The 56468-nt window shown below is 63.2% G+C and carries 55 protein-coding genes (1 of these 55 only partly in view); 26 read left to right on the top strand and 29 right to left on the bottom strand.

What is annotated here, in order from left to right:
* Nucleotides 1-168: 168 nt before the first annotated feature.
* On the bottom strand, nt 169-3003 hold the full coding sequence (gene secA / locus V1283_RS39655) for a preprotein translocase subunit SecA (RefSeq protein ID WP_334391999.1): 2835 nt from the start codon (nt 3001-3003) through the stop codon (nt 169-171).
* Between the two features lie 348 nt (nt 3004-3351).
* Between secA and V1283_RS39650 the strand changes: the two genes are divergently transcribed.
* From V1283_RS39650 to V1283_RS39640, 3 genes are all read left to right on the top strand, one after another.
* Nucleotides 3352-4263 (top strand): peptidylprolyl isomerase, encoded by a 912-nt coding sequence (locus tag V1283_RS39650; protein WP_334391998.1) that lies wholly within the window; start codon nt 3352-3354, stop codon nt 4261-4263.
* 161 nt (nt 4264-4424) lie between these two features.
* Entirely contained in the window at nt 4425-5666 is a 1242-nt protein-coding gene (gene argJ / locus V1283_RS39645; RefSeq protein WP_334391997.1) for a bifunctional glutamate N-acetyltransferase/amino-acid acetyltransferase ArgJ, read from the top strand.
* 114 nt (nt 5667-5780) lie between these two features.
* Nucleotides 5781-6191: a (deoxy)nucleoside triphosphate pyrophosphohydrolase gene (locus tag V1283_RS39640; RefSeq protein WP_334391996.1), complete on the top strand. Its 411-nt coding sequence runs from the start codon at nt 5781-5783 to the stop codon at nt 6189-6191.
* A 160-nt stretch (nt 6192-6351) separates the two neighbouring features.
* On the opposite strand, the gene V1283_RS39635 is transcribed toward V1283_RS39640, so the two are convergent.
* On the bottom strand, nt 6352-7197 hold the full coding sequence (locus V1283_RS39635) for a methyltransferase domain-containing protein (RefSeq protein ID WP_334391995.1): 846 nt from the start codon (nt 7195-7197) through the stop codon (nt 6352-6354).
* Between the two features lie 77 nt (nt 7198-7274).
* Between V1283_RS39635 and V1283_RS39630 the strand changes: the two genes are divergently transcribed.
* Genes V1283_RS39630 through V1283_RS39610 form a run of 5 tightly spaced genes read left to right on the top strand, consistent with a single transcriptional unit; the run spans nt 7275 to nt 10181 of the window.
* Nucleotides 7275-8084, top strand: a complete 810-nt coding sequence (locus V1283_RS39630) for a ComF family protein (protein ID WP_334391994.1) — start codon at nt 7275-7277, stop codon at nt 8082-8084.
* A gap of 28 nt (nt 8085-8112) precedes the next feature.
* Nucleotides 8113-8385: a glutaredoxin 3 gene (grxC, locus tag V1283_RS39625; protein ID WP_334391993.1), complete on the top strand. Its 273-nt coding sequence runs from the start codon at nt 8113-8115 to the stop codon at nt 8383-8385.
* Nucleotides 8382-9260, top strand: coding sequence for a carbon-nitrogen hydrolase family protein (locus V1283_RS39620; protein WP_334391992.1), 879 nt, complete (start codon nt 8382-8384; stop codon nt 9258-9260). Before grxC ends, V1283_RS39620 begins: the two co-directional genes overlap by 4 nt.
* On the top strand, nt 9257-9730 hold the full coding sequence (locus V1283_RS39615) for a DUF1178 family protein (protein WP_334391991.1): 474 nt from the start codon (nt 9257-9259) through the stop codon (nt 9728-9730). The genes V1283_RS39620 and V1283_RS39615 overlap by 4 nt, the downstream gene beginning before the upstream one ends.
* A 10-nt stretch (nt 9731-9740) precedes the next feature.
* Nucleotides 9741-10181, top strand: coding sequence for an EamA family transporter (locus V1283_RS39610; protein WP_334391990.1), 441 nt, complete (start codon nt 9741-9743; stop codon nt 10179-10181).
* Here the strand turns inward: V1283_RS39610 and V1283_RS39605 are convergent, their stop codons facing one another.
* The 3 genes from V1283_RS39605 to V1283_RS39595 all read right to left on the bottom strand — a co-directional run bounded on the left by V1283_RS39605 (nt 10182) and on the right by V1283_RS39595 (nt 12568).
* The gene (locus tag V1283_RS39605; protein ID WP_334391989.1) at nt 10182-11081 is read right to left on the bottom strand and encodes a DMT family transporter; all 900 of its coding nucleotides are present in this window, start codon (nt 11079-11081) and stop codon (nt 10182-10184) included.
* A 245-nt stretch (nt 11082-11326) separates the two neighbouring features.
* Nucleotides 11327-12085, bottom strand: coding sequence for a bifunctional 2-polyprenyl-6-hydroxyphenol methylase/3-demethylubiquinol 3-O-methyltransferase UbiG (gene ubiG, locus V1283_RS39600; RefSeq protein ID WP_334391988.1), 759 nt, complete (start codon nt 12083-12085; stop codon nt 11327-11329).
* Nucleotides 12086-12088: 3 nt separating this feature from the next.
* The gene (locus V1283_RS39595; protein ID WP_334391987.1) at nt 12089-12568 is read right to left on the bottom strand and encodes a PH domain-containing protein; all 480 of its coding nucleotides are present in this window, start codon (nt 12566-12568) and stop codon (nt 12089-12091) included.
* A gap of 174 nt (nt 12569-12742) precedes the next feature.
* Here V1283_RS39595 and V1283_RS39590 point away from each other — a divergent pair, with 174 nt between their 5' ends.
* The 5 genes from V1283_RS39590 to V1283_RS39570 all read left to right on the top strand — a co-directional run bounded on the left by V1283_RS39590 (nt 12743) and on the right by V1283_RS39570 (nt 20020).
* A complete protein-coding gene (locus V1283_RS39590) occupies nt 12743-13996 on the top strand; it encodes an aspartate kinase (protein WP_334391986.1) in 1254 nt (417 codons plus the stop codon).
* Nucleotides 13997-14323: 327 nt separating this feature from the next.
* Nucleotides 14324-16591, top strand: a complete 2268-nt coding sequence (ptsP, locus tag V1283_RS39585) for a phosphoenolpyruvate--protein phosphotransferase (protein WP_334391985.1) — start codon at nt 14324-14326, stop codon at nt 16589-16591.
* Nucleotides 16592-16646: 55 nt separating this feature from the next.
* Nucleotides 16647-17726: a peptide chain release factor 1 gene (gene prfA, locus V1283_RS39580; RefSeq protein WP_334391984.1), complete on the top strand. Its 1080-nt coding sequence runs from the start codon at nt 16647-16649 to the stop codon at nt 17724-17726.
* Between the two features lie 163 nt (nt 17727-17889).
* Nucleotides 17890-18771, top strand: a complete 882-nt coding sequence (gene prmC / locus V1283_RS39575; RefSeq protein WP_334391983.1) for a peptide chain release factor N(5)-glutamine methyltransferase — start codon at nt 17890-17892, stop codon at nt 18769-18771.
* Between the two features lie 490 nt (nt 18772-19261).
* Nucleotides 19262-20020 (top strand): DUF4167 domain-containing protein, encoded by a 759-nt coding sequence (locus V1283_RS39570; protein WP_334391982.1) that lies wholly within the window; start codon nt 19262-19264, stop codon nt 20018-20020.
* 152 nt (nt 20021-20172) lie between these two features.
* Here the strand turns inward: V1283_RS39570 and V1283_RS39565 are convergent, their stop codons facing one another.
* Nucleotides 20173-20919 carry a methyltransferase domain-containing protein gene (locus V1283_RS39565; RefSeq protein ID WP_334391981.1) on the bottom strand — a complete coding sequence of 249 codons (747 nt, stop codon included), beginning with the start codon at nt 20917-20919 and terminating at the stop codon, nt 20173-20175.
* 222 nt (nt 20920-21141) lie between these two features.
* Here V1283_RS39565 and gloB point away from each other — a divergent pair, with 222 nt between their 5' ends.
* Together gloB and V1283_RS39555 are read left to right on the top strand one after the other, a co-directional pair.
* On the top strand, nt 21142-21909 hold the full coding sequence (gene gloB, locus V1283_RS39560; protein WP_334391980.1) for a hydroxyacylglutathione hydrolase: 768 nt from the start codon (nt 21142-21144) through the stop codon (nt 21907-21909).
* Entirely contained in the window at nt 21909-22340 is a 432-nt protein-coding gene (locus tag V1283_RS39555; protein WP_442895816.1) for a cupin domain-containing protein, read from the top strand. Before gloB ends, V1283_RS39555 begins: the two co-directional genes overlap by 1 nt.
* A gap of 87 nt (nt 22341-22427) precedes the next feature.
* Here V1283_RS39555 and yddG read toward each other — a convergent pair whose 3' ends face one another.
* The 3 genes from yddG to V1283_RS39540 form a co-directional block, all read right to left on the bottom strand.
* Nucleotides 22428-23300: an aromatic amino acid exporter YddG gene (gene yddG / locus V1283_RS39550; protein WP_334391979.1), complete on the bottom strand. Its 873-nt coding sequence runs from the start codon at nt 23298-23300 to the stop codon at nt 22428-22430.
* Between the two features lie 134 nt (nt 23301-23434).
* Nucleotides 23435-24160: an acetoacetyl-CoA reductase gene (gene phbB / locus V1283_RS39545; RefSeq protein ID WP_334391978.1), complete on the bottom strand. Its 726-nt coding sequence runs from the start codon at nt 24158-24160 to the stop codon at nt 23435-23437.
* Nucleotides 24161-24362: 202 nt separating this feature from the next.
* Nucleotides 24363-25541, bottom strand: coding sequence for an acetyl-CoA C-acetyltransferase (locus tag V1283_RS39540; protein ID WP_334391977.1), 1179 nt, complete (start codon nt 25539-25541; stop codon nt 24363-24365).
* 304 nt (nt 25542-25845) lie between these two features.
* Between V1283_RS39540 and phaR the strand changes: the two genes are divergently transcribed.
* Entirely contained in the window at nt 25846-26445 is a 600-nt protein-coding gene (gene phaR / locus V1283_RS39535) for a polyhydroxyalkanoate synthesis repressor PhaR (RefSeq protein WP_334391976.1), read from the top strand.
* Between the two features lie 164 nt (nt 26446-26609).
* On the opposite strand, the gene V1283_RS39530 is transcribed toward phaR, so the two are convergent.
* On the bottom strand, nt 26610-28304 hold the full coding sequence (locus V1283_RS39530) for a bifunctional diguanylate cyclase/phosphodiesterase (protein ID WP_334391975.1): 1695 nt from the start codon (nt 28302-28304) through the stop codon (nt 26610-26612).
* A 227-nt stretch (nt 28305-28531) separates the two neighbouring features.
* Here V1283_RS39530 and V1283_RS39525 point away from each other — a divergent pair, with 227 nt between their 5' ends.
* Nucleotides 28532-28810, top strand: coding sequence for a hypothetical protein (locus V1283_RS39525; RefSeq protein ID WP_334391974.1), 279 nt, complete (start codon nt 28532-28534; stop codon nt 28808-28810).
* 1 nt (nt 28811) lies between these two features.
* Here V1283_RS39525 and V1283_RS39520 read toward each other — a convergent pair whose 3' ends face one another.
* The 3 genes from V1283_RS39520 to mtgA form a co-directional block, all read right to left on the bottom strand.
* Nucleotides 28812-29567: a hypothetical protein gene (locus tag V1283_RS39520; RefSeq protein ID WP_334391973.1), complete on the bottom strand. Its 756-nt coding sequence runs from the start codon at nt 29565-29567 to the stop codon at nt 28812-28814.
* Between the two features lie 137 nt (nt 29568-29704).
* Nucleotides 29705-29887: a 50S ribosomal protein L32 gene (rpmF, locus tag V1283_RS39515; RefSeq protein ID WP_028347701.1), complete on the bottom strand. Its 183-nt coding sequence runs from the start codon at nt 29885-29887 to the stop codon at nt 29705-29707.
* A 153-nt stretch (nt 29888-30040) separates the two neighbouring features.
* Nucleotides 30041-30718 (bottom strand): monofunctional biosynthetic peptidoglycan transglycosylase, encoded by a 678-nt coding sequence (gene mtgA / locus V1283_RS39510; RefSeq protein WP_334391972.1) that lies wholly within the window; start codon nt 30716-30718, stop codon nt 30041-30043.
* 177 nt (nt 30719-30895) lie between these two features.
* Between mtgA and V1283_RS39505 the strand changes: the two genes are divergently transcribed.
* Together V1283_RS39505 and V1283_RS39500 are read left to right on the top strand one after the other, a co-directional pair.
* Entirely contained in the window at nt 30896-31816 is a 921-nt protein-coding gene (locus V1283_RS39505) for a polyprenyl synthetase family protein (RefSeq protein ID WP_334391971.1), read from the top strand.
* 18 nt (nt 31817-31834) lie between these two features.
* Nucleotides 31835-32515: a DUF1345 domain-containing protein gene (locus V1283_RS39500; RefSeq protein ID WP_334391970.1), complete on the top strand. Its 681-nt coding sequence runs from the start codon at nt 31835-31837 to the stop codon at nt 32513-32515.
* A gap of 58 nt (nt 32516-32573) precedes the next feature.
* Here the strand turns inward: V1283_RS39500 and V1283_RS39495 are convergent, their stop codons facing one another.
* Together V1283_RS39495 and V1283_RS39490 are read right to left on the bottom strand one after the other, a co-directional pair.
* Entirely contained in the window at nt 32574-34352 is a 1779-nt protein-coding gene (locus tag V1283_RS39495) for a caspase family protein (protein ID WP_334391969.1), read from the bottom strand.
* A 239-nt stretch (nt 34353-34591) separates the two neighbouring features.
* Complete coding sequence (locus V1283_RS39490) at nt 34592-35020, bottom strand: GFA family protein (protein ID WP_334391968.1); 429 nt, start codon at nt 35018-35020, stop codon at nt 34592-34594.
* Between the two features lie 100 nt (nt 35021-35120).
* Here V1283_RS39490 and V1283_RS39485 point away from each other — a divergent pair, with 100 nt between their 5' ends.
* The gene (locus V1283_RS39485) at nt 35121-35495 is read left to right on the top strand and encodes a nuclear transport factor 2 family protein (RefSeq protein ID WP_334391967.1); all 375 of its coding nucleotides are present in this window, start codon (nt 35121-35123) and stop codon (nt 35493-35495) included.
* 40 nt (nt 35496-35535) lie between these two features.
* Entirely contained in the window at nt 35536-35910 is a 375-nt protein-coding gene (locus V1283_RS39480) for a nuclear transport factor 2 family protein (RefSeq protein WP_334391966.1), read from the top strand.
* 7 nt (nt 35911-35917) lie between these two features.
* On the opposite strand, the gene V1283_RS39475 is transcribed toward V1283_RS39480, so the two are convergent.
* Nucleotides 35918-37282, bottom strand: a complete 1365-nt coding sequence (locus V1283_RS39475) for an NAD(P)/FAD-dependent oxidoreductase (protein WP_334391965.1) — start codon at nt 37280-37282, stop codon at nt 35918-35920.
* Between the two features lie 185 nt (nt 37283-37467).
* Between V1283_RS39475 and V1283_RS39470 the strand changes: the two genes are divergently transcribed.
* On the top strand, nt 37468-39075 hold the full coding sequence (locus tag V1283_RS39470; protein WP_334391964.1) for a Na+/H+ antiporter: 1608 nt from the start codon (nt 37468-37470) through the stop codon (nt 39073-39075).
* Nucleotides 39076-39223: 148 nt separating this feature from the next.
* Here the strand turns inward: V1283_RS39470 and V1283_RS39465 are convergent, their stop codons facing one another.
* From V1283_RS39465 to ispG, 3 genes are all read right to left on the bottom strand, one after another.
* Nucleotides 39224-40561 (bottom strand): Rieske 2Fe-2S domain-containing protein, encoded by a 1338-nt coding sequence (locus V1283_RS39465; protein ID WP_334391963.1) that lies wholly within the window; start codon nt 40559-40561, stop codon nt 39224-39226.
* A 177-nt stretch (nt 40562-40738) separates the two neighbouring features.
* Nucleotides 40739-41632 carry a TauD/TfdA dioxygenase family protein gene (locus V1283_RS39460; RefSeq protein WP_334391962.1) on the bottom strand — a complete coding sequence of 298 codons (894 nt, stop codon included), beginning with the start codon at nt 41630-41632 and terminating at the stop codon, nt 40739-40741.
* Between the two features lie 211 nt (nt 41633-41843).
* Nucleotides 41844-43130: a flavodoxin-dependent (E)-4-hydroxy-3-methylbut-2-enyl-diphosphate synthase gene (gene ispG / locus V1283_RS39455; protein WP_334391961.1), complete on the bottom strand. Its 1287-nt coding sequence runs from the start codon at nt 43128-43130 to the stop codon at nt 41844-41846.
* 265 nt (nt 43131-43395) lie between these two features.
* On the opposite strand from ispG, the gene V1283_RS39450 reads away from it, so the two are divergent.
* On the top strand, nt 43396-44271 hold the full coding sequence (locus V1283_RS39450) for a sulfurtransferase (RefSeq protein WP_334391960.1): 876 nt from the start codon (nt 43396-43398) through the stop codon (nt 44269-44271).
* A 103-nt stretch (nt 44272-44374) separates the two neighbouring features.
* On the opposite strand, the gene V1283_RS39445 is transcribed toward V1283_RS39450, so the two are convergent.
* Nucleotides 44375-45313 (bottom strand): DMT family transporter, encoded by a 939-nt coding sequence (locus V1283_RS39445; RefSeq protein ID WP_334391959.1) that lies wholly within the window; start codon nt 45311-45313, stop codon nt 44375-44377.
* A gap of 32 nt (nt 45314-45345) precedes the next feature.
* A complete protein-coding gene (locus tag V1283_RS39440; protein ID WP_334393337.1) occupies nt 45346-45831 on the bottom strand; it encodes a Fur family transcriptional regulator in 486 nt (161 codons plus the stop codon).
* A gap of 139 nt (nt 45832-45970) precedes the next feature.
* Here V1283_RS39440 and V1283_RS39435 point away from each other — a divergent pair, with 139 nt between their 5' ends.
* Genes V1283_RS39435 through V1283_RS39425 form a run of 3 tightly spaced genes read left to right on the top strand, consistent with a single transcriptional unit; the run spans nt 45971 to nt 49191 of the window.
* Nucleotides 45971-46465, top strand: a complete 495-nt coding sequence (locus V1283_RS39435; RefSeq protein WP_442895815.1) for a MarR family winged helix-turn-helix transcriptional regulator — start codon at nt 45971-45973, stop codon at nt 46463-46465.
* On the top strand, nt 46458-47630 hold the full coding sequence (locus V1283_RS39430; RefSeq protein ID WP_334391957.1) for an HlyD family secretion protein: 1173 nt from the start codon (nt 46458-46460) through the stop codon (nt 47628-47630). Before V1283_RS39435 ends, V1283_RS39430 begins: the two co-directional genes overlap by 8 nt.
* Nucleotides 47631-47634: 4 nt before the next feature.
* Complete coding sequence (locus V1283_RS39425) at nt 47635-49191, top strand: MDR family MFS transporter (RefSeq protein ID WP_334391956.1); 1557 nt, start codon at nt 47635-47637, stop codon at nt 49189-49191.
* A gap of 44 nt (nt 49192-49235) precedes the next feature.
* On the opposite strand, the gene V1283_RS39420 is transcribed toward V1283_RS39425, so the two are convergent.
* From V1283_RS39420 to V1283_RS39385, 8 genes are all read right to left on the bottom strand, one after another.
* Nucleotides 49236-49703, bottom strand: coding sequence for a GyrI-like domain-containing protein (locus V1283_RS39420; protein WP_334391955.1), 468 nt, complete (start codon nt 49701-49703; stop codon nt 49236-49238).
* An 82-nt stretch (nt 49704-49785) separates the two neighbouring features.
* Complete coding sequence (locus V1283_RS39415; protein ID WP_334391954.1) at nt 49786-50274, bottom strand: SRPBCC domain-containing protein; 489 nt, start codon at nt 50272-50274, stop codon at nt 49786-49788.
* Nucleotides 50275-50286: 12 nt separating this feature from the next.
* A complete protein-coding gene (locus V1283_RS39410) occupies nt 50287-50610 on the bottom strand; it encodes an ArsR/SmtB family transcription factor (protein WP_334391953.1) in 324 nt (107 codons plus the stop codon).
* 200 nt (nt 50611-50810) lie between these two features.
* Entirely contained in the window at nt 50811-51734 is a 924-nt protein-coding gene (locus V1283_RS39405; RefSeq protein WP_334391952.1) for a DMT family transporter, read from the bottom strand.
* Between the two features lie 52 nt (nt 51735-51786).
* Nucleotides 51787-53616: a tannase/feruloyl esterase family alpha/beta hydrolase gene (locus V1283_RS39400; RefSeq protein ID WP_334391951.1), complete on the bottom strand. Its 1830-nt coding sequence runs from the start codon at nt 53614-53616 to the stop codon at nt 51787-51789.
* Nucleotides 53617-53660: 44 nt separating this feature from the next.
* Nucleotides 53661-55532 (bottom strand): bifunctional sugar phosphate isomerase/epimerase/4-hydroxyphenylpyruvate dioxygenase family protein, encoded by a 1872-nt coding sequence (locus V1283_RS39395; RefSeq protein ID WP_334391950.1) that lies wholly within the window; start codon nt 55530-55532, stop codon nt 53661-53663.
* Nucleotides 55529-55708: a hypothetical protein gene (locus V1283_RS39390; protein WP_334391949.1), complete on the bottom strand. Its 180-nt coding sequence runs from the start codon at nt 55706-55708 to the stop codon at nt 55529-55531. The genes V1283_RS39395 and V1283_RS39390 overlap by 4 nt, the downstream gene beginning before the upstream one ends.
* A 144-nt stretch (nt 55709-55852) precedes the next feature.
* Nucleotides 55853-56468: the 3' portion of an ABC transporter ATP-binding protein gene (locus tag V1283_RS39385; RefSeq protein WP_334391948.1), read on the bottom strand. Its footprint extends 125 nt past the window's final position; only the last 616 of its 741 coding nucleotides appear in the window; its start codon lies beyond the right edge, outside the window; the stop codon is at nt 55853-55855.

Genomic DNA, 56468 nt, shown 5'->3' with positions numbered 1-56468 from the left:
GCTCATACAAGCCGCCCGGTGGCTAAGCGATGGATGACAGTTCCGGCGACTGTGCCGGCGGCTGTCGAACACGGTCATAAAAACATCGGTGGCAGGCGATGACCTGCCACCGATGTTTCCGTGAGGAAGACGAAAACGTTATTGAGAAAACGTTATTGAAACTAGTGCCTAAGCGTACCTGCCGTGGCAGTGCTTGTACTTCTTGCCGCTGCCGCAAGGGCAATCCTCGTTGCGGCCGACCTTGCCCCAGCTTCCGGGGTTTTTCGGATCGCGATCGGCGGCCATGGCCTCGGGCACCAGCGAGGCGTTGGCGAACGCCATCTCGTCTTCGCCGGTGTTGGGGTCGAACTTGTGCGCTTCCATCGCCGGCAGCGGTTGCTGTTCTTCCGGCGGCACGATCTCGACGCGCATCAATTGCGCCGTCACCGCCTCGCGCAGATGCGCGGTCATCGCCTCATACAGGCCGAAGGCTTCCGACTTGTACTCCTGCAACGGATCGCGCTGGCCGTAGCCGCGCAGGCCGATCACCTGGCGCAGATGATCGAGCATGATCAGGTGCTCGCGCCAGAGGTGATCCAGCGTCTGCAGCAGAATGGTCTTCTCGACGTAACGCATCACGTCGGGACCCCATTGCGCCACCTTGGCCGCCATGTGCTCGTCGACCCGCTGCTCGATCCGCGTCAGCAGCTCCTCGTCGGCAATCCCCTCTTCCTTGGCCCATTCGTCGACCGGCAGGTCGACGTCGAGCACGCGCTTCAATTCTTCCTTGAGGCCCGCGACATCCCACTGCTCGGCATAGGCGTGTTCGGGCACATGCTTGACGACGATGTCGTCGATGAAGTCATGACGCATGTCCGCGACCATTTCGGCCACGCTGTCGCTCTTCATCAACTCGACGCGCTGGTCGAAGATCACCTTGCGCTGGTCGTTCTGGACGTTGTCGAACTTGAGCAGGTTCTTGCGGATGTCGAAGTTGCGGGCTTCGACCTTCTGCTGCGCCTTTTCCAGCGCCTTGTTGATCCAGGGATGGATGATGGCCTCGCCCTCTTGCAGGCCGAGCCGCTGCAGCATGCTGTCGAGCCGGTCGGATCCGAAGATCCGCATCAGATCGTCTTCCAGCGACAGGAAGAATTTTGAGCGGCCGGGGTCGCCCTGACGGCCGGAACGGCCGCGCAACTGGTTGTCGATGCGGCGGGATTCATGCCGCTCCGAGCCCATGATGTAGAGCCCACCGGGTTTGGTGACGGTCTTGGCCGGCTTGTTGCCCTTGGCAGGCTCGACCTCGACGACGTCCTCGGCCTTCAGCACGATCTCGCGGAAGCGTTCGATATCAGCCTTGATCTGTTCGATCTTTTTGGCCTTCTCGGCCTCGTCGGTAATGTCAGCGGTCTCCTGCTGGATCCGCATATCGAGCGAGCCGCCGAGCTTGATGTCGGTACCGCGGCCGGCCATGTTGGTGGCGATCGTGATCGCGCCGGGGACGCCGGCTTCGGCGACGATATAGGCTTCCTGTTCGTGGAAGCGCGCGTTCAAGACCGCAAACAGCTTTGCAGGCTTGCCCGCACGCGCCGCGGCGTAGAGCTTCTCCATCCCGGATTCCGAACCGAAATCGATCTGCTTGTAGCCGTGCTTCTTCAAATAATCGGCCAAGACCTCCGACTTCTCGATCGAGGCGGTACCGACCAGCACGGGCTGCAGCCGCTTGTTGGCACGTTCGATCTCAGCCAGGATCGCGGCATATTTCTCGTTCTGGGTGCGGTAGACTTCATCGTCCTCGTCGAGACGCGCGACTGCCACGTTGGTCGGAATTTCCACGACCTCGAGCTTGTAGATGTCGAACAATTCGTCGGCTTCGGTCAGCGCCGTACCGGTCATGCCGGCGAGCTTTTCGTACATCCGGAAATAGTTCTGGAACGTGATCGAAGCCAGCGTCTGGTTTTCCGGCTGGACCTGGACGTGCTCCTTGGCTTCCAGCGCCTGGTGCAGGCCTTCGGAATAGCGGCGGCCCTGCATCATGCGGCCGGTGAACTCGTCGATGATGATGACTTCGCCGTCGCGGACGATGTAGTCCTTGTCGCGGGTGAACAGCGAGTGCGCCCGCAGCGCCTGGTTGATGTGGTGAACGACCGAGACGTTCTCGACGTCGTATAGCGAATCACCCTTGAGCTGGCCGGCGTCGCGCAACAGCGTCTCGATCTTCTCCATGCCGGCTTCGGTCAGCGTCACCGTGCGCTGCTTCTCGTCGACGTCGTAATCGGTCTTGTCGAGCTTGGGCAGGAAGGTGTCGATGGTGTTGTAGAATTCCGAGCGGTCGTCGAGCGGACCGGAGATGATCAGCGGCGTGCGCGCCTCGTCGATCAGGATCGAGTCGACTTCGTCGACGATGGCGTAGAAGTGGCCGCGCTGGACCATGTCCTCCAGCCGGTACTTCATGTTGTCGCGCAGATAGTCGAAACCGTATTCGTTGTTGGTGCCGTAGGTGATGTCGCGGAAATAGGCTTCCTTGCGCTCGGCATCGTCGAGGCCGTGGACGATCACGCCGACGGTCAGGCCGAGGAATTGGTAGATCTGGCCCATCCATTCCGAGTCGCGGCGGGCGAGGTAGTCGTTGACGGTGACGACATGGACGCCCTTGCCGGCCAGCGCGTTGAGATAGACCGCGAGCGTCGCCACCAGCGTCTTGCCTTCGCCGGTCTTCATCTCGGCGATATCGCCCTCATGCAGCACCATGCCGCCGATCAGCTGGACGTCGAAATGGCGCTGGCCGAGGGTGCGCTTGGCGGCCTCGCGCACGGTGGCGAAGGCCGGAACCAGGAGGTCGTCGAGCGTCTTGCCGTCGGCGAGTTGCTGGCGGAATTCGGCGGTGCGGGCCTTCAGCGCCTCATCGGAAAGCGCGGCGAGCTCGGGCTCAAGCGCGTTGATGTCGTTGACGCGGGACTGATATCCCTTCACCCGCCGGTCGTTGGCGGAGCCGAAAAACTTGCGGGCGAGCGCGCCGATCATGCCAATTCCTGCCTTTAGCCGTTACTTGCGTTGCATGCCGTGACGTGGTCCACCAAGTTGCCTATCAACTCACCGTGACGCATCGCGGCAAACACCCCGTTCCGGAGCGTTATCCGCCTAATGAGTGGGAATTAAGCAATCCTAGGTTCAGCGGCAAAACGCAGCAAAATAAGCGCTATCGCCGCTATACGATCCGGCACAGATATGGCTGGGTCGGGGCCTTGTCAACTTGCGTCCATCTGTCAAGGAATTCATCATTTTGACAGACTTTTCGCGTTGCCAAGGCCGCATGATTGGGCGAGTGTCCCGCCGCCTTTGCCGCCCCCATCTTCAAGACAAGGATTTTCCATGACCACCTCGTTCCCGGAAACGAAAACCGGCCGGCGCTTCGGCCTCGCCTCCCTGGCCGCGACGGCCTGTCTGGCCGCGATTCTGGCCGCCAGCCTGCCGGTTCGTGCCCAGGACAACCCCGTTCTCGCCAAGGTCAACGGCATCGAGATCCGCCAGAGCGACGTCGCGCTCGCGGAAGAGGAACTCGGCCCCAGCCTCGCGCAAATGGACCCGGCGTCCAAGAAGGACAACGTGCTGGCCTTCCTGATCGACCTGAAAATCGTCGCCAAGGCCGCCGAGGACAAGAAGGTCGAGAATTCCGAGGACTTCAAGAAGCGCCTGGCCTTCACCCGCAGCCGCCTTCTGATGGACAGCCTCCTCGCCACCGAGGGCAAGGCTGCGACCACCGACGAGGCCATGAAGAAGGTCTATGAGGAGGCCTCCAAGCAGATCACCGGCGAAATGGAAGTCCATGCCCGGCATATCCTGGTCGAGACCGAGGACGAGGCCAAGGCGATCGCGGAAGAGCTGAAGAAGGGCGGCGACTTTGCCGAACTGGCGAAGAAGAAGTCCAAGGATCCCGGCGCCTCCGATGGCGGCGATCTCGGCTTCTTCACCAAGGAACAGATGGTGCCGGAATTCTCCGCCGTCGCCTTCACGCTCGAACCCGGCAAGATCTCGGACCCCGTCAAGTCGCAATTCGGCTGGCACATCATCAAGGTCGAGGAAAAGCGCGCCCGCAAGGCCCCCGACTTCGAGCAGGTCAAGGCCCAGATCGAGACCTATGTGACGCGCAAGGCCCAGGCCGAATACGTCGCCAAGCTGCGCGAAGCCGCCAAGGTCGAGCGTATGGACAAGCCGGCTGAAGCCGCCAAGGCCGACGCTCCAAAACCCGCGGATTCCAAGATGGCGCCGCCGGCCAAGAAGTAAAAAATCGCTGTTACTTCTTTCAGACCGATAGTATTGACCATCGTCATGGCCGGGCCGAAGCGCCCGGCCGTTCCATGTCTGGGGTTCGTTGACAGGCCCTCAAGACGTCGATGGCCGGGGCTGGTCCGGCTATAGTTTGATCTGGCCGAACAGGTGCTCGCATGTCTACTGCCGTCTCCCCCCTCGCTCCGACCAATGTCCCCGAGATGCCCGCGATTGCCGGCGTAAAGCTCGCGACCGCCGCGGCCGGCATTCGCTACAAGGGCCGCACCGACGTGCTGCTGGCGGTCATGGACAAGGGCACCACAGTCGCGGGCGTCTTCACCAAGTCGAAATGCCCGTCCGCTCCCGTTGAATGGTGCCGCGCCAAGCTCGGCCGGGGACAAGCCCGCGCGCTGGTGGTGAATTCCGGCAACGCCAATGCCTTCACCGGCAAGACCGGCAAGCAGTCAACCGCGCTGACCGCGCAAACCGCAGCGAAGGCCGTCGGCTGCGCGACCTCCGACGTCTTCCTCGCCTCGACCGGCGTGATCGGCGAGCCGCTCGACGCCACCAAGTTCGACGGCGTGCTGGCGACGCTGGCCGAGGCGGCCACCCCCGACCACTGGATGGACGCGGCCAGGGCGATCATGACCACCGATACCTTCCCGAAGGTCGCAACCGCCACGGTGAAACTCGGCAAGGCCAAGGTGACCATCAACGGCATGGCCAAGGGCGCCGGCATGATCATGCCCGACATGGCGACCATGCTGTCCTTTGTGTTCACCGACGCGCCGCTGTCGTCGGCCGTGCTGCAGGCGCTGCTCAAGAGCGGTGTCGACGATACGTTCAACGCCGTCACCATCGACAGCGACACCTCGACGTCGGACACCCTGCTCGCCTTCGCCACCGGCGCGGCTGCCGCAAATGGCGCGCCGAAGATCAGCCGCGCCAGCGATCCCAGGCTGAAAGCGTTCGCCAAGGCGTTCCAAGACGTGCTGGCCGATCTTGCCGAACAGGTGGCCCGCGATGGCGAAGGCGCGCGCAAGCTGGTCGAGGTGGTCGTCGAAGGCGCGACCACCAAGACCTCAGCGCGCAAGATCGCGATGTCGATCGCGAATTCGCCGCTGGTGAAGACGGCGATCGCCGGCGAGGACGCCAATTGGGGCCGCGTGGTGATGGCGGTCGGCAAGGCCGGCGAGCCTGCCAACCGCGACAAGCTTTCGATCTCGTTCAACGGCATCCGCGTCGCCAAAAGTGGCGCGCGCGATCCATCCTACAACGAGACCGAGGTTTCCGAGGTGATGAAAAATCCAAAAATCCAGATCAAGGTCACCCTTGGCCTCGGCAAGGGCCGCGACCGCGTGCTGACCTGCGATCTCACCAAGGAATATGTCGCGATCAACGGCGATTATCGCTCTTGATCGCCACTTGATGTCATTCCGGGGCGATGCGTCAGCATCGAACCCGGAATCTCGAGATTCCGGGTTCGCGCTTCGCGCGCCCCGGAATGACAGTTAGAAAACTGGCAGGGACGCATGGCTGACATCAAGCTCACTCTCGTGGTCGCCTGCGCCCTGGTCGACGCCGACAAGCGCGTGCTGATCGCACAGCGGCCGGAAGGCAAGGCGCTCGCCGGCCTGTGGGAATTTCCCGGCGGCAAGGTCGAGCCCGGCGAACGGCCGGAGCAGACCCTGATCCGCGAACTGCATGAAGAGATCGGGATCGACGTCAGCGAGCCGTGCCTGGCGCCGTTGACGTTCGCGAGCTACGCCTATGACAGTTTTCATTTGCTGATGCCGCTCTACATCTGCCGGCGCTGGGAGGGCATGGTGACGGCGCGCGAGGGCCAGCAACTGGCCTGGGTCCGCGCCAACAAGCTGCGCGACTACCCGATGCCGCCCGCAGACATTCCGCTGATCCCGCATCTGATCGATTTGTTGATGTAGCGGCGCGTTTCTCCGGCCGCTGCGCAGCGCGCCGGCCTCTCGTCATTGCGAGCGCAGCGAAGCAATCCATGCAAGCGCCCGGGGATAGAATGGATTGCTTCGTCGCTTTGCTCCCTTGCGCAAACGCTTCGCGTTTGTCGCAGGCAATGACGAACTGCGATCACTCTCGCGTAGCCTTCTTCACCGCCGCCTCCAGGCTCGCTTTCGCCGAGCCTGGCTTCAGCGGCTTCGGCTGGCTTTCATGCGGCGCCCAGCCGGACAGCCAGATCACATCGAAGGTCGCGCGGACACGGCCGTCAGCGTCGGCGAAACGCTCTCCGTAAATCTGCGCCATCCGCAGCATGGTGGCGCGGCGGGTCGGCGCGCGCCGCCGCTCGATCAAAATATTGGTCGCGCCCATCCGCCTGAGATCGGTCATCAGCGCGAACGCGCTGTCATAGCGCACCACGACGCGGTCGACATCGGTAACCGGCAGCGCCAGCCCCGCGCGCTGCAGCAGCGCACCGACATCACGCAGATCCGCAAACGGCGCGACCCGCGGCGACACTCCGCCCTCGCATTCGGCTTCCGCCGCGGCAAAGGATTGCCTGAGCTCCGTCAACGTATCGCCGCCGATCATCGCCGCCAGCAACAGCCCGTCCGGCTTCAACGCGCGACGGATCTGCGCCAGCACACCCGGCAGATCGTTGACGAACTGAAAGGCGAGTGCGGAGATAACGAGGTCGAGCGATTGCGGCGGCAAGCGCAGCGTTTCCGATTGATCGGGATCGATGCGGGTGATCGACTGGAAGCGATCCGCCACCGGCTTTCGCAGCAGTTCGTCCGGGGTCCAGATATCGGCGACACCGGCAAAATTCCGCATCACCGTCTGCAGCCGCTCTTCAAAATCCTCCCGGACGCGATCGAGCAGAAACGTCGCCGGGCCGCCACGCCGCGCACGTTCCATCCGCGCGCGCAGCAATGCGCGGTCGAACAGGATCGGTGCGGCGGTCGGGGTCGAAGCCATGCCGGTTGGTACGCTGGCTCCCTATCTCTGGCAATCCTGCGCTTGAGCACGCTGCCCACCGGCGCTAGCCTCGCCCCATGGACGCCGAAGCATCACCACCACGCTCCATCGCCAACCATTTGCGCGGCGCGTTGAGTGCCTGCCGCGACGCAGTCGCGCATCTGCCGCGGCTCGCACTCGACATCGCGCTGCCGACGCTGTGCGTTTCCTGCCGCGAGCCGGTCGATGGCGAGGGTGTTTGCGCGGCGTGCTGGGCGAAATTGTCGTTCATCGCACCGCCGTTCTGTCCGCGGCTCGGCATCCCCTTCGTCTATGACCCGGGCCCGGAATTGCTGTCGATGGAGGCGATTGCCAATCCACCGGCATACCAGCGCGCCCGCGCTGCGGTGCGCTATGACGACGTCGCGCGCACGCTGGTGCATTCGCTGAAATACCAGGACCGCACCGATCTGGCGCCCGCCATGGGCCGCTGGATGGCGCGCGCGGGTCAGGAATTGCTCGACGAGGCCGACGTGCTGGTGCCGGTACCCCTGCACTGGCGGCGTGGCTGGAGCCGCCGCTACAACCAGTCCGGCGCGTTGGCGCGGGTGATTTCACAGCAAACCGGCGTCAAACTGGCCTCTGAGGCGCTTCGCCGCATTCGCGCGACCGAACAACAGATTGGCCTGTCCCGGCCGCAGCGCGCCAGCAATGTGCAGGGCGCCTTCAAGGTCGCCGCCGATCGCATGGCTGATATCCAGGGCCGTCGCATCGTCCTGATCGACGATGTCTTGACGTCAGGCGCCACCACCGACGCCTGCGCCCGGGCGCTGCTGCGCGCCAAGGCCGCGCAGGTTGACGTGCTGGTATTCGCGCGGGTTGTGGACAGCCACCGCGCTCCCATATAATTCAATTACTTGCCAACCAGAGCGCGCCATGACCGCCATTGAAATCTACACCCGCCCGGGCTGCGGCTACTGCACCGCCGCCAAATCGTTGCTGACGCGCAAGAACGCCGCGTTCACCGAATTGAACGTGGCGAGCGACCCGGCCTATCGCGAGCAGATGTACGACCGCGCAGGCCACGGCACGACCTTTCCTCAGATATTCATCGGCACAACCCATGTCGGCGGCTGTGACGAGCTCTACGCGCTGGATCGCGCGGGCAAGCTCGATGGCCTGTTGGCGGGAGAAAAGGCCTCCTCATGAGCGCTGGCTCCATTTTTACCGCCGCCATGGTGCAGATGCGCACCGGGTTGTTGCCCGAGCCGAGCCTCGAACAGGGCACCAGGCTGATCCGCGAGGCGGCAGCGCAAGGCGCCGACTACGTGCTCACCCCCGAGGTGAGCAACATGATGCAGCTGAATCGCAAGGCGCTGTTCGAGCATCTCGCCGCCGAGGAAGACGATCTCTCACTGAAAGCCTATCGCGCGCTGGCCGCGGAATTGAAGATCCATCTTCATATCGGCTCGCTGGCGCTTCGCTTTTCGCCGGAGCGCGCCGTCAATCGCTCGTTCCTGATCGGGCCCGACGGCAATGTGCTCGCCTGCTACGACAAGATCCATATGTTCGATATCGATCTGCCCGGCGGCGAGAGCTATCGCGAGTCCGCCAATTACCAGCCGGGCGAGACGGCGGTGATCTCGGATCTGCCGTGGGGCCGTATTGGTCTTACGATCTGTTACGACGTGCGCTTTCCAGCGCTCTATCGCGCATTGGCTGAAGCCGGTGCGTCGTTCCTCACGGTGCCGTCGGCCTTCACGCGAAAGACCGGCGAGGCGCATTGGCACACGCTGCTGCGCGCCCGCGCCATCGAGAACGGCTGTTTCGTGTTCGCGGCGGCGCAGGCCGGCATGCATGAGAACAAGCGTGAAACCTACGGCCATTCGCTGATCATCGCACCCTGGGGCGAAATTCTCGCCGAGGGCGGCGTCGAGCCCGGCGTATTCCTTGCCGAGATCGATACCTCAAAGGTCGAGACCGCGCGCAAAACCGTGCCGTCGCTGCAGCATGGACGCCGTTTCGGCATCGCCGATCCCAAGGCAGGCCCTGAGCATCTGCATCTCGTCCGAGGCTCGGCATGATCCGCTACAACCTTCGCTGCGAGAAGGGCCATGCGTTCGAAAGCTGGTTTCAAAGCTCCGCGGCCTATGAAAGCCAGGAGAAACGCAGGCTGGTGAGCTGCCCCGCCTGCGGCTCGGTCAAGGTCGAGCGCGCCATCATGGCTCCGCAGATCGTGAGCAAGAAGGGCCGCGAGGTAGCCGCGCCCGCGCCGGCAGCGCCTGCGGAAGTGACGACGTCATCGGAATCGACGCCGCTGCTGATGGCGCAGGAGCGCGAATTGCGCGCCAAGCTGAAGGAATTGCGCGATCACATCGTCAAGAATGCCGACAATGTCGGCGAGCGCTTCCCCAATGAGGCGCGCAAGATGCATTACGGCGATATCGAGCATCGCCCGATCTACGGCGAAGCCTCGCCCGAGGAAGCGCGTTCCCTGATCGACGAAGGTGTCGAGGTCTCTCCGCTCCCAGTATTGCCGGACGACCGGAACTGATCGAGGGCGCATGAGCCCGGACACGTATCCGTCCTGGTTGGTCTGGGCCCTGCTCTCGGCCGGATTCGCGGCGCTGACCGCAATTTTCGCCAAGATCGGCGTCGAGGACATCAATTCCGATCTCGCCACCTTGATCCGCACCGTCGTCGTGCTGATCAGCCTGTCGCTGATTTTGTTCGCGACCGGTCAGTTCAGCCAATCGGGACCCATCTCGACCAGAAGCTGGGTATTCCTGCTGCTGTCCGGACTCGGCACCGGCGCATCCTGGATCTGCTATTTCCGTGCGCTCAAGCTCGGCCCCGCAACGCTGGTCGCACCGATCGATAAATTGAGCGTCGTGCTGGTGGCACTGTTCGGCGTGGTCTTTCTCGGCGAACGGCCTTCATTCAACGGCTGGGTCGGCATAGCCTTGATCGCCACAGGCGCCGTCCTGATCGCCGTCAAGCGCTAGCTACACCGCCACCAACAACGCCACGCCGATCACGATCAAGGCGATACCCGAGAGTTCACGCGCCGACAGCGGCTGCTTGAATGAATAATACGCCACTCCTTGCGCGAACAGCACCTCGACCAACGCCAGCGTGCGCACGTTCGCAGCCGCCGTCAGCGCAAATGCCAGGAACCAGAATTGCGAGGCGAACGCGCCCATGAAGCCCGCGAGCATCGAGGGCTTCCACAATCCAAAAATCTTCCTGAGCACGTCGGGCGCGCGAAACAGCAGATAAATCGTCAGCACCAGCGTCTGGACGAACAGCCCGAGCACCAGCGTGAACGACGCCACCGTCACAAAGGAAACTCCGGGCACGCTGATGATGGCGCCGCGAAAGCCGATGGCCGAAAGCGCGAAGCAACCGGCGGCGACCAGGCCAATGATGGTCGGCTTCAGCTCGGCAAAACCCTTTTCGCCGCCCGGCCGCAGCGCCGTGATGACCACGCCGATGGTCGCGATCATGATCGCGACCACTTTCAGCACGGTCAAATGATCGCCGAGGAAGATGAAGCCAAAGATCGCGGTCTGGATCGCTTCGGTCTTCAGATACGCCGTCGTCACCACGAACGAGCGGTCGTTCATCGCCAGCAGCATCAGACCCGTCGCGACGATCTGGCTCAGCGAGCCGAGCAATAGCCACGGCCAGAAGGCTATCGTCGGCCACGGCACGCTGTCACCGGTCACCGCGACCACGACGACAAAGAAGATGATCGAGAACGGAAAGCCAAACAGGAAGCGGATGTTGGTCGCACCCCAGGTCCCGAGCGGCCCCGTCAACGATCGCTGCATCGCATTGCGGGCGACCTGGCCCAGCGCAGCGATGATGGTGAAGGGAATCCAGAGCGAGGCGACGGTGAACATGGGAAATTCCGGCGGGAAACTGACGCACCGTGCCGGTCGGCATCGGCGCGGTCAACCGGAACGGCGTCATGACAGGATTGCGTGCCGAAATTCTCTCGTCGTCCCTGCGAACGCAGGGACCCATACCGCGTGATCTCTCATGTGAGCACAATTGGCAGACGTCTCGTAACCCAACCAGCGCCGCGGCGTATGGGTCCCTGCGTTCGCAGGGACGACACCGGTTGCGTTGCTAGGATGTGGGACGACTACACCCCCTCCGCCACCACCATGTAGTTCACGTCCATGTCGGACGAGATGCTCCATCGATCGGCGAGCGGGTTATAGACGACGCCGGCCTGCTCGGTGATAGTGAGCTTGTTGTTGGCGAGATGCTGGGCGAGTTCGTCGGGGGTAACGAACTTGTCCCACTGGTGGGTCCCGCGCGGCAGCCAGCGCAGCACATATTCCGCGCCGACGATCGCAAGCGCAAAGCTCTTCCAGTTGCGGTTCAGCGTCGAGACCACCATCAACCCGCCCGGCTTGACCATGGCCGCACAGCGGGAAAGAAACGCGCCGACATCGGTGACATGCTCGATCACTTCCATCGCCAGCACGATGTCGAAGCGCTCGCGCACGTCCATCGCCTCGACCGTGGTGCAGCGATAGTCGATCGACAGATGTCCCTTGTCGGCGTGCAGCTTGGCAGCGGCAATATTGGTCGCCGACGGATCGATCCCGATCACCTGTGCGCCCAGCCGCGTGAACGGCTCGCACAACAACCCGGCCCCACAGCCGATATCGAGAATGCGCAGGCCCGACAGGCAACTCAGGCTCCTGGCGTTGCGATCGAACTTGCGGCATGCGGCGTCGCGGATATAGGCGAGCCGCAGCGGATTGATCTTGTGCAGCGGGGCCATCTTGCCCTTGGGGTCCCACCACTCGTCGGACAGTTTTGAGAATTTTGCGACTTCGGCCGGATCGACCGTCGAGCCGGTGGCGGCGGAGGAGTTTTGCTGCATAGCCATGCTTTACGTACCGGCCGGTCGTGCGGTGATGGCATTGCGAAACGACAGTGGCGAAGCGATCATATCGAGGGTCTTTCCACCCTCGCCGACTCCCAGGACCGTTACGTCGCCGTAGTTGAGGATGCGACCGAGGATGCTCTGGTTGACGTCAACGCTCTCAACCTTGTCCACACTCATCTCGAACGTTTGCCGTTTAACAAAGCCGGTCTTGTGGACGACTCGGAAATTGGTGACGTCGGTCTCGGTGGTCCAGCGATGGAACCAGGCGGTTGCCGTCTTGTACAACGCAGCGATGGCTGAAATCGCCGCCAGCGACAGACAGATCAGTACGGGTGCGCCCGCCGGCACCATGCCCGAGAGTACCAGGAGCACGCCCGCTACAATCCAGCCGACGATCGCCGGCAGGAAAAATATCCAGTGCGCGTTGGTCGAATACAGCACCTTCTCGCCGGGTTGCAGGATTTCGTCGATATACCGGCCCATACGCCTGTCCTGAATTAACCCGCTACTACAGCCATTTGCGTCAAAAATGGACCGAAAACCAAGCTGGTTGCTTGCTCCGGACCGCGCCGCTATGTATACGCCGCTTTCGGCCCGGGCGCTCCAATTTCCGTGCGGGTCACCATACTTATCCTCACAGGGAATGCACGCGTCGTCATGGGCCGCCTCGTGATGAAATTCGGCGGCACGTCCGTCGCAAATATCGACCGAATCCGCAACGTCGCGCGTCACGTCAAGCGCGAAGTCGACGCCGGACACGATGTCGCCGTCGTCGTGTCGGCCATGGCCGGCAAGACCAACGAGCTGGTGGACTGGTGTCGCGACGCCTCGCCGCTGCATGATGCGCGCGAATATGACGCCGTGGTGGCATCCGGCGAACAGGTGACCTCGGGCCTGCTCGCGATCGTGCTGCAGGGCATCGGCATCCAGGCCCGCTCCTGGCAGGGCTGGCAGATCCCGATCAAGACCTCCGACGCCCACGCCTCGGCGCGGATTCTCGAGATCGACGGCACCGAGATCATCAACCGTTTCGCCGATCGCAAGGAAGTCGCCGTCATTGCCGGCTTTCAGGGTATCAATCCGCAGACTAACCGAATCACCACGCTCGGGCGCGGCGGCTCGGACACCTCGGCGGTGGCCATTGCGGCCGCGATTCGCGCCGACCGGTGCGACATCTATACCGACGTCGACGGCGTCTACACCACCGATCCGCGGGTGGTTCCCAAGGCGCGGCGGCTGGACAAGATCGCCTTCGAGGAGATGCTGGAACTGGCCTCGCTGGGCGCCAAGGTCCTGCAGGTGCGCTCGGTGGAACTCGGCATGGTGCACAACATGCCCGTATTCGTCCGTTCCAGCTTCGACAAGCCCGAGGATATCGACCCGCACGGCACGCCGCCGGGCACGCTGATCTGCAGCGAGGAGGAAATCATGGAAAGCCACGTCGTCACCGGCATCGCCTTCACCAAGGACGAAGCCCAGATTTCGCTGCGCCAGATCGAGGACAAGCCCGGCGTTGCCGCCGCGATCTTCGGCCCGCTGGCGGACGTCAACATCAATGTCGACATGATCGTCCAGAACGTCTCCGAGGACGGCAAGACCACCGATCTCACCTTCACCGTTCCGGCCTCCGACTATAACCGCGCCCGCGACACCATCGCCGCTTCGAAGGGCAAGATCGGCTATGCACGGCTCGACAGCGCCACCGACGTGTCGAAGGTCTCCGTGATCGGCAGCGGCATGCGCAGCCATGCCGGCGTCGCGGCAAAGGCGTTCAAGGCGTTGTCGGAGCGCAATATCAACATCCGCGCCATTACCACCTCCGAGATCAAGTTTTCGGTGCTGATCGACGCCGCCTACACCGAACTTGCGGTGCGCACGCTGCACACGCTCTACGGGCTCGACCAGACTTAGAACGATTTTCTCTCAAATTTGGCGCATGGTCTGAATCGCCAACCGGCGGCGTTTTGACAGACCATGCGCTTCGCTGGCGCAGCATCCGCCCTGACGCACACGTTATTGGTTCTGGCAGGCGTTTTGCTTGGCAAAACAAGCCTCGATTGGCTATACGGCCTGTGAGGTGGGTTGCCGCAAAACTGCGCCACGGTTTTGGCGATCCCGATTCGGCCGGGATCAGGTGCCTGCGGCCGCGCCGAATGAATAAAATTGTAGTTTTTCGTGCGTTTCACGCCAGCTGCCGGCCACCCGGTGGGCTGGACTCGCGGGGGAGGATACCAGCAGATGCGGAGCACGTCGGGAGGTCCCCGCGTCTTGTTGAGACGGCTCCGCGAAACCATGGCGGAGAAGGTCTCGGCCCAGGAGCGCCTGGACAAGATCGTGGTGCTGATCGCGGCCAACATGGTGGCCGAGGTCTGCTCCTGTTATGTGCTGCGCATCGATAACACGCTCGAACTTTATGCCACCGAAGGTCTGAACCGCGACGCGGTGCACCGAACGGTGCTGAACGCGCATGAGGGCCTCGTCGGCCTGGTCGCCAGCGAAGCGAGCCCGCTCAACCTCTCGGACGCGCAAAGCCACCCGGCGTTCTCGTTCCGGCCCGAAACCGGCGAAGAAATCTACCATTCGTTCCTCGGCGTGCCGATCCTGCGGGCCGGCAATACGCTCGGCGTGCTGGTCGTCCAGAACCGCGCCAAGCGCACCTATGTCGAGGAAGAGGTCGAGGCGCTGCAGACCACCGCCATGGTGCTGGCGGAAATGATCGCCTCCGGCGAACTGGCGGCGCTGGCGCAACCCGGCGCGGAACCGGCGGCGCGGCATTCCCTGCACAAAACGGGTGCGATCCTCTCCGACGGCATCGCGCTCGGCCATGTCGTGCTGCACGAGCCGCGCGTCGTCATCACCAACTACATCGCCGAAGACCTCCCGAAGGAAATCAAGAAGCTGGATGCTGCGCTGACCAAGCTGCGCGCCGATCTCGACCGCATGCTGGAGCGCGGCGACGTCGCCGAGGGCGGCGAGCACCGCGAGGTGCTGGAAGCCTATCGGATGTTCGCCAACGACCACGGCTGGTCGCACAAATTGCACGAGGCGGTCGCCACCGGCCTCACCGCCGAAGCCGCCGTCGAACGCGTGCAGTCCGACACCCGCGCGCGCATGCTGCGTTCGACCGATCCTTATCTGCGCGACCGCCTGCATGATCTGGAAGACCTCGGCCATCGCCTGATGCGGCAATTGGTGGGACAGGATCACGCGCCGTCGCGCGAGCAATTGCCTGAGAACGCCATCCTGATCGCGCGCGCGATGGGACCGGCGGCCCTGCTCGACTACGACCGCAAGCGGCTGCGCGGCCTGGTGCTGGAGGAAGGCACCGCCAACTCCCATGTCTCGATCGTGGCGCGCGCGCTCGGCATTCCCGCGGTCGGCGAGGTGCCGAACGCGCCCGGCATCGCCGATCCCGGCGACGCCATCATCGTCGACGGCACTTCGGGCTCGATCTATATCCGCCCGTCGGCCGAGATCGAATCGGCCTATGCCGAGCGGGTGCGGTTTCGGGCGCGGCGGCAGGCGCAGTATGCCGCGCTGCGTGACATGCCTTGCGTCACCAGGGACGGCCAGCCGGTCGAACTGATGATCAATGCGGGCCTCGTGATCGACCTGCCGCATATCGACGATACCGGTAGCGCCGGCATCGGGCTGTTCCGTACCGAACTGCAGTTCATGGTCGGCCAGAGCCTGCCGCGTAGCTCGGACCAGCTCGCGCTCTATCGCACCGTGCTGGACGCCGCCGGTGTCAAGCCCGTGACGTTCCGCACCCTCGATATCGGCGGCGACAAGGCGCTGCCCTATATGGAGACCGTGATCGAGGAAAATCCCGCGCTCGGCTGGCGGGCGATCCGGCTCGGGCTGGACCGGCCAGGACTATTGCGCGGCCAGATCCGCGCGCTGCTGCGGGCCGGCGGCGGCCGCGCACTGAGGATCATGTTCCCGATGATTTCGGATGTCGCCGAGTTCGACCAGGCCAAGGCGATCGTCGAGCGCGAGCTGACATACTTGCGCCAGCACGGCCACGCGCTGCCGGAACGGATCGATGTCGGCACCATGGTGGAAGTGCCGGCGCTGCTCTATCAGCTCGACGAACTTCTGAAGAAGGTCGATTTCGTTTCGGTCGGATCGAACGACCTGTTCCAGTTCATGTTCGCGGTCGACCGCGGCAACGCCAAGGTTTCCGAGCGGTTCGACACCATGTCCGCGCCGATCATGCGTGCGCTGCGCGACATCGTGCGCAAGGCGCAGGCGGCGAAGAAGACGGCATCGCTGTGCGGCGAGATGGCCTCAAAGCCGCTCGGCGCGCTGGCCCTGATTGCGCTGGGCTACCGCTCGCTGTCGCTGTCGGCCACCGCCCACGGTCCGGTGAAGGCGATGATCCTGGACCTCGACGCCAAGAAGGCCGAGGCTGCGATCATGCCGTTGCTCGACGCGCCGGCCGGCAGCGTCTCCATCCGGAAGAAACTGACGGAATTCGCGGAGGCCGAGGGGCTGTCGTTGTAGCGAGGCTCGGTCCCAACAACTCAACCGTCCGCACCCGCCTCCCGAGAACCACGCCATGCTACCCGAAGCCAAACTCGATATCCTGCTCGCCCACCACGCCTCGTTGGAGGCCGAACTGCTGGGCCAGTTGAATTCCGAAAAATACGTCCAGATCACGCGCGAACTCGCCGAGCTCAACCCGCTGATCGATGCGGTGAAGGACTATCGCGCGGCGCGGGCCGAGATTTCGGGCGCCGAACAGCTGCTGGCGGATTCCGCCACCGACCCCGAAATGCGCAGCATGGCCGAAGCCGAGCTCGAAACGCTGCAGGCACGGGTGGCCGAACTGGGGCAGAAGATTCGCGTGGCGCTGCTGCCCAAGGACGCCATGGACGACCGCAACGTGATGCTGGAAATCCGCGCCGGCACCGGCGGTGACGAAGCCTCATTGTTCGCCGGCGACCTGTTCCGGATGTATGAGCGGTTTGCTGCCTTGCAGGGCTGGAAGGTCGAGGTGATCTCGGCCTCCGAAGGCACCATGGGCGGCTACAAGGAAATCGTCGCCGAGGTGCAGGGCCGCGGCGCGTTCGCCAAGCTGAAGTTTGAATCCGGCGTACACCGGGTGCAGCGTGTGCCCGACACCGAAACGCAGGGGCGCATTCACACTTCAGCGGCTACGGTCGCCGTGCTGCCCGAGGTCGAGGATGTCGACGTCGACATCAAGACCGACGATTTGCGGATCGAGACCATGCGCGCGCAGGGCGCCGGCGGTCAGCACGTCAACAAGACCGAATCAGCGATCCGCATCACCCACATCCCGACCGGCATCGTGGTCATGATGCAGGACAGTCGCTCGCAGCATAAAAACCGTGCCTCCGCGATGAACATCCTGCGCTCGCGCATCTATGACGCCGAGCGGCAGCGCGTCGATGCCGCGCGGTCCGCGGACCGCAAGGAGAAGGTCGGCTCCGGCGATCGAAGCGAGCGCATCCGCACCTATAATTTCCCGCAAGGCCGCGTCACCGACCACCGCATCAACCTGACGCTCTACAAATTGCCGCAGGTGATTTCGGGCGAAGCGCTGGGCGAATTGATCGACGCGCTGACCACCGAGCACCAGGCCGCGCAGCTTGCAGCGCAAGGCGCTGCGGCGTGAGCGGCAACCTCACCGTCGTCCCTGCGAAAGCAGGGACCCATAACCACCAGCGTTCTTTGTTACTCAAGATATCGACCCACACCGCCCAAATCGAAAGGCTGCGGCGTATGGGTCCCTGCTTTCGCAGGGACGACGTGTGGGGGGATTTGCGCGAGAACACCGCATGACGGATTTCGCCGACCAAACTGTCGAGGCCGCGCGGCGCGCACTTACCGCACAATTCAAAACCGCCGCCATCGATTCGGCCGAACTCGACGCGCGGATTCTGACAGGCCATGCACTCGGCCTCGACCTGACCGGCTTGATATCGGCCGCACGGCGCCAACTCACCTCGGACGAGTCGGCACGCCTCGACGAATTCGCCCGCCGTCGCCTCGCGGGCGAACCGGTCGCCCGTATTCTCGGGCAAAAGGAATTCTGGGGACTGCCGCTGCAACTTTCGCCCGCGACGCTGGTGCCGCGGCCGGACACCGAGACGGTAGTCGAACTGGCGCTGCAGATGCTGCGCGCAGGCGGCGAACTCGATCGTTCGTTGCGTATCGCCGATCTCGGCACCGGTTCAGGTGCAATTCTGTTGGCGCTGTTGTCCGAGTTGCCTGCAGCGAAGGGATTCGGAACCGACATTTCGGAGGAAGCCTTGCAAACCGCCAAGTCCAACGCCGCGCGCGCAGGCCTGTCGGATCGCGCGACATTCATCGCCTGCGATTATGCGAGCGGATTGGCTGGCCTGTTCGATCTGATCGTTTCGAATCCGCCCTATATCCGCTCGTCGGACATTGCCGGTCTGGCGGCGGAGGTGGCGAATCACGATCCGCTGGCCGCGCTCGACGGCGGCGCCGACGGGCTGGACGCCTACCGCACGCTGATTCCCCAGGCAGCCCGTCTTTTGGCGCCGGGCGCCCTCCTGGTCGTCGAAGCCGGACAAGACCAAAGCGGCCTGATTGAAGCCCTGATGACAGCGGCAGGGTTAACGCCCGCAACAGCCCCCAAAGCGGACCTGGCGGGCATTCCGAGGGCGGTGGCGGGCCACAAAATGGCCCGATAAAGTCCTTTTGGAACGCAAAAAAACCCCTTGGAATATTCCCCGGGAGCGACTACGTTCCGGCCACAACATCGGTCCAGGGTTACTGGCCCCGTAAGACGATGCGGGTGAGGCCAGAGTTCTCGAAACGAGAGCCCGCCGGGTGAAAGGTTCCAAAAGCAGGTCGAATTGAGCGCAATAGCTGGAGCTGTGCTGCTCTCGACCGTAAAGCGAACGAAAGCCTGATATTGCGCTTGAAGACTTACGCAACAGCTGGTCACGCGAAGCCGTCACGCAAGACGATTAGGCTGGTTTTGGCAGGCTGAACGATTTTGGTCCGGCGGGCGAATGTACGCCGCCGGTTGGGGAACGCGTCTTTGCTGAACGCGATGGTTGGCGAAATCGACGACATGAATCTGAACGGCATCGTGATTCGGTGCACCTCGGCGCGCGCCGGGTCGGATCAGGCTACGACGGCAACTGCATAACTTCAGGGCTGGAATAAAGGCGAGACATGAGAAACGGTCAGAACAACAAGCGGATGCGTAACCGGAATAATAACAACAACAACAACAGCAACAACAATAACCGGCGCGGTCAAAACCCGATGACCCGGGTGTTCGAATCGAACGGGCCCGATATCAAGATCCGCGGCACCGCCTCGCACGTCGCCGAAAAATACGTTCAGCTGGCGCGTGACGCGCGCTCTTCCGGCGACCCGGTCGCGGCCGAGAACTACTACCAGCACGCCGAACATTATTTCCGCCTGATCGCAGCCGCGCAGGAGCAGTTCCGGCAGAACCAGCCGCAGCCGCGCGTCGACACCGAAATGCAGCCTACGACGGAAGACGGCGACGACGATGGCGAGAGCTTCTCGCATTTCGGCCAGGAACCGGGCTTCGCCCCGCAGCAGCCGCAGCCCTACGTCCGCGACAACAATCCGCGTGATCAGCGCGGCGACGGCCAGCCTTACCGCGACCAGCAGCCGCGCGAGCATCATCGCGAACGCGAGCACCGTCCGCAGCCGCAATATCAGCCGCAACCCCAGTCCCAGCCGCAGCCGGTGATTGCCGACACCGGCGGTGGCGTCGATCGCCTGCCCTCCTTCATCACCGGCCCGCAGCCGCAGGTGAACGGCGCACCGGGCGGGTATGAAGAGGGCCGCGGCGGTGAGCGTTTCCCGCGCCGGCGCCGCCGGCCGCATGGCCCGCGCCCCGACAGCATGGCCGCGCCTGCCGCCCCCGGCGAAGATTTCAACCCGGGGAATGAGTAGCTAGCGGCAACGCCCGCTATCTCGTCGTCCCCGCGAACGCGGGGACCCATACGCCGCGGCCCTCGTTTGAGGCACGCGGATCGACGACCTTTCAAACAAATATCGCCTGTGGTTATGGGTCCCCGCGTTCGCGGGGACGACCCGTTGAGAGACTACGCGTTATCCCTTGTCGCCGTCGACGACGGCACCAGCACCGGCTCCAGCGACGGAATCAACCGCGTGCGTTCGCGCCCCGCGGGGATCGCGCGATAGACCTGTTTGGTCGCCTCCACGATATGCACACCGGCGAACGGCAACGATAGCGCGGCGCCAACGCGCTCCCACGCCATCGCCGACCGCAAAAACCAGCTATTGCCGACCGGCGGCAGGAACAGCGCCTCGCCCCATGCCGCCGGCGTGAACCAGGTCTGCCGCAGCAATTGCGTGATCTGCGCGCGCGAATAGGGCCGGCCGTGGCCGAACGGCGTGTTGTCGGTGCGCGTCCACACGCCGCGCCGGTTCGGGATGACAGCGATCAGCCTCCCCGACGGCGCCAGCACCCGCCACACCTCGCGCAGTAGCCGCTCCGGATCGTCGGACATTTCCAGCGCATGAACCAGCAGGATGCGGTCCACCGCGGCGTCCGGCAGCGGCATCGAAAACTCATCGATCAGGGTCGCCAGCGCCGGTCGCGCCGTCGGCCATTTCAACACCCCCTGCGCCGCCGGCATGAAGGCGATGCAGCGCTCGGAATCCTCGCGAAACAGGCCGAGATAGGGCGTCGGGTAGCCCAGCCCGAGCACGCGCTGCCCGGCCGCATCGGGCCAGCGCGCCCGGATGCCACGATTGATCAACTGCCGCGCCACAATGCCGAGGCGCTGCGAATAGAAATCGCGGAGATCGATGACGTCGATGGTCATGGGCGCAATCTACCACACCGTGTTTCGTTGCGGCGCGCCGAAAATGGCATTGCCGCGCAAGCGTTAACGCCATATTTCTTTTAGAATTGGAGCATGATCCGGAAAAGTGGAAACCGGTTTTCCGAAAAGATCATGCTCAAACAATGAGATGAGATCATGATGCGGTTCTATCAAATCGCATCATGATCTCATGGGGCTGAAAGCCTTAACCACGGAGCTATCATGGCCGCGGAAATTCGCACCTTCACCTGCCTCAGCGACAATTTCGGTTATTTGATCCACGATCCCGCGACCAAGGCCACCGCATCGATCGACGCGCCGGAAGCCGGCCCGATCATCAAGGCGCTGGAGCGCGAGGGCTGGACGCTGACGGATATTCTCGTCACGCATCACCATCACGACCATGTCGGCGGTGTCGCCGAATTGAAGCAGAAATATAATTGCCGGGTCGTCGCTCCCAACGACAAATCCACCAAGATCGCCAATGTCGACCTGCGCGCCATCAATGGCGATGTGATCAAGGTCGGCAGCCTGCTGGCGCGAGTGCTGGAAACACCTGGCCACACGCTCGATCATATCTCCTACGTGTTCGACACCGAAAAGGCGGTGTTCGCTGCCGACACGCTGTTCTCGATCGGCTGCGGCCGGGTGTTCGAGGGCAATTATCCCATGATGTGGGATTCGCTGTTGAAGCTGCGCGCGCTGCCGGACGATTTCAAACTCTATTGCGGCCATGAGTATACGGCGTCGAACGTCAAGTTCGCGCTCACGGTCGACGGCGATAACCCCGCGTTGAAGGCGCGCGCCGAGGAAGTGACGCGACTGCGTGCCGAGAACAAGCCGACGATCCCGGTGCTGCTGGGCGAGGAAAAGAAAGCCAACGTGTTCCTGCGCGCCGACGAACCGTCGGTGGCGGCGAAGCTGCACATGAAGGGCGCGAGCGCCGAAAAAGTGTTCGGTGAATTGCGCGAACGCAAGAACAAGTCCTGATGGCGCTGCCGAAAGCCGCCGCCGACATCATCGCGCAGCTTGACCTGAAGCCGCATCCCGAAGGCGGCCATTATCGCGAGACCTTTCGCGACCAGAGCATGGATGCCGATGGACGCTCGCGATCAACCGCGATCTATTTTCTGCTGGCGCGCGGCGAGCGCTCGCACTGGCATCGCATCGATGCGGTCGAGGTTTGGCACTACTACGCGGGCGCGTCGCTAAGCCTGCAAATTTCTGATGACGAGGGACAGCGCAGCATCAAGCTCGGCCCCAATCTCGCTGCCGACGAAGTGCCGCAGGCGATCGTTCCGCCGCATGCCTGGCAGGCGGCCGAAAGCAATGGCGACTGGACGCTGGTCGGCTGCACCGTCGCGCCAGGATTCGAATTTGCGAAATTCGAGCTGGCGCCGAAAGGTTGGGAGCCAACGTAAAGTCTGCAGGGTGGGCAAAGCGCAGCGTGCCCACCCTCTATCTACACATGTATCCTTGAATGGTGGGCACGCTTCGCTTTGCCCACCCTACGGATTCGTCTTCCACACCATGTCCTTCGCCGCGATCAGGCCGCCGCCGGCGATAAGGATCGCGGCGATGGCGATGGTGGCGGTCGGCTGCGCATAACCGGCCAAGATCAGAAACGCCGTCGACAATAGCGGCGTCGCGTAGGACGCGGCGCCGAGCACGCGGATATCGCCGCGTTTCATGCCGATGTCCCAGACGAAGAACGCAGCCCCCACGGGGCCAACGCCAAGCGCAATGATCGCCAGCCACTGCCCGACCGTCTCAGGCCACACCGTAGTCTCGACCATGCCATGCACGAGCGCGGCGAGCAGCGCTGTGGCGAGACAGAAGCCCGCCACCGCATCGGTCGGCACCGCCTTGAGCTTGCGCGACATCACCGAATAGGCCGCCCATACAAAAGCGGCAACGAAGGCTGCGGCAAGCCCCGGTATCTGGCCGGGCGCAAAGCTCGCGCCATTGCCGGCAAACAGCAGCACCGTGCCCGCAAGCCCGAGCAGCGCGCCGACGATGTGATGCGGCGCCAGACGTTCGCCGGGCAGCAGCGACGAGAACAGCACGATCAACAGCGGCCAGAGATAGTTCAACAACCCCGCTTCGGCCGGCGGCGCGAAGCGCAGCGCGAGGAAATACAGCGCGTGATAGCCGAACAGGCCGCCGACGCCGACGACCCAGGCCACCAGCGGCTGCTTGAGCGCATTGAAGGCGGCGGGCCGGAACAGGAAGCTGGCGAATGCGACCAGCGCGCCGATCGCGAACGTCATGGCGGCGAGCTGGAACGCCGGAATCTTTCCGGTCGCAACCGTCAGCACCGACAGCAGCGACCACATCAGGATCGCGGTCAGTCCGATCAGCGTAGCGGCACGGGGAGTCATTGGCACGTCATTGCGAGTGAACCGAAGCAATCCAACATTCTTGCATACCGAAAATGGATTGCTTCGTCGCTATCCGCCTTCACTCTTTGAGCTACGGCGGATGAGCCGCTCCTCGCAATGACGACAAGCCAATATCACGCGTGATACTGGCCGCCATTCACGGTCAGCGTCGAGCCCGTGATGAAGCCAGCCTCGTCGGCAGCGAGGAACACGACTGCGCGTGCAATCTCCTCGGGTTCGCCGAGGCGATTGACGGGAATCTGCGGAATGACGTTCTTTTCCAGAACTTCCTTCGGCACCGCCTGCACCATTTCGGTGTTGATGTAGCCGGGGCAGATCACATTCACGGTGATGCCGCCCTTGGCGTTTTCGAGCGCCAGCGCCTTGGTGAAGCCGATATCGCCGGCCTTGGCCGCCGAGTAATTGACCTGGCCGAACTGGCCCTTCTGCCCGTTGATCGAGGAGATCGAGATGACGCGGCCGAACTTGCGGGCGCGCATGCCTTCGATCACCGGACGCGTCATGTTGAAGAGCGAACCGAGATTGGTATTGATGACCGCGGTCCACTGCTCAAGTGTCATTTTGTGGAAGGCGGTATCCTTGGTGATGCCGGCATTGTTGACCAGCACGTCGACCGGTCCGAGATCGGCCTCGACCTGCTTGACGCCGGCGGCGCAGGCGTCAAACGAGCTGACGTCCCATTTGTAGACGGGAATGCCGGTCTCGGACTTGAACTTCTCGGCCGCGGCGTCATTGCCGGCGTAGCTCGCCGCCACCTTGTAGCCGGCTGCTTTCAGCGCCTTGCTGATCGCAGCTCCAATGCCCCTCGTACCCCCCGTAACCAATGCAACACGTGCCATGTCGTAGTCCTCCTTGATGGTCTTTTTAATACGCCGGAATTGTCCCGGTCTTTTGACGAATCTTCAGGCTTTGCAGCGTTTCTTGAAAACGCTTGCGGAGATGAAAATGCCCGGCGCGAGACCGGGCATTTCATCTTTACCAATTCGAGATCGGGCTGCGAGATGATCTTTTCATCATTCAACCAGTCACTCTGCCTTTAGTTCAGTCGCGTGCGATGCACATCGCGATACCCATGCCGCCGCCGATGCACAGCGTGGCGAGACCCTTCTTGGCATCGCGCTTCTGCATCTCGTGCAGCAGCGTCACCAGCACGCGCGCGCCCGACGCACCGACCGGGTGGCCGATCGCGATCGCGCCGCCATTGACGTTGACCTTGCCGGTATCCCAGCCGAGGTCCTTGTTGACCGCACAGGCCTGCGCCGCGAACGCCTCGTTGGCCTCGATCAGGTCGAGGTCGCCGATGTTCCAGCCCGCCTTCTTCAGCGCGGCGCGGGAAGCCGGGATCGGCCCGGTGCCCATGATCTTGGGATCGACGCCGGCCTGGCCCCACGACACGATGCGGCCGAGCACTTTCTTGCCTTCCTTGGCGGCCTGCTTGGCGGTCATCAGCACGACTGCCGCGGCGCCGTCATTGATGCCGGACGCACTGCCGGCGGTGACGGTGCCGTCCTTCTCGAAAGCCGGCTTCAGCTTCGCCATCGCGTCGATGGTCGCGCCATGGCGCGGATATTCGTCGTCGCTGACGATGATGTCGCCCTTGCGGGTCTTGATGGTGACGGGTGTGATCTCGTCCTTGAACCTGCCGGCCTTCTGCGCCGCCTCGGCCTTGTTCTGCGAGTGAACCGCAAACTCGTCCTGCTGCGCGCGGGTGATCTGGTACTGGCGGGCGACGTTCTCGGCGGTGTTGCCCATGTGGTAGCCGTTGAAGGCGTCCCACAGGCCGTCCTTGATCATGGTGTCGACCAGTTCGAGGCCGCCCATCTTGACGCCGCCGCGCAGATATTGCGCGTGCGGGGCCATGCTCATGGATTCCTGGCCGCCGGCGACCACGATTTCGGAATCGCCGTTGAGCAGCGCCTGATAGCCGAGCGCCACCGTGCGCAGGCCGCTGCCGCAGAGCTGGTTGACGCCCCAGGCCGGGCTTTCCACCGGAATACCGGCAGCGATCGAGGCCTGGCGGGCCGGGTTCTGGCCCTGCGCTGCGGTCAGGATCTGGCCCATGATGACTTCGGAAACGCGGCCCGGCTCGATGCCCGCGCGCTCCAGTGCGGCCTTGATGGCGATGGCGCCGAGGTCATGGGCCGGGGTGGTGGCGAACGCGCCGTTGAAACTGCCGACCGGGGTGCGGGCGGCGCTGACGATGACGACATCGTCTGACATGGACATCTCCTGTGGTTGAGGTTTCTTTTGACGGCGGGCGGCCGGACGGCGTGCCTGTCTCTCACCTTATCCTGTTAACCCCGTTGACCCATGTCAATCGGCCAGAGCCCAAAATCCTGCCGCGGCGCATTCAAATTGATCCCCATGAGGGTTTCCATAGCAGCGTCCATGCCTTGGAATTAACCGTGCCGCACAAAACGGTAGCCGAACGGCATTGAAAATGCTTACTTTGCTGCGTTGCGTTGCTCGTCTGCCCTTCGGCGATGCCGTCGGGTTCCCCGCTCTCGGTGTATTGTGTGAGCTTATGGCAAAGTCAGACCAACCCACGACCATCAAGAAATACGCCAACCGGCGGCTCTATAATACCGGCACCAGCACCTATGTGACGCTCGAGGATCTCGCGGCGATGGTGAAGGATGGCGAGGATTTTCTCGTCTACGACGCCAAGACCGGCGATGACATCACCCGCTCGGTGCTGGCGCAAATCATCTTCGAGCAGGAAAACAAGGCCGGACAGAATTTGTTGCCGACCACTTTCCTGCGGCAGTTGATCCGCTTCTACGGCGACAGCATGCAGATGGTGGTGCCGAAATATCTGGAGCAGTCGATCGACACGTTGACGCGCGAACAGGAAAAATTCCGCAAGCAGCTCACCAACACGTTCAGTGGAACGCCGTTTGCGCCGCTCGAGGAACATGTCCGCCGCAACATGGAATTGTTTCAGCAGACGTTCTCGATGTTCAAGCCGTTCGTGCCGCCGCGCCCCGGATCGACGTCGCCCGAGCCGGAGAAGATGCCGGAGCCGGCGCCAGACGAAGACAATATCGACGATCTTCGCCGCCAGATGAAGGACATGCAGGAGCGCCTGGAGCGCATGTCGAAAGAGCCGAAGAAGGAAGAGTGATCTTCTCTGCTGAAACTGGTTGGAATTCTCGTCATGGCCGGGCTCGTCCCGGCCATCCACGTTTTTGGCCGTAGCCCAGGTGGAGCGCAGCGAAATCCGGGGCAGTCTATCAACCGGCCTGAGTTTTCCCGGATTGCGCTTCGCTTCATCCGGGCTACGCGTGACTACCCCGCCGCCGGCAACACTGTTTCAGCCGCCGGCGCAGCCCACGGCCGTTCCGGCGAGGCCAGTCCGATCAGGCGGCCCTGGATGTAATCGCAGCCCCATTCACGCAGCATCACGGCGGCTTCCTCGTCCTGCACCCATTCCGCCACCGTCTTGATCTGCAGGCGGTTCGCCAGATCGATCAGCGTATGCACGAAGGCGCGATCGTCCGCGGAGCGTGCAATGTTCTGTACGAAGGCACCGTCGATCTTCACGATATCGACGCCGAGCTTGCGCAAGTTTCGGAATGAAGTGTAACCGGCGCCGAAATCGTCGATCGCGATCTGGCTGCCGAAATTCTTCAAGCGGGTCACAAAGCCACGAACATCGTCGATATCCTGGATCGCGACCGTTTCAGTGATCTCGACGATCAGCCGCTCGCCGGCGCCGGGATAGGCCTGCATCAGCGATTCGATCGAAGTCCACCAGTCCGGGTCCATCGTGGTGTCGGGCGAGATGTTGAGGCTGAGCCGCACGTTCGGCGACGCCGCAAGTTCGGCAACCGCGAGTTCGAGCACGCGGTGGTCGACCAGCCGGATCAGCCCCAGTCGCTCGGCGACCGGGACGATATCGGGCGCCAGCAGCGCCTGCCCGTTCTCCTGCTCCATCCGCACCAGGCACTCGTAGAATGCCGGCTGCCGCGAGCGCGCTTCGACCACCGGTTCGAACGCGGTGACGATACGGCGCTCGTTCAGCGCGGTGACGATCTCGTCGGTGACGCGGATGTTGACGCGGCGCTGGGCGTCGCGTTCGACATTCGGACGCCACAGCGAGAACGATCCGGCGCGGCGGCGCTTGGCGCCATCGAGTGTTTCCTGGACGCGGTTGATGGCCTCATCGGCATTGCGGGCGTAGCGCGGGATGGTGATCGCGCCGATCGAGGCGGTCACCGAGACCGGGCCGGACTTGGTCGGGATCACGTCGTCGCGGATCCCTGCCAGGAAGCGCTCGGCCGCGGTATTGGTGTCGTCGACCGTACAGTTCCTCAGGATCAGCCCGAACTTGTTGCCGGAGAACCGGCCGAGCATGTCGCCGCCGCGCAGCTTGGCGCGGATGCGTTTTCCGACTTCGGCGATGACGGCGTCGGCCACGTCGAAGCCAAAGGCATCGTTGACGCGCGCCAGATGATCGATGCCGATCAACATGAAGGCGCAAGCCGACCGGAAACGCATGGTTTCTTCGATCGTTTCCGCCAGCGCGGCGACGAGATGCGTGCGATTAAGTTCACCGGTCAGCGGGTCATTTCTCGAAAGCCGCATGAGCTGTTCGTCGCGGGCGTGACGCTCGTTGTTGACACGGACGATGCCTTGCGCGCGCACCGGCTTGCCGTCGGGCCCCGCAAACCAGCAACCGGTCTCCTCGATCCAGATCAGGGGCGCCGAGGCCGCGGCCCGTACGCCATATTCGATCCGGTAGGCGACGCCTTCGTTGCCCCGCGCCGGCGCCGATTGAGCGAGCGCCTCGTTGCGGATCGAACGGGAGGGCTCGATCAGCCTGGCGAACCCAGCGCCGCTGACCAGCGCCTCCGCCGGAATATCGGTGAAGACCACGCCGGCATTGTCGCTCCAGGCGATAGTGTCCGCTGTCAGGTCCCAGAGGAAGGCCGCCTGGCCTAGCGAGGCAAGGATGCTGGAGGCTTGCGGGACAGGGGGCATCGGGACGCCTCGATTCGGGACACCGCCGGTGATTCCCGCCGTTTGAGGATAGTGGCTCTTTCCAACGCCAAGCTAGTTCAAGTTCATAAATAATCCGGAAACCATGTTTCACAGACTTTCCGGGCCCGGCCGGAACGAAACGGGGGGAAGCGGCATAGGCCTTGCGAGGTCAGATCGCAGTGGGGGCGTAACGTCCCAAAACGTGACAGTTTAGGTTACGGTGTGCGATGCTGGATATCGATCGATCAGACGAAATCTTGGACGGCGAGTTCGTCAACCTCGACGAGCCGGCCCGTGAGCTGGTGCCGGTGACCCACGTGCACTGGTCGTCGAGACCGGCGCCACGGCCCGATCCAACCTTCGTCGCGCAGCTGATCGCGACTGCCGACCGGGCCCCGCAAACCCGCAGCCTCCGGCGGGCTTCGCTGGCAGATGCACAGACGGCCTATGGCGCCAGCCAGATCCGGCGGTCTGGCACCGGCTTCCGGACGCGGCAAACCATCTAGATCAGCGCTGAGGTGTGTCCGGCTTATCCGGAGATGGCGGAAAGCTCGGACCCGGCTGCAGTCCCGGCGACGGGACCTCCGGTGACCGGACTTCCGGCGACGAGACTTCCGGTGAATGGACTTCCGGAGAATGGACTTCCGGAGACGGCGTTTTCGGCGGGGCCGCTTCGGGTGCGATGGCGGGCGGCACCGGTTTCGGCTCGGGGTGATCCTTCAACACGGATTCGGCAACAGAGGCTGCCGGCGGCACCGATGGCGCAACAGGCGCAGGTGCGGCGGCCGGCGCGGGGTCGAATTGAGGCTCGGCCGGTGGCTCGACTTTTTCGGCTGCCTTTGGCGGAGGTTCGGCGGCTTTTGGCGGAGGTGCAGGTACAGGCGCCGCCGCAACTGCACGGCGGCGCGTTCGCAACGCAAGGCCAGAGAGGAAATCCACCAGCGACAGTGCCGTCATCAGGAAATAGGTCGAGGTACCGAACTTCGGCCACAGCACGAACTCGGCCGCCGCGGCGCCGAACACGATCAGCGACAGCAGATGGTCGGTGAGGTATTTCGCACCGGGGCGCGCGCCCTTGATGACTTCGGCGAGCAGCAGCAGGATGCCGAGCGTGAGCAGCACGTCGCTCAGCGTCACCGTCCATTCCGCGCCCGACATCAACGTCAGCTTCACCAGCGGATCGGTGAACGATACGCTGGGCATCAGGAAGACGATGATGTTGTAGATCGCGAGCGGAATCAGAAGCAGCGGAAAACCGACCATGGGTATCGCGCCTTCCTAGGATAACCGGAACGTCCCCCGGGCGAAGCATCGCTTCGCCCCAATGGAACCGTTGGCCCCACTCGTTGGCCAAATTCGGGCAGACGCCGCCGGAAGCCGCGCCTTATCCCCGAACCCGATCAGGATTCCTTCTTTTTCAGCACCTGCCGGCCCTTGTACATGCCGGTCTTCAGGTCGAGGTGGTGCGGACGGCGCAGTTCGCCGGAATCCTTGTCCTCGGCATAGGTCGGCTTCTTCAGTGCGTCCGCCGAGCGGCGCATGCCACGCCGCGAGGGCGATGTTTTTCTTCTGGGAACGGCCATAACGATCCTCTAGGGGTGTTGTCGGAGGCATCGTCCGAAACCGGACGGCCCAGCGCTGCGCGCAGGGGCTGCGATGCCGATAAGGCCGCGCTTATAGAGGATGGGATGGCGTAAAGCTAGGCCAGCTTGCGGTTAAAGGGGCCGAAAATTGGCTCAAAAAGCACGATTTTCGCTCCAGCAGCGCTGCAAGGCCGCCGCATTGGCCCGCGCCATATACATCCCGGCCAGACGGCGCACCGCGGGACCTGGATTGCGGGCGCTGCGCTTGCCAGGGTTGGGCAGGATCGCCGCCAGCAAGGCGGCCTCGCGCGCCGAAAGCGTCGCGGCCGAGCGGCCGAACGCGTAGAGGGATCCCGCTTCCGCTCCGAATTGCCCGGACGGGCCGAGTTCGGCGATGTTGAGGTAGATTTCCAGGATCCGCTGCTTGGGCAACACAAAATCGATCCACATCGCAAGCGGCAGTTCCAGTGCCTTGCGGACCACGCTGCGGCCCGGCCACAGGAACAGGTTCTTGGCCACCTGCTGGGTGATGGTCGAGCCGCCGCGGGCAGGTTCGCCGTCCTCGGCGTCGTCGATCGCGTCCTGCAGCGCGCCCCAATCGACCCCGCGATGGCTGCAGAATTTGGCGTCTTCGGAGCCCACCACCGAGCGCGGCAGGTAAGGCGAAATCGCATGGAAATCGATCCATTGCCGGGACACCGGCGCGCCCTTAAGCCAGCGCCAGGCCATCAGCGCCGACACCGGATGGCCGGTTCGGTAGAACGGCGTCACCAGATAAGGCAGCAACAGCACCGCAAGCAGGATCAGCACTAAAATTCGGAGAATGCGCAAAATTGGATGCTTCCGGTTCAGCCCAAGCCGGCCCCGGGGCGATCAATAGGCCCCACCCACGTGACATCTCCATGATATCTAGTGCGTTTTCCAGCGCTTTTGTGACCTCCGTCATGGAATTGACGAAGCCGTTGCCATCAACGATTGTCCGGCCAAATTGATCTGGAGCTATTCTTAATGACCACCGCCACAGCCGATTTCACCAAACGCCTGGACCAGACCGCGGAGGACACCGAAGCCCTGCTGGCAAAGCTGCTGTCCGACACGCTGTTGCCGGACGAGATCGCGCGGCCGAAACGGCTGATGGACGCGATGCGCTATTCCAGCCTCAACGGCGGAAAGCGACTGCGCCCTTTTCTGGTGGTCGAAAGTTCGGCCGTGTTCGGGGTTCCGCGGGACGCTGCCTTGCTTGGCGGCGCCGCGCTGGAATGCATCCATTGCTATTCCCTGATCCATGACGACCTGCCGGCGATGGACAACAGCGACCTGCGCCGCGGCCGGCCCACCCTGCACAAGAAGACCGATGACGCCACAGCGATCCTCGCCGGTGACGGTCTGCTGACGCTGGCGTTCGACATCGTCACCCGCGACGAGATCCACAAGGACGCCACGGTGCGCCTGCTCTTGACGCGGGCGCTGGCGCGCGCCTCCGGCATAGGCGGCATGGTCGGCGGCCAGATCCTCGACCTCGCCGGCGAAGGCCGGTTCGGCGACCGCGAGCCGGTCGACGTAGCACGGGTGCAGCAGATGAAGACCGGCGCGCTGTTGCGCTATGGCTGCATCGCAGGCGCGATCCTCGGCCAGTCCTCACAGAAGGAATACCAGGCGCTCGACGATTACGGCCGCGCGCTCGGCGAGGCATTTCAGATCGCCGACGATCTGCTCGACGTCGAGGGCGACGCCGCAGCCCTCGGCAAGCCGGCCGGCGCCGATGCGGCGCTCGGCAAGACCACCTTCGTCACCCAGCTCGGCATCGACGGCGCCAAGCAGCGCGTGCGCGATCTCTTGGCGCGCGCTGATTCCGCGCTGTCGATCTTCGGGGCGAAGGGGGACATGTTGCGGGCAGCCGCGCACTTCGTCGCGGATCGCAAGAACTAGCGCATAGGAAGGCAGCGGATGAGCAAGGAATTCGACGAGGGCCTTGTTCGCTTCCGGAACCTGCCAATGCCGGTCCGCGTCGTTTACGGACGGCCGCGGACCTTCATCGCGATCGCGCTCGGCGCCGCCGTCTTCTTCCTGCTGCCTGATTCACGGCGGCTGGTGACACGTCTCATCGTCGGCTGGGATGTCTTCGCCGCATTCTATCTCGTACTTGCCTACATCATGATGCTGCGCTGTGAGGTCGCCCATATCCGCCGCAGCGCACTGTTGCAGGATGACGGGCGCTTCCTGATCCTGTTGTTGACCGTGTTCGGTGCCCTCGCGAGCCTTGGCGCGATCGTGTTCGAGCTCGGCGTCTCGAAAGGCAATAAGGCCGGGCTAATCCTGGCGGTGGCGACGATCGCGTTGTCATGGGTACTTGTTCACATCGCCTTTGCGCTGCACTACGCGCATGATTTCTATCGCGGCAAAAAGCCGGGCGGCCTGCTGTTTCCAAGCGGTGACGCACATGCCGAGGCAGACTATTGGGATTTCGTCTACTTCTCGTTCGTAATCGGCATGACCGCACAGGTTTCCGATGTCGGCATCACCGACAAGATCATCCGCCGCACTGCGACCGTGCACGGCATCATTTCTTTCGTGTTCAACACGGCCTTGCTGGCGCTGATGGTGAACATCGCGGCGAGCGCGATTTGAAAGCAATTGGCCCCGCTGTCACGGCGCCAATGTGGACTTGATCTGATGCCGGCCGCCGTTACGGGCACACGCCCGACATAATGGCCTGGTAGCCAGTGCAACCCTGCTGGCGTTCGAGGCCGGTAAGCGGACGACCGCTGGATGACATCCCCGGTGCATTCGGGTTCTGAGAACGCGTCACAATAACCTGCCTCGGTTTCCGACCTTCCCGTGCCTCCGGAACCCGCCGCGGTTCCGGCCTGTCGCGCGTTGCCACCGGCTTTTTGGCGCGACGCTTCTCGCATTCATTATCGTCGTTGAGGAACGAGCCCTCGGCACAGGTGATCTTGACGCAGCGGTCGCCATCGGCCTGGAAGCCATGCTCGCAGACCAGCGGACACACCCGTGACGACTTCAGCTTGAGCGTATCGAGCGTATCGACGCTGGCGACCTTGGTGTCGAGCCTGGTTCCGGCGTAGCGGTTGAACTGCGTCAGCGATCGCTGCGAGGCGCTGTTCCAGTTGCCATCGGCGCTGCCGGTCAGGCAGCCGACGCGTCGCAATTCGGCCTGCACCGACTTGGTGACGTCGGCTTGCGGCGGCCCCGCGGCGAGCGCGGCAACGTTCACCGCCTTGTCCTTGTCAGCGTCAGCGGGCGCTGGAGCAGCAACCTTGTCGGCGGCGGCGCTTTCGGTGGCGACGCGCTTCTGTTCGGCCGCGGCCGCCTGGTCCTGCGCCCACTGCTTGGCCTTTTCAGCCGCGATGCGCGCCTGCTCGGCGGCCTTGGCTTCGGCCTCGGCCTTTGCCTGTTGCGACTTCTGGGCCCCCTCGGCGGCGAGCCGCGCCCTCTCCTGTTCGGCCTGCCGCGCTTTTTCGGTCGCCGCGACACGCGTTTCCTCGGCGACGATCTTGTCGAGTTGAAGCTTGGCAAGGCTCGCGTAGAAACCATCGGGATATTGCACGAGGAAGGCGTTGAGCGCGCTCTTGTTGCCGATCTGCAGCGCGAGTTCATAGTCGCGACGGGCTTCGGCCTGCGCACTGGGGGCCGGCGCAGGAGCCGCCGCTGCGGGCGCCGGACGAGGCGCCGGCACCAGCGGCACGTCTTCACCGCCAAGCGAACCATACACAAAGGGCTCCTGCCGATTGTTGGTGGTCTTGAGCACCTCGTCGCGCACGAAACCGAACGCGCGGCGCACGTCGAGCCCGGGCTTCGTCAAATGGTGCGACAGTGCCGTCGTAAACGGGCTGTTCTTGCCGTCACCATCGGCCGCGGTAGAGCCAGCCTTGGCCGAATAGGCGATCAGGACGTTGGGGCTGGTCGGCTCGACCTTCGCCAGGCCCTGCCCGATCGCGCGCGAAGCAACCGTGCGCTTCATGGTCCGGGCGAACGGATTGTCGCGGCAGGCATCGAGAATCACCAGGCGCAGTTTTTTGGCCGGCTCGATCGCGATCAGGATGCGGTCAAGCGAGAGGCCTTCGTCATAGATGTCGGTGTCGCGTTCCAGCCGCGCATCGACGGGGATCAGGTAGTTTCCGCCGTCCACCTCGATGCCGTGGCCGGCGTAATAGACCACCGCGATGTCGGCATCGCGCGCGCGATCGGCGAAGTCGCGCAGCGCGCGACGGGTCTCGGCCGCCGGCAGGTCGCGGCGGGAGTCGACGACGTCGAAACCGGCGTCCTTTAGCGTCGCCGCAATTTTCGAACTATCGTTAACCGGATTGGGCAGCGGTGCGACGTTCTGGTAATTGGAATTGCCGAGCACCAGCGCCACGCGTTTTTCGGCAAAAGCCGGCCCGCTCGCCAACAGGAAGGCGGCGGCTGCAAGTGCCCATCGGCACAACTTTTGCGATCCAGACATCATCATGACTCCTCGGAGCCTCGTACTTTTTTACCACACCGGACTGCCTATCAGAAGCCACAGCCCGGCTTTGTGAGTTAGGTCACGATCCACGCGGACGTGAATTGTGCCTCGCTATATCCTTAGTCGGGCCAGCGCCCCGTCGGTTCGGCCATGGCCGATCACCTTTTCCGCCAGGTTTCCCGTCCAGATATGAACCTCCGGCGACGGGCATGTATTCCCGGAGCAGCGTGAGCCGCTCAACGCGGCACGACATGCTCCCGGTATTGCGGGAGGTCGTCCGTGATCGCGAACCACGGTGCCTTGGAGCCGACAAAAATGTGAGCGGTCGGGCGGATCGAGGGATCGTCGACCAGCGTGCCCATAGCGACATGGACGAAAGCGCCTTCACGCACCACCGAATAGAGCAACGAGCCGCATTTTCGGCAATGCGCGTCGTGGGCGGCCTCGTCGCCATAGATCATGAGATCGTCCTCGCCCCTGGTGACGCTGAATTTGTCGCGCGCGATGCCGGCGAACGGCTTGAATGCCGCACCGGTGGTGCGCCGGCAATTCGAGCAATGGCAGTTCAAGGCGTAACCGAACTCGTCAGCCACGGCGTAGCTGACCGCGCGGCAAAAGCATTCTCCGGCAAGAATGCGAGTATTCGATTTTGCTGAACCCGTCACCTGCAACTCCTCGCAACCGTGATGAGGTCAGCCTAGCGCAATGAAGCGGTTCGTGGCTTAATTCAGCTCGACAAATTTCTTTTCGCCGGGAGGAACTGCCGTGAGTCACGACCGATCGACCGTGGAAGCCGTGGTCAAGAACTATTTCGATGGCCTGTATGAGGGCGATGCCGACAAGCTCGGCGCGATCTTCGACGCCACCGCCGATTTGCGCTGGCTGGAGAAGGGCGAGTTGCAGGTGCTGACCGTGCCGGACTGGCTCGATCGCGTGCGCAAGCGCCCCTCCGCCAGGGCTGAAGGCAAGCCGCGCGAGGATTTCATCGTCACGATCGACCGCTCCGATGATCAGACCGCCTTCATCAAGGTGCGCTGCCAGTTGCCGCCGCGCTATTTCACCGATTATCTGGTGGCGATGAAACTGCGTGACGGCTGGAAGATCGTCTCGAAATCCTACCGTTACGATCTGCGCGAGTAGGGCTTTGCGAACCGGGTAGAATCCTGCGGGAGGACAAACCGTGAGTCTTGATCGTTCTACCGTCGAGGCGGTCGTCCAACACTATTTTGATGGCGTCCACGAGGGGGATGCCGACAAGCTGGCCGCGATCTTCCATCCCTCCGCCGACCTGCGTTCGCTGGAAAAAGGCGAACTGCAGGTTCTTCACTTGCCTGCCTGGCTGAACTGGATGAGGAAGCGGCCGTCCGCCAAGGCGGAGGGCAAGCCGCGCGAGGATTTCATCGTCATGATCGACCGCTCCGATGATCAGACCGCCTTCATCAAGGTGCGCTGCCAATTGCCGCCGCGTTATTTCACCGATTATCTGGTGGCGATGAAATTGAACGACGGCTGGAAGATCGTGTCCAAATCCTATCGCTACGATCTGCGCGCGTAAGATCCACTCAGACCTGCACACCGGCCGATGCAGCCACCGTGCCGCCGCTGCGGCGGCCAAGGTTGCCCCGGATCACGCGCATCACCACGGCCGGCTGCAGCAACCGTGTCGGCGACGCCTCCAGATTGGCGACCTCGAGAAAGGCGGTCGCCAGCTTTGCGTCGTAACGCGCGGCCATGTGCAGCTTGCCGATATACCAGTTGATGAAGCGTACTTTCGCCGGGCGCGCCCCCTGGACCTTCGGGTGCCGGAGGTCGTTGCCCACGGCAATGTTCCAGGGCGTATCGATCACATCAGCGGCGCGGGCGAGGAAGCGCCGCGCCAGATCGGCCACGCCGGCATCGAGGCATTCGCGCAGCAGCATCGCTTCCTGCGCCGCCACCGTCATGCCCTGGCCGTAGACCGGATTGAAGCTGCACAAGGCGTCGCCGAACACCAGATAGCCATTCGGGAAACGCGCCAGCCGCTCATAGCGTCGCCTCAAGTTCGCCGGATAGCGATAGCGGACGAAATCGCCGAGCGGCTCGGCATGGGCGACGATGTCGTAGATGTCAGACGTCGGCAATGAGCCGGCATAGGCGGCGAACAACTGGTCGTCGTCGGGGGCATGATCGCCGAAATAGCCGCCGATCGAGACGATCCAGCGGTCCTCGGCCTGGTACAGCACGACGCCGTTGCGCCAGTTCGGCCCGCTGCCGGCGACCACGACCGCAAGCTTGCCGTCAAGATCGGTTGGGCGGCGGCGATAGTGTCGCGTGGTGTAGCCTACCCCGATCTCGATCCGCTCTTCTTCCGGCTTGGCGAAACCAAAACTCTCGAGCCAGGCCGGGCTCGACGAGCCGCGGCCGGACGCATCGACCACGAGATCGGCCGTGATGCGGTGCTCGGCGCCGTTACCGATCTTGACGCGGACGCCCTTGATTGTCGCGTTGCTGTCGTCGGCGATCAGCTCCTGCACGGCGCAATTCTCGATCACGCGCACATTCGACAAGGCCATCAGGCGGCGGCGCACATGGCCTTCCAGCACCGGCCTGGCAGCCAGCAATCCGACCAGATCGCTTGGGGCCGATTTGAGCGTGACGCCATGGCCAATCCAGTTCACGTCGCCTGCGATATCGCCGCGGACGCCGCCGCTGGCGACGACCTGGTCGGTCCAGCCCGGGAAGAAATGCTCGATCACGTTGCGGCCGCGCGCCAACAGGCCATGCGCATGGCGGCCTTGCGGCACGCCCTTGCGCGGAATATCGGACTGCGGAAACGCATCGCGCTCCAGCACGGTAACGACGGCATAAAAATCCGACAGCGCACGCGCGGCCAAAAGGCCGCCCATGCTGGCGCCGATTACAATCGCATGCTGACCAATATGTTTCATCGCAATGCTCCCGCCCTCTTTCGCCTGCCAACGCAGGGTCTTTGCTGGTACGGGGGATTGATCGGGCGGGTTCTGATGCTGACGTCACAAATTTGTCAGGGACGGCCTGAAACCACGTCGACCTTCGTCCGTGAGCACCCCCACGGCATTGACCTTGCAGAGCTTCCTTGCGAAGGGGAGCCATCATGGAAGCCAAATTTCAGATCTATGTCATCCTGCTGGCGGTGCTGGCCGGTGTCGCGCTGCTGGCGCGGCGAATCAGTGTGGCGCCGGCAATCCTGCTGCTGCTCGCCGGCATTGGCCTTGCCTTCGTTCCGGGTATGCCGACGGTGGAACTGCCGCCCCAATTGGTGCTGCTCGTATTCCTGCCGCCGCTGATTTACTCGGCGAGCGTCGCGATGAGCTGGCGCGAGTTCAAGGCCAATCTCCGGCCGATCATTCTCCTCTCGGTCGGCTGCGTGATCTTCACCGCCTCCGCCGTCGCGAGCGTCACACATTACCTGATCGGCCTGCCCTGGAGCATCGGCTTCCTGCTCGGGGCCATCGTCGCGCCGCCTGATGTCGTGGCGCCGCTGGCGATAGCCCGCAAGCTCGGCATGCCGCGCCGCATTCTCGTGGTGCTGGAGGGCGAGGGGCTGGCCAACGACGCCACCGCCTTGATCCTCTACCGATTCGCGGTGGCGGCCATTTCGACCGGGATGTTCTCACTGCCGAAGGCAAACGGCACTTTCGTGGCCATCGTCATCGGCGAGATCCTGTTTGGACTGGCGGTTGGCTGGCTTTCGCTGCGCGCACGGCACCGCGCGCGCGATCCGCAGGTCGAAATCACGCTGTCCCTGATCACGCCCTACCTCGCTTACTGGATTCCCGAACATTTCGGTGGATCCGGTGTGATCGCCACGGTCGCCTGTGGCCTCTACATCAGCTGGAACGGCCCGCTCCTGATCTCGTCCGCCACACGCCTGCAGGGCATCTTCTTCTGGGACCTCGTGATCTATCTTGTCGAGGGCCTGCTGTTCCTGCTGACGGGATTCCAGATGCGGTTGCTGTACGAGAAGTCGAAGGCGTTTCCGCTTCAGGAAATCCTGTTCACCAGCGCACTGGTAGCGGTGGTCATCATCGTCGCGCGGTTTGCCTGGGTCTATCCCGCAACCTATTTGCCACGCCTGCTCAGCAAGCGCACCCGCGAGCGGGATCCGGCGCCATCCTGGCAAGCGTCGTTCGTGGTCGCTTTTACCGGCGTGCGTGGCGCGGTTTCGCTGGCCGCGGCGCTGGCGTTACCGTTCGCGCTGCCGAACGGAGAGGCCTTTCCCTATCGCGACATGATCCTGTTCGTCGCCTTCGGCGTCATTTTCATCACACTGGTGGGCCTGGGGACAAGCCTGCCCCTGGTGGTGCGATGGCTCGGCATCACCAAGGACGGTCGCGCCGAACATATCGCCGAACATGAATCTGAAATCGCGGCGCGGCGCGAGGCGCTTGATGCGGCGCTCAGGTCGCTCGACGCCATCACTGACGACCGCGAACTATCCGACGAGGTCGTCAAACTGTTGCGCTCGCGGCATGAAATCCGCAGCAACCAGCTTCCGGACTCGCTCGATCCCAACGGCCACGATGTCTCGGCGGCCGGCACCGCCCTGACGCGGGAATTGATCGCAGCGGAGCGGAAATTCATCCATCTCTCGCTGCGCGACGGCAAGATCACCGACGAAACCAGGCGGCGGATCGAGCGCGACCTCGATCTGGAAGAAGCAAGCCTGAGCAATCGGGAATATCGGAAGATTCCGCTATAGCGATTCCCTCCATCGTCGTCCCGGCGAACGCCGGGACCCATACGCCGCGGCGGTGGTTGTTTAACACGATGGTTGACGGCTTTCGCTCAACAATTATCGCTGGTGGTTATGGGTCCCGGCGTTCGCCGGGACGACGAGAGAGTATGCCCTACTCCGCCGCATCCCTTCCCGAACGGCCAACGAAACCCGCCGCGTCGCCGAACCGCTCGATCATGACAGCCGTCAGGTCCTTGGCCTTGCTGGTGACGCAGGCGCCGGAGCGCACCGCATAACGATCCTGATGCTTCAGATGCGGCGGTGCGTCGCCCTTCTGCAGTGCGCGCGCGGCATCCATCACCAGCTTGCGGAAATGCATGATGCCGAGATCGGTCGGGCCGAGATGCTCGCGGGTGCGATCGGCGATCGGCCCCTGGCTGTCCTGCACGGCGGCGTCCTGCTCGGACACGCCCTTGATGCCGGTGTAGCTATGGGTCTTCTGCAGCTTGCGATCGATCAAATAGTCATTCGCCTTGTTTCGCAGCGGAATGTAATTCTCGTCGACCTCTGACATCACGCCGTTGCCGCGGTCGTAGCCATCGCACTCGGCCTGCGTCAGCGGGCGCTCCGGATTCCAGGCATAGGTGAAGATCCAGCAGCTGGTATCGGTCACCGGAATGAAACTCTGGCCGAAAATATTCTCGCCGGGCATCGAGCTCGGCGCATAGGCATGCACCGGCATCAGGAACTGGGCGATACGCCAGTAGATATTGTCGGAGCCGGTCAACCGCCCGCCCGCGACCGTAAGGCCGGCCTCGTGCGGATTGATCTTGATCACGGGGCGCGGGTCCTCGGCGATCCACCTCATGTGGTCGGTGGCCACGCGTGTCAGCGGATTCACAAAATGCTTCTTGATGTCGAGGATCTCGTTCTCTTCCTTTTCAAAGGAGAGATGCGCGAAGGTGAAATGCGCGGTGTCGATCGAGCCTTCGAGCGCCTGCACCCAGTTGCAGTCCTGCCATTTCTTCGAGACGTAACGATGCGAGGCCGGCACCAGCGCCATTTCCAGATCGGGCAATTCGGGCATCTGGTCCGCCGGGCCCATATAGGCCCAGACCATGTCGCCCCATTCCCGCACCGGATAGGACTTGATGCGGATCAGGTCCTTGGCATTGAGGTCGGGATAGGAGGTCGGCATGTCGACGCAGCGGCCGTCGGTATCGAACTTCCAGCCGTGATAGACGCAGCGAATGCCGCATTCCTCGTTGCGCCCAAGCCAGAGATTGGCGCCACGGTGCGGGCAATATTGATCGATGACGCCGACCACGCCGCGACTGTCGCGGAAGGCGAGCAGTTCCTCGCCCATGACAACAATCTTCTTCGGCGTGCCGTCGGCTTCCGGCAATTCCTCCGACAACAGCACCGGGATCCAGAAGCGGCGGAGCAATTCGCCCATGCCGGTGCCTGCACCGCTCTCGGTGAGGAATTTGTTGTCTTCTGCGCGGAGCATAGGGCACCCTCCGGGTTCTTTGTTTTGCTTTTGCCGAAGATTGGCGCAGACGCTGCGAGGCGTCAACGCGAATGCATCATGGCCGCAATGCAATCGTAGGGCGGGTTAGCGTTGCGTAACCCGCCGGCTTTTGCGCGATGGTTGGCGGATTACGCTTCGCTAATCCACCCTGCGAAATTACACCGGCCTCTCGCCCTTCACCGTCACCCGCGTGCCCGACCTTGTGTGCGGCCAGTAGTCCCACATCGCGCGGTGCTGCGCGCAGCGGTTGTCCCAGAATGCGATGGCGTTTTCCGTCCAGCGGAAGCGGCACTGGAACAGCGGGTTTTCCGCGTGCTGGTAGAGATAGGCGAGCATGGCGTCGCTCTCGTCGCGGGGGACACCGATGATGAAGCGGGTGAAGCCGCGGTTGACGTAGAGCGCCTTCCTGCCCGTCACCGGATGGGTGCGCACCACCGGATGCTCGGCGCGTGGATATTCGACCCGATCGGCCACGCCGTAATTGGCGTAGAGCCCGCGATAGGTCTGCTCGCCGTCGTGCAGCGCGGTGAGCCCGTCGAGATAGGCCTTCATGCGGTCCGACAGCGCCTCATAGGCGGCATACATGTTGGCGAACAGCGTGTCGCCGCCGCGCGGCGGGCATTGCTTGATGTAAAGGATCGACCCCATCGGCGGCTCGACGTCGCAGGACACGTCGGTGTGCCAGCCCTCGCCGTTGGCGCGCGGGGAATCCTTGTCGGCATAGATTTTCATCAGCGCCGGATCGCCCTCGTTGGGCGCGGCCGGATGCACATGCAATTCGCCGAACTTGCGGCCGAAGGCGAGGTGCTGGTCGGGGCTGATGTGCTGGTCGCGGAAGAAGATCACGAGATTTTCGGCGAGCGCGCGATGGATCTCGTCCATCTGCCGATTGGAGCGCGCATCGTCCGAGACGAGCTTGCCGATATCGACACCGGAAATTTCCGCACCGATGATCGGCGTCAGTTTCTCGACGGCGATGGTCTCGTAGGGATCAGATTCTCCGGCGATATGCCGATAGCGCGGACCCTGCTTGCCGGACAACGAAGACATGGGCGTTCTCCCAATCGTTCTTGATTGGGATCATCGTAGCCCGGATGGAGCGAAGCGCAATCTCTCCGCTTGGTCGTCCCGGCCAAGCGAAGCGCGAGCCGGGACCCATAACCACAGGGGCACGTTGTTGCGGAGGCTGGAGCGCAGCCTGGCATAACCACGAAGCCCTGTGGTTATGGGTCCCCGCGTTCGCGGGGACGACGGAGAGAGGTTACTCCGCCGCCGTCGTCTCCGGCGCCTTGGCGCCGGCGCCATAACGCTGGTCGATATAATCGATCACCAGCGCCTTGAAGTCGGCGGCAATGCTCGGCCCGCGCAGGGTGCGGAACTTCTTGCCGTCGACAAACACGGGCGCGGCCGGGGCTTCGCCGGTGCCGGGAAGCGAGATGCCGATATTGGCGTGCTTGGATTCGCCGGGGCCGTTGACGATACAGCCCATGACCGCGACGTTGAGGGTTTCGACGCCGGGATATTGCGTCTTCCAGCCCGGCATTTCCTCGCGGATGAAATCCTGGATCGAGCGCGCCAGTTCCTGGAACGTGGTCGAGGTGGTGCGGCCGCAGCCCGGGCATGCCGCAACCAGCGGCACGAAGGTGCGGAAGCCCATCGTCTGCAGCAGTTCCTGCGCGACCTGAACTTCCAGCGTGCGGTCGCCGCCGGGCTCGGGGGTGAGCGAAATCCGGATGGTATCGCCGATGCCGTCCTGCAGCAGGATGCCGAGCGCCGCCGACGACGCCACGATGCCCTTCGAGCCCATGCCGGCTTCGGTCAGGCCGAGGTGGATCGCGTAGTCCGAACGCGAGGCGAGCGTCTGGTAGACCGCGATCAGGTCCTGCACGGCGGAAACCTTTGCCGAAAGAATCATCTTGTTCTTGGGCATGCCGAGCTCTTGCGCCCGCGCCGCCGACAGCAGGGCCGACTGCACCATGGCTTCGCGGGTCACCGCGCGTGCATCGCGCGGGTTGGCTGAAGCCGTGTTCTCGTCCATCAGCCTGGTCAGCAGTTCCTGGTCGAGCGAACCCCAGTTGGCGCCGATACGGACCGCCTTGTTGTTCTTGTTGGCGATCTCGATGATGTCGGCGAACTGCGTGTCGCGCTTGTTCTTGAAGCCGACATTGCCGGGATTGATGCGGTATTTGTCGAGCGCCTCGGCGCAGGCCGGATATTCGGCGAGCAGCTTGTGGCCGATATAGTGGAAGTCGCCGATCAGGGGCGTGGTGATGCCGCGCTTGCGCAGGCCGTCGCGGATATGCGGAACAGCAGCAGCCGCCTCGTCTCGATCGACGGTGATGCGCACCATTTCCGAGCCGGCGCGCGACAGCGCCGCGACCTGCGCGATCGTGCCGTCCACATCGGCGGTGTCGGTGTTGGTCATCGACTGCACGACGATCGGCGCACCCCCGCCGACGGCAACATTGCCGACCATGACCTGGGTGGTTTTATGCCGGGCGCGGGGGCCTGCGACGTCGTCTTGCGGAATTATTTCGGGCTTGTTCATGGGGCCTCGAATATCAGGTTTTGATGACATTCACCAAGAGGGAGGCGAAGGCGCAGTGCGCCTCGTCACACAGGGATTTTTACGTTGTGTATTCAATAGCTTAGGCCAGCGACGGCGGCCGAAAGCAAGGCAAAAGACCTTGGTCTTCCGTTAACCGCTATATTGGACAGGAATCGTTGAATTGAAAGGGCGAGCGCACATCCCGGCCGCCTTTTCATAGCCCGATGCGGGCCCTAGCATCGGCCAAAATAACCGGAGGCCAACAATGCAGGGGCGCAACGGGCTCATTTCTGCGGCGGAACTCGCTGATATTCTGGACCAGGCCGACCTGCGCCTGTTCGACTGCACCACTTATCTCGAACCCGCGCCCGAAGGCAGCAGCCAGCCCTATCTCGCCGTGCCCGGGCGGCACACGTTCGAGGCCGGGCATATTCCGGGCGCGGATTTTCTCGACCTGCAGGGCGAGTTCTCCGATCCCAATACCGAGCTTCGCTTCATGATGCCTGACGTCGCGCATCACGAGCGGGCGTTCGGCCGACACGGCGTGTCCAACGAAAGCCGGGTCGTGCTCTACAGTATCGGCACCCCGATGTGGGCGACGCGGTTCTGGTGGATGCTCCAGTCGCTCGGCTTCGAGAACGCCGCGGTGCTCGACGGCGGGCTCGACAAATGGAAGCTCGAAGGCCGCGCGCTCGAAGCCGGACCGGCGAAGGGATATCCGCCGGCCGCATTCACGGCAAAGCCGAGGGGTGGATTTTTCGTCGACAAGCATGAGACGCTCGCCGCTACCTCCGAGCGGGGCACCGTTGTCGTCAACGCGCTCGGCCCGCAGTTTCACCGGGGACTCGAGCCCAGCCGCTACGGCCGGGCCGGCCGCGTGCCTGGTAGTTGCAACGTGTCGGCCGCGACGCTGCTCGATCCCAGGACCAAGGCCTTTGTCCCGCTTGGCGAGGCGGAAGCCAAATTCAAGGCGCAGGGCATTACGAAAGACAAGCGTGTGGTCGCCTATTGCGGTGGCGGCATCTCGGCGACCGTCGATCTCTTCCTGCTGCACCAGCTCGGCTACGACAACCTCACCCTTTATGATGGCTCGATGGGCGAGTGGGCCAAGGATGCATCGCTGCCGATCGAGACGGGGTAGGCTCTTGCCCCCGCCGTCATTCCGGGGCGATGCGAAGCATCGAACCCGGAATCTCGAGATTCCGGGTCTGGTCCTTCGGACCATCCCGGAATGACGGAAAAAGCTACGCCGGCAGGTTCGGATCCGGCGTGACCTTCGGGTCCGGCTTGTTCACGAGATAAAGCCCCGCAATGACCAGCAGCGCCGCGACGCCGAAGGCGATGGTCAAGGTATCGTGCATGATGAAGTAGGCGGCGACGACGCCGAACAGCGGCGTCATGAAAGTGAACGACGATAATTTGCTCGGCGAATAGGTCTTCACCAGCGCGAACCACAGCACGAAGGTGCAACCCACCACCCAGATCGCCTGATAGGCCAACAGCGCGATCGACAGCGCGCCCGGCATGTGCGTGATCTTTTCGCCAAACAGCCACGATGCAAAGCCCAGGATCGGGATCGATACCGCGACCTGGTAGCCGAGTGCTTTTTCCGGCGCCGCGTTGCGCAGCCGCGTGCCCTTGGCGATCAGCGTGGTCGCGCCCCACAGCGCGCCGCCGCCCACCACCAGCAGGTCGCCCAGCAACACCTTGGCATCGACGTTCGCCTGCGGCACGCCGATCGCGAGCGCGACGCCAGCGAAACTGAGCCCCAGTCCACCCCATTGCAGCATACTCAGACGTTCGCCGAGAAACTGGTAGGAGCCGAGCGCGACGAAGAACGGCGCGGTGTAGAGAAACACCGCCGCGCGCGACGCCGAGGTGAACACCAGCCCGGTGAAGATCAGCACGAACTCGATACCGAACAACGTGCCGGCCAGCAGGCCAGGAGCCAGCGAACCGTCGCGCTCGAAGAATTTCACACCGCGCAGCCAGCCGGCGAACAGCATCACCGGCAGTGCGCCGGCGGAACGGATCAGTGCCTGCAGCATCGGCGGCACGTCGGGCAACGCGAGCTTGACCGCGATCTGGTTGAACCCCCAGCTCAGGCACAGCATCAGCATCAAGGCGATGGCGCCCGGGGTGAGCGCACGCCCGGCGGAAGAGATCACTTTGTTCGACGACATCTATCCTCGTGGCCGGCTTGGCGCCGTGTTCATTATTTTTGGCAATGCGCGCAGGTGCCGGCGATTTCGACGACGGAAAGCTTTGGTGCAAATCCGGACGCCCGCGCCGCTGCGTTGAGACTTTGCGCGACCGGAGCTGCCGGGATCTCGCCGACCGAGCCGCAATGATCGCAAATCAGGAACGCCACCATCGAGGTTTCGTCATGATCATGCGCGCAGGCGAGGAAGGCGTTGCGGCTCTCGATCCTGTGAACGAGGCCGTTCTCCATCAAAAAATCGAGAGCGCGGTAGACCGTGATCGGCGCCGGCCGCGGCATCGACTTGGCGAGTTCGTCGATCACCTCATAGGCGCCGAGCGGGCGGTGGCTCGACAGCAGAGCCTGCAGCACCTGGCGCCGGATCGGGGTGAATTTCTGCGTCCGCCGCGCGCAGACCGCCTCCGCATGCGCCATCGCTTCCGCGGTGCAGCGGCCGTGATCGTGGTCGGGCGCGGGAAATGTCGGCTTTGTCAGGGTCATCTCGGGCTTTTGTAGCATTTTGACCGCCAATCCCAAAGCCCGGCCGCCTCCTGGTTCCCAGCCATGTGCTGGAAGCGGATCAGGCCACTGTTAACGCGTCATGCAGAATTCATAAGCAAGCTTATAATATCGCAAGCTTATGGAGGCGAGGCCCATGCGCGGTTCCGTGGATATGAACTTCCTGTTTACGCTCGGCGAGGTGCAGCGGATGATGCGCGCCTATGCCGATCGGCAGGCGGCGCGCTACGGCATCACGCGCGCGCAATGGGCGGTTCTGGCCAAGGTCGAGCGGACCGAGGGTCTGAAGCAGTCGGAACTCGCCGAACAGATGGAGATGCAGCCGATCACGCTGACGCGGCTGATCGACAAGCTCTGCGACAATGGCTGGATCGAACGCCGCGGCGACGAGAACGACCGCCGCGTCAACCGCCTTTATCTGCGCAAGGCCGCGCGTCCCCTGCTCGGCAAGCTCGCCGGGCTTCGCTCCGAACTGACGGCGACCGCGCTCGACGGCATCAACCCCACTGATGCCCACCGCCTTCTCGACCAACTCGACCTGATCAAGGAGAACGTTCGCAACGCGATCCAGCATCCGGCGAACCAACCTCCTCGAAAGGAACAGCGCTATGGCTGATCCCGTGCTCAAATTTCCGCCCGAACAGAAGGGCAATCCCGCATCTCCGGAGTCGCGGCCGAAACTCGCGGCCGAGCCGCGCCGCCGCCTGATGGCCGGCATGCGCCGCTACCGCCGATTCCTGCTGCTGGTGGTGTTGCCGCTGGTCGCGCTGGTGGCCGGCGTCACGTTCTATCTCAATGGCGGCCGCTACGTGACCACCGACGACGCCTATGTCGGCGCGCAGAAAGTCCTGATCACGCCCGACATCTCCGGCAAGATCGAGAAGGTCGTGGTGAAGGAAGGTCAGCAGGTTGCTCCCGGCGACGTGCTGTTCGAGATCGATCCGGTCCCGTTCCGCCTCGCCGTGGCGCAGGCCAAGGCCAGCCTCGCGCAGGCCAACGTCACCTATGACAATCTGATCGCCGACCTTCGGATCTACGGCCAGATGAGCGATCTTTCGCAGCAGGGCATGGACCTGAAGAAGCGCGACGTCGACCGCAAGTCGGCGCTGGTGAAGAACAATTTCGGCTCGCAGCTCGACCTCGACAATGCTTCCACCGCGCTCGTCACCGCGAGTGCGCAATACCAGTTGCTGCAACAGAAGATCGCCACCGCCAAGGCGCAACTGCTCGGCAATCCCGATCTGCCGCTCGCCGAATTCCCGCCCTATGCCCAGGCCAAGGCGGCGCTCGACCAGGCCCAGCGCAACCTCGACCACACCGTGATGCGCGCGCCGATGGCCGGCATCGCCACGCAGGTCGAACAGATCCAGCTCGGCCGTTTCGTGATGGCGGGTGCACCGGTGTTCAGCATCATCGACACCTCGAACCCGTGGGTCGACGCCAACCCGAAAGAGTCTGATTTCACCTATGTCACGGTCGGGCAGACCGTTACGATCGAGGTCGATGCCTTCCCCAATCATGTGTTCAAGGGCACGGTCGGGTCGCTCTCGCCCGGCACCGGCGCGCAATTCGCGATCCTGCCGCCGCAGAATGCGTCGGGCAATTTCGTCAAGGTAGTGCAGCGCGTCCCGGTGCGAATCTATTTCGACCAGAACGACAAGTTTGTTCGCAAGCTGAAGGCCGGCATGAGCGTCTACGCCACGATCGACACCAACCATCGCCGCTCGCTGCCGGCCTTGCTCGGCATGTCGCCGGCGGTAGCGAACCAGGACCACGAATAACGCGATGACGACGGGCGCACCATCGGCTGCTGTTCCCGGCCTGCGCCGGAACATGGTGACGATCTGCGCCATGACGGCGACGATCATGCAGGCGCTCGACACGACGATCGCCAACGTCGCACTGCCCTACATGCAGGGCACGCTGTCGGCGTCGCAGGACCAGATCAACTGGGTGCTGACCTCCTATATCGTCGCCGCCGCGATCATGACGGCGCCGGTCGGGTGGATCGCCAACCGCTTTGGCCGCAAGCGCATCTTCATCATCTGCTCGGCCGGCTTCACCATCGCCTCGGTGATGTGCGGGCTGGCGCAGGACATCGGCCAGATGGTGCTGTTTCGTTTGCTGCAGGGCGTGTTCGGCGCGGCGCTGGTGCCGCTGTCGCAAGCGGTCATGCTCGACTCCTATGCGCTGCATGAGCGCGCGAAAGCGATGGCGATCTGGGGCATGGGCGTGATGATGGGGCCGATCATGGGCCCGTCGCTCGGCGCCTGGCTGACCGAGACCTATTCCTGGCACTGGGTGTTCTTCGTCAATTTGCCGTTCGGCATCATCACCGTGCTCGGCCTCGTGATCTTCATGGACGAGACCAGGAAGGACGTCGCGCTGCGCTTCGACTGGTTCGGCTTCACCGCGCTGGCGATCGCGATCGGCGCGCTGCAGCTTGCTCTCGACCGCGGCGAGCAACTCGGCTGGCTGGAATCCAACGAGATCATCGCCGAGTTCATCATCGCCGGTATCGGTTTCTACTATTTCCTCGCGCACTCTTTGACGACCGACCGGCCCTTCATCCAGTTCGCCTTGTTCAAGGACAGGAATTTCGTCAGCGGCTGTGTATTCATGGCCGTGATGGGGCTGGTGCTGTTCTCGACGATGGCGCTGTCCTCGCCGTTCCTGCAGAACGTGATCGGCTATCCCATCATCACCGCCGGGCTTCTGCTGGCGAGCCGCGGCTGCGGCACGTTTGTGGCGATGATGCTCGTCGGTCGCATCATGCGCTACATCGAGGCGCGGACGCTGATCATCTCCGGCCTCAGCCTGACCGCAGCTTCGCTGTTCTACATGACCGGCTGGACCGACCAGACCGGCGCGACCGAAATCGTGGTCATTAGCGTTGTCCAGGGCTTTGGCTTCGGACTGGTGTTCGTGCCGCTCTCCACCGTGGCGTTTTTGACCTTGCCCAATCATCTGCGCACCGATGGCACCTCGATGCTGACCTTGATGCGCAATGTCGCCAGCTCCATCGGGATCTCGCTCGTCATCGCGCAACTGACGCAAGGTTCGCGCTACACCTACGCAGTGCTGTCGGAGCATATCAACCCGTTCAATCACGCGCTTCAAATGCCAAACGTGCGCGGCATGATCGATCTCACCACCGACACGGGCCGCGCCATGGCGGACGTGATGGTCAAGGTACAGGCCCAGATCATTGCATTCTCGCACGACTACCAGATGGTGATGATCTTCACGGCTTGCGCGATCCCGCTTGCCATCATGATCGGCTCGACCAAGGTCGCCCTGCGCGCCCAGTCGGCCGCGCCTGACCATGCGGTGATCGAGTAGGATTTTCTCGCCGCGAATTTTCTCCGCCTCGAGACTGGCTAATCCTAACCCTCCACCAGTTCCTTGCTGAGCACCGTCCGCCAGGCGTGTGGATCAGCGCTCTGCTCCGGGCCGACCGCATAGGATTCATAGAGGCCGTCCACGGTTCTGTGTCCCGCGGCCTTGATCATGCCGATGAATTCGCCCCACGCACCGCCGAGCCCTTCGTAGCCGCCGTGATAGGTGGTCTGGACGATATTCATCGCGGACCACTGCCCCGGTTTCACGCGATTTACCGGCGCAACGGGCGTGGCGACCGGCAGGCATATCTCGAAATCGAAGACCTCGCCGGGATTGCGAACATGGTGGGTGAACCACGGGCCGGTGACCGCAACGTTCTGCGCGGCGATGGCCGCCTTCAATTCGGCCAGGCCGGGCCCCATGACCTTGCGAATGTCTTCGCGCGGAACCGTGATCGGAATCAATGCCGTGAGCTGTGGTTTGGTTTGAACGATACGAAACGGTTCGATCACGGCTACTCTCCAGATTTAGATATGTTCGCAGAAGTGAGCTTCTTCGCTCATTTCATCCAGCCGACGTGGCGCGGCACATGCTTCAGTGGTTGAGCGCCGGGGATGATTTGAGTGTCGTCTCGAGCCGGACGTAGCTTGCTTCCATTCCGTGCTCCATGCCGGTCGACAGCATGGCGGCCCGCGTCGCGGCATCGGGCAAGGTCATCCGCATGGTCATCAATGTACCGGTCCCATCAGGCGCGAAGGTCGTTTCGACGTGGTTGTCCGGCGTCGCATCGGGCATGTGCATCCGCTCGACATGAACGAGCCGGCTGAAGGGCACCAGTTCGAGATACTCGCCCGTCACATAAAATCCGGCGCCTTCGCTGTTCGTCCACTCGTAGCGGATCTTGCCGCCTGGTCGCGCCTCGTTGATGCAAACCGGCATCGTCCAACCGTCCGGACCGAGCAGCCACTTCTGGATCAGCGCCGGCTCGGTGTGTGCGCGATACACTGCTTCCGGCGCGGCGGCGAAGTGCCTGGTAATAACGACATGGCGGTCGCCTTCGGTCTTCAGCGTCATCTTGCTCATGGGGTTTGCCTTTCACTCTTCGGTTTTCATGGCGGCCAGAACGTCGTCGAGCCGGTTGTAATTCGCGGACAGGGCTTGCCGCAGCATCGCAAGCCATTGGTCGATCTCGTTGACGGCTGTCGGCGCCAGCCGGCACGGCCGCTTGGTGCCTTCGACGCGGCGGATAATCAGCCCTGCGCCCTCGAGCACCTTGAGATGGCGGGAAATGGCGGGCTGCGTCATTTCGAACGGCTCGACCAGCTCCATGACGGTGGCTTCGCCAAGCGCGAGACGCGCCAGGATCGCCCGGCGTGTCGGGTCGGCCAGCGCGGAGAAGGAAGCATCGAGGTTCGACATCGTACATCTCAGATCAGTTATATAACTAATTCATTATATAACTGATTTATTATTGTCAAGTCGATGCGACGGCCCCGGTCACACGCCGGGCGACGCGGAACGGCCCGAAAGAAGAGCGACGCCTCAGGTGAAGTTGGCGATGCGCGCATCGAGCGCGAAGACGCCTTGGTAGATTTCCGGATAAGGCAGCCGATGTCGCGTTATGGGGGCGACTTGCCCTGCTTGGCCTGCAGGCTCAACCACATGCCGCCGAGCGACAGCGCGCCGCCGATCAGATGGATCACGGTCGGCGCCTCGTGAAGAAACAGGATCGAGAGCACGGCGCTGACGATCGGCCCAAGATAGAGGCTGAGCGAAGTCGACACCGCGCCGAACTTCGCGCCGAGATAGGCATAGGCCGAATAGGCGAAAAGGCCGGGGACCAATCCCGCGAACAGATAGACCAGCGCCGCACGCCCGCTGAAGGCGGCTGATGGTGCGGACCACATTTCGTGGATGGCGAAGGGCAGCGAGAACATTGCACCTGCCGCCGCGAAAAGGCCGATCCGCGCCAGAAAGCTCACGCCGCTGCCCACACGATTCTGCAGCAAGGTGTAGCCAGCCCAACCCACCATCGCGAACAGTGCGAGCAGGTCTCCGATCGCCACGCCTGACCCGACGGCGGCTTGTCCCTTACTTATGATCAACGCGGCGCCCGCCAGCGAGAGCAGCATGCCGATGATCTGGTTTCGATGGATGGCTTCCTGGCCCGAGATGAAAGAAAACAGCAGCACCGCGAGCGGCGCGAGCGCCATGATCAGCGCCAGATTGATCGCCGAGGTCGTAACACCGGCGACATAGACGGGGCCGCCGCAGACGAACATGCCGAGGAAACCGGCCGCCACTATGCCAAAGCCCTGCCCGCGTAACGCGCCGGGCTTTTCGCGCAACGCCATCACGACAGCCGGCAGCAGGCCGAGCGCCACGATGCTCCAGCGAAAGAACGCGATCGAGAACGGCGGTACGCTTCCCGCAACGCCACGCGCCAAGATCATGTTGGAAACCTGAGCGGTTGCCACCAGCAGAAAGCCGAGCAGGCCCAGCACTTCGCGTGCCCTGGTGGCGGCTTCCTTGGGCTCGATCATGTTCAATCCGGTACTGACGCTCCCGCCGACGACACGATCCTATCCCGCGGGCCTACCGGCAGCTATAGCTCGAAGTCTGCTTCGCATCGCCATTACCGTTCCACGTCGTCCGCAGCGGATAGACGCAGACGGGGTAGCTGACACTGTTGTCGCGCGACGTCAGCATGATTTCACCAGGCGCTGTGCCCTTCTCGACCCAATCCACCAGTGTGGTGAAGAACTGATCCTGCTCGCGCGTCGGTGTCTGGTTGGCGTTACCAGGTAGTTTTGGTAACGGCACAGTGTCGTTGTTGCCGCCAACCGTATAGGCCCGGCCCTGCGAAGAGTGCGCCGAACCCGGCAGCAAATACATCCGCATGAACTTCTGCACCTCGGCATGGCCGCCCATCGCCGCCGCCACGCGCTCGTGATAATTGATGTTGCCGGCAGGCGGGATCGCGTCGTCGACAAGTCCACTGTAGACGATGACCTTGCGGCCGAGATCGCGCAGCTTCCCAAGGTCAGCCTTGTCCGTAATGAGGTCGCTGAACAGCGTCGGCTGCAATGCGACGCCCTTGTTCACGGCGTCGGCGAGCCCGGCGTAATCCAGTTCGCGCCATTTGTTGCGCACGTCAGTCGAGACGTTCGTGATCGGATCGCCCGATGCCGTGCTGGCGTCGGGAGCGTAGCTGACGTCGTGCAGCGCCAGCGCGACGCCGAGGGATGAGGCATTCGTGATCTGGCCGCCGATGGCGGTGCTCCTGGTGAACGTCCACCAGAGCTGGTTCTTGCCGAGCGATTTACCGGAACGCGCTTCCGCGCTCTGCGCGGCATCGAAACTTCCGTCGCTGGTGGCGCCGTACCAGATCCTGTTCAGCGCGTTGGCCTCCTTCGGGCTCATGCAGGTCGCAGCATCGGCATTATTTCCTGTAACACCCTCGCCGCCCACTCCCGCGCACAGCATGTCGGCGTCGCGCGCGGGATCGTAGTCGCAGGTGAAGGGATCGAGCAGGAAACCGAGACCCGCCTTGTCGCAGGCGGCAACGGCGCGCTTGTTGGCGGCAGCGACCTTGGCGGCAAAGACTGCGGCCTCCGGCTTGTTGGCCGCGGTGAAGCCGAGTTCGGTCTTCATCACGATCTGCGGATAGAGCCCCGCCGTGCCGAATTTCGCGATGCTCAACGCCGGCTGGGCGATCATGTAACCGTCGTAGAGCTCCGGATATTCCTGGGCGATCTTCATGCCCTGCCGGCCGCCCTGCGAATGGCCGTCATAGTAGGCATATTTCGGCGCCTTGCCGTAATAGAGGTTGACCAGCGCCTTGGTCTTGACGGCCTGCTCCACCATGGCGCGCACGGAGAAATCACGAAGCGATTCCACGTTGACCTTGCCGTCGGACAGAAACGCGAATGAGCCATCCTGATACCAGGGTTGGCCCGCGTCCGTCGTGCCCGACGCATAGCCGATATTGGCATTGACGATGGCCGGCACCTTGCTGCCGATCTTGTCGGCATAGCGATGACCGCCGCCGACCCATCCGCCGCCGCCATAGTTGCGGATGCGCTCGTTCCAGTTGGCATGCGTCGGCAGCCAGACCTCGATGCCGATGCCTTCGGACCAGGAGCGCGCGGTCTTATCCTTCTCCGCCGTCGCGCCGGGGCCGACCAGCAGCTTCACCAGGCAAAGGTCGGCTGCCGCTGTCACCGGCTGCGATGCGTCGGGCGCCTTCAGCTCCTCGCCCTTCTTCACCAGCCGGACTGCGACGACCGACGTATCGGCGTCGGGACGAAAGGCCGTCTTGATGCCGTCATCGCAGGAAAGCGGATCGGCCAACGCCGGTGTCAGATACCCGCAGGCGGCGAGGAGCAATGCCGCACCAATACAGTTCCCTTTCATGATCGACATCGTCCCGCTTCCCTTTCAGTCTTTTTGTTTTCGATCCCCGATTGTCACGCCTTCGGCATCGTCAGTGGCCGCGATTCCCGCGTCTGGGCGGCGAGCCTGATCGCGGCGTTGGCGGCGCCGAAACCGTGATAGTTACGACGCTCGACGATCTCGAAGAAGAACCGCTCGTCGAAGGCATGGGTATAGACCTGGAAGAACTCGCCCTCGCCTTCGCGGTCGTAGAGGATCTGGTTGTCGCGAAGGGCTGTCATGGTCGCGGCGTCGAGGCCGTATTTGGCTTCGATATCGTCGTAGTAATTGTCGGGAATCTTCAGGAAGTCAGCACCGCGCGAACGCATGTCGGCGACCGCGGCGAAGATGTCGCGACAGGAGAACGCGACGTGCTGCACGCCGGAGCCGAAGAATTCGTGGATGAATCGCGCCGACAGCGTGCGTGTCGCCGACGAGCCGTTGAGCACCACGCGCAGGCTTTGATTGCCATTGATCAGCGCCTGGCTCTGCACGAGGCCAACCGGATCCGCGATTTCCATCTGCGGCAGGCGTTCGAGATCGAGAATGCCGGTGTAAAACAACAGCCATGACAGCATCTCGTCATAGGGCATCGACTGCGAGATGTGGTCGACGGCATCGAGCCGATCGGTAGCCGCATCGCTGCGCAGCGCCTCGAAATCGAGGTCCCAGTTCTTGCCGGCCTCCTCCAGGAAATACAGCAGGCTGCCGCCGACGCCGCGGATCGCGGGAATTTCGAGTTCGCCCGGCCCGACGGGTTGATAGAAGGTTCGCGCCTTCAACGCCTCCGCCCGCGCCATGGTGCTGCCGGCGTCATCCACATCGACGGCGATGGCGCAGACACCGGGGCCATGCGCGACGAAATGCGAATGCGCAAAGCCGTCCGGCTCGCAGTTGATCACGAGGTCGATATGACCCTGCGACCAGCGTTCGACATCCTTGCTGCGATGCGCGCCGGTCTTGCGAAAACCAAGCTGGCCGAACAGCGCCGCGAGATCGTTAGCCTTCTCCTCGCTGACGGCAAATTCAATGAAGCCGACCCCGCGGCTGTGCGCCTTCGGCCGTAACGGCGATGCCGCAGCGCCCGACGCCGCGCCACGGACGTCATCCTCAAGCAGAATGAGGGAGCGCAGTCCGTCGGTCGCGGTGCGGACGGCGGAGCCGGCGCGAAACTGGTCGTTGAATATCTCCAGCGATATCGGGCCTGCATAGCCGGTGGCGAGCACGGCTTCCATAAACGCGGCAACCGGCAAATCGCCCTGCCCCGGGAAGCAGCGGAAATGCCGGCTCCAGGACAGCACATCGAGGCCGAGTTTTGGCGCATCAGCCAGTTGCACCAGAAAGATCTTGTCGGCCGGGATCGATTGTATAGGCAACGTCGGAAACGACGGCGCCAGCGCATGAAAGCTGTCGAGAATGATTCCGATCGATTGGTGATCGGCGCGCCGCACGATTTCCCAGGCATCCCGATAGTCGTTGACGTGACGCCCCCAGGCGAGCGCCTCATAGCCAACGCGCAAGCCACGTGAGGCGGCGCGGTCACCCAGTTCGCGGAAATCGGCGGCCGCGCGGTCGATGCCACCGAGTGACGCAGGCGAAATATTGCTGCAGATCAGCATCAGATCGGTCTGCAACTCCTGCATCAGATCGAACTTGCGCTCGGCGCGTGCGAAATTACGTGCGCGCTGTGGCTCCGGCATGCCTTCGAAATCGCGGAATGGCTGGAAGGCGCAGATCGAAAGCCCGAGATCCCGGCACATCTGGCCGACGTCGCGCGGGCTGCCGCTGAACGAAAGCAGGTCGTTCTCAAAAATCTCGACGGCATCGAAGCCGGCCGCGGCGATCGCCCGCAGCTTTTCATCGAGCGCGCCGCTCAGCGAAACTGTTGCAATCGAGTGTTTGCTCATGCGGCCTGCTCCATGATCCGATCAGGGAAAACGCGTGTGCCTGACAGCGCCGCCTCGCGCACTGCCTCGACCACGGCCAGCGTCCCCATGGCGTCCTCGACGGAAATCAGCGGGACTTCGCGTTTGGCGATTACCGCACGGAAATGCCGGAGCTGCTCGATCAGCGGATCGTCCAAGGGCACATCGACCAGCGAATGCTTTTGCCTCAGACGACGGATCTGCGATCCCGGCCAACGCGCAATCAGGCGACGCCGCGATCAGCTCGATATGCCTGCGGCCGATCAACCCCGCACCCGCTACGCCGATCCGCATCACGCCGGTCATGCCGCCGTCTCCGTCATGGCGCCACCCAGGAATAGTTGTCCGATGCGGGGATCGTTCAGAACGCGCTCGGCCGTGTCGACAAGCCGGGTCTGGCCGAGCTCGAGCACGATGCCGTAATCGGAAATCCCGAGCGCGGAGCGGGCGTTCTGCTCGATCATCAGGATCGACACGCCGCGGCCGCGGAGGTCTTTCAGAATGTTGAAGGTCTGCTGCACCATCAGCGGCGAAAGCCCGATCGACGGCTCGTCGATCAGCACCAGTTGCGGATTGAGCAGAAGGCCGCGCGCGACTTCGAGCTGCTTCTGCTCGCCACCCGACAGCGTGGACGCCTGCTGCGCTGCCTTCTTGCGCAGCACCGGGAATTTATCGAGCGCCGCCTCGATCCTCGCGGGCAGATCGGTGATATCGCGGCCGGCGACGACGGCGCCGAGCTGGATGTTGTCGCGCACAGATAGCTCGGGGAAGATATTGCGGCCCTGCGGCACGTAGCAGATGCCTGATGTCAGCAATTCGCGCTGGCTCAGCCCGGTGAGGTCACGTCCTTTGAATACGACCCTGCCTTCGCGCAGCTTCAACAGGCCGAAGATCGCCTTGAACACGGTGGATTTGCCG

This window comes from Bradyrhizobium sp. AZCC 2262, assembly GCF_036924535.1.
In the GTDB taxonomy this organism is placed as follows: Bacteria; Pseudomonadota; Alphaproteobacteria; order Rhizobiales; family Xanthobacteraceae; genus Bradyrhizobium.
This window is presented reverse-complemented; position numbering and strand designations above follow the sequence as displayed.

Bases quoted from the DNA above. Each gene is read 5' to 3' on its own strand.
- secA (WP_334391999.1), bottom strand. From the start codon at position 3,003: ATGATCGGCGCGCTCGCCCGCAAGTTTTTCGGCTCCGCCAACGACCGG.
- V1283_RS39650 (WP_334391998.1), top strand. From the start codon at position 3,352: ATGACCACCTCGTTCCCGGAAACGAAAACCGGCCGGCGCTTCGGCCTC.
- argJ (WP_334391997.1), top strand. From the start codon at position 4,425: ATGTCTACTGCCGTCTCCCCCCTCGCTCCGACCAATGTCCCCGAGATG.
- V1283_RS39640 (WP_334391996.1), top strand. From the start codon at position 5,781: ATGGCTGACATCAAGCTCACTCTCGTGGTCGCCTGCGCCCTGGTCGAC.
- V1283_RS39635 (WP_334391995.1), bottom strand. From the start codon at position 7,197: ATGGCTTCGACCCCGACCGCCGCACCGATCCTGTTCGACCGCGCATTG.
- V1283_RS39630 (WP_334391994.1), top strand. From the start codon at position 7,275: ATGGACGCCGAAGCATCACCACCACGCTCCATCGCCAACCATTTGCGC.
- grxC (WP_334391993.1), top strand. From the start codon at position 8,113: ATGACCGCCATTGAAATCTACACCCGCCCGGGCTGCGGCTACTGCACC.
- V1283_RS39620 (WP_334391992.1), top strand. From the start codon at position 8,382: ATGAGCGCTGGCTCCATTTTTACCGCCGCCATGGTGCAGATGCGCACC.
- V1283_RS39615 (WP_334391991.1), top strand. From the start codon at position 9,257: ATGATCCGCTACAACCTTCGCTGCGAGAAGGGCCATGCGTTCGAAAGC.
- V1283_RS39610 (WP_334391990.1), top strand. From the start codon at position 9,741: ATGAGCCCGGACACGTATCCGTCCTGGTTGGTCTGGGCCCTGCTCTCG.
- V1283_RS39605 (WP_334391989.1), bottom strand. From the start codon at position 11,081: ATGTTCACCGTCGCCTCGCTCTGGATTCCCTTCACCATCATCGCTGCG.
- ubiG (WP_334391988.1), bottom strand. From the start codon at position 12,085: ATGGCTATGCAGCAAAACTCCTCCGCCGCCACCGGCTCGACGGTCGAT.
- V1283_RS39595 (WP_334391987.1), bottom strand. From the start codon at position 12,568: ATGGGCCGGTATATCGACGAAATCCTGCAACCCGGCGAGAAGGTGCTG.
- V1283_RS39590 (WP_334391986.1), top strand. From the start codon at position 12,743: ATGGGCCGCCTCGTGATGAAATTCGGCGGCACGTCCGTCGCAAATATC.
- ptsP (WP_334391985.1), top strand. From the start codon at position 14,324: ATGCGGAGCACGTCGGGAGGTCCCCGCGTCTTGTTGAGACGGCTCCGC.
- prfA (WP_334391984.1), top strand. From the start codon at position 16,647: ATGCTACCCGAAGCCAAACTCGATATCCTGCTCGCCCACCACGCCTCG.
- prmC (WP_334391983.1), top strand. From the start codon at position 17,890: ATGACGGATTTCGCCGACCAAACTGTCGAGGCCGCGCGGCGCGCACTT.
- V1283_RS39570 (WP_334391982.1), top strand. From the start codon at position 19,262: ATGAGAAACGGTCAGAACAACAAGCGGATGCGTAACCGGAATAATAAC.
- V1283_RS39565 (WP_334391981.1), bottom strand. From the start codon at position 20,919: ATGACCATCGACGTCATCGATCTCCGCGATTTCTATTCGCAGCGCCTC.
- gloB (WP_334391980.1), top strand. From the start codon at position 21,142: ATGGCCGCGGAAATTCGCACCTTCACCTGCCTCAGCGACAATTTCGGT.
- V1283_RS39555 (WP_442895816.1), top strand. From the start codon at position 21,909: ATGGCGCTGCCGAAAGCCGCCGCCGACATCATCGCGCAGCTTGACCTG.
- yddG (WP_334391979.1), bottom strand. From the start codon at position 23,300: ATGACTCCCCGTGCCGCTACGCTGATCGGACTGACCGCGATCCTGATG.
- phbB (WP_334391978.1), bottom strand. From the start codon at position 24,160: ATGGCACGTGTTGCATTGGTTACGGGGGGTACGAGGGGCATTGGAGCT.
- V1283_RS39540 (WP_334391977.1), bottom strand. From the start codon at position 25,541: ATGTCAGACGATGTCGTCATCGTCAGCGCCGCCCGCACCCCGGTCGGC.
- phaR (WP_334391976.1), top strand. From the start codon at position 25,846: ATGGCAAAGTCAGACCAACCCACGACCATCAAGAAATACGCCAACCGG.
- V1283_RS39530 (WP_334391975.1), bottom strand. From the start codon at position 28,304: ATGCCCCCTGTCCCGCAAGCCTCCAGCATCCTTGCCTCGCTAGGCCAG.
- V1283_RS39525 (WP_334391974.1), top strand. From the start codon at position 28,532: ATGCTGGATATCGATCGATCAGACGAAATCTTGGACGGCGAGTTCGTC.
- V1283_RS39520 (WP_334391973.1), bottom strand. From the start codon at position 29,567: ATGGTCGGTTTTCCGCTGCTTCTGATTCCGCTCGCGATCTACAACATC.
- rpmF (WP_028347701.1), bottom strand. From the start codon at position 29,887: ATGGCCGTTCCCAGAAGAAAAACATCGCCCTCGCGGCGTGGCATGCGC.
- V1283_RS39505 (WP_334391971.1), top strand. From the start codon at position 30,896: ATGACCACCGCCACAGCCGATTTCACCAAACGCCTGGACCAGACCGCG.
- V1283_RS39500 (WP_334391970.1), top strand. From the start codon at position 31,835: ATGAGCAAGGAATTCGACGAGGGCCTTGTTCGCTTCCGGAACCTGCCA.
- V1283_RS39495 (WP_334391969.1), bottom strand. From the start codon at position 34,352: ATGTCTGGATCGCAAAAGTTGTGCCGATGGGCACTTGCAGCCGCCGCC.
- V1283_RS39475 (WP_334391965.1), bottom strand. From the start codon at position 37,282: ATGAAACATATTGGTCAGCATGCGATTGTAATCGGCGCCAGCATGGGC.
- V1283_RS39470 (WP_334391964.1), top strand. From the start codon at position 37,468: ATGGAAGCCAAATTTCAGATCTATGTCATCCTGCTGGCGGTGCTGGCC.
- V1283_RS39465 (WP_334391963.1), bottom strand. From the start codon at position 40,561: ATGCTCCGCGCAGAAGACAACAAATTCCTCACCGAGAGCGGTGCAGGC.
- V1283_RS39460 (WP_334391962.1), bottom strand. From the start codon at position 41,632: ATGTCTTCGTTGTCCGGCAAGCAGGGTCCGCGCTATCGGCATATCGCC.
- ispG (WP_334391961.1), bottom strand. From the start codon at position 43,130: ATGAACAAGCCCGAAATAATTCCGCAAGACGACGTCGCAGGCCCCCGC.
- V1283_RS39450 (WP_334391960.1), top strand. From the start codon at position 43,396: ATGCAGGGGCGCAACGGGCTCATTTCTGCGGCGGAACTCGCTGATATT.
- V1283_RS39445 (WP_334391959.1), bottom strand. From the start codon at position 45,313: ATGTCGTCGAACAAAGTGATCTCTTCCGCCGGGCGTGCGCTCACCCCG.
- V1283_RS39440 (WP_334393337.1), bottom strand. From the start codon at position 45,831: ATGACCCTGACAAAGCCGACATTTCCCGCGCCCGACCACGATCACGGC.
- V1283_RS39435 (WP_442895815.1), top strand. From the start codon at position 45,971: ATGGAGGCGAGGCCCATGCGCGGTTCCGTGGATATGAACTTCCTGTTT.
- V1283_RS39430 (WP_334391957.1), top strand. From the start codon at position 46,458: ATGGCTGATCCCGTGCTCAAATTTCCGCCCGAACAGAAGGGCAATCCC.
- V1283_RS39425 (WP_334391956.1), top strand. From the start codon at position 47,635: ATGACGACGGGCGCACCATCGGCTGCTGTTCCCGGCCTGCGCCGGAAC.
- V1283_RS39415 (WP_334391954.1), bottom strand. From the start codon at position 50,274: ATGAGCAAGATGACGCTGAAGACCGAAGGCGACCGCCATGTCGTTATT.
- V1283_RS39410 (WP_334391953.1), bottom strand. From the start codon at position 50,610: ATGTCGAACCTCGATGCTTCCTTCTCCGCGCTGGCCGACCCGACACGC.
- V1283_RS39405 (WP_334391952.1), bottom strand. From the start codon at position 51,734: ATGATCGAGCCCAAGGAAGCCGCCACCAGGGCACGCGAAGTGCTGGGC.
- V1283_RS39400 (WP_334391951.1), bottom strand. From the start codon at position 53,616: ATGTCGATCATGAAAGGGAACTGTATTGGTGCGGCATTGCTCCTCGCC.
- V1283_RS39395 (WP_334391950.1), bottom strand. From the start codon at position 55,532: ATGAGCAAACACTCGATTGCAACAGTTTCGCTGAGCGGCGCGCTCGAT.